This window comes from Legionella waltersii (assembly GCF_001468085.1).
GTDB lineage: Bacteria > Pseudomonadota > Gammaproteobacteria > Legionellales > Legionellaceae > Legionella > Legionella waltersii.
The window spans coordinates 1-57,671 of sequence record NZ_LNZB01000015.1 but is presented as its reverse complement, the minus strand read 5'-3'; the positions used below and the strand labels follow the sequence as shown (position 1 = coordinate 57,671).

The following is a 57,671-nucleotide window of genomic DNA, read 5'->3' as shown; positions in this document are numbered from 1 at the left end:
TCGACAAACATGGAAACTATTTGGAAAGAAATTGCACCGCTAATCCGAAAAAAGAAGCTCCATGCCATTATGCTTGAGTGTTCGTTTTTAAACTCACAGCCAGATAACAAATTATTTGGGCATTTAAAACCAACGTTATACATGTCTGAGTTGAGGCATCTGGCTTCGATTGTTGATCCTTTAGATATAAGAAACGCACTAAGAGGATTGCCAGTCGTTGTTACTCACGTCAAACCTAGGCCAGATGATTTTTCAAACGCTAAGGACGATACAGTCAGCCAGATTATAAACGAACTGTCCCAGGAAAATGATATTGGGGTAGAATTAGTTAAACCCGAGCAGGGTGTTTTGCTCACTTTATAAAAGCACAATTTCACGACAAAATAGGTTGGGCAGTTTGACTTGAGGAACCTACTCGCTATACTCATGATTTTAATCCAATAGAGTATAGCAAGTAGGTTACTTATTCTGCTATTTGTTCCAAATTGCGAACAATATTTTTAGCAATGGTGTTGATTGGCAAATCATTATCATCCTTTCCAAAGGGGCACTCCAATTCTTCGGATAATATTTCCAAACCTAATAAAATATAGACAATCATCACCATCATTGGAATGATCAAAAACCCAAAGGTATCTATCCAACCGAAGGGAAACATAATGGCATAAAAGAGCAGGGCTTGTTTGACAAAAAAGGCAAACGCTGGTGGAACTTCGGTATTGAGAATGCGCTCACAGCCACCTACCATATCCATCAAATTAGAGAGGTTTGTATCTAAAACAAGATACTGTTCTAATTGCAGTTTATTGGTCTGACGTAATTCATTTAGCAGTTGATACATTCGTTGGGTGACAAGAAGCACAGGATGTAGACCCTCCGACTCATGGATGCATAATGAAAGAAGCACTGTTTGAATTTCAGCTTTTTCCTTGCGTAAATGGGCTTTGATAATAATGGGTAAAGCCTTTAATAGCTCATAAAAATCAGGATGATTCTTCAAACCAACAAAAGCCTCAAATTTCAATCCTAAATTACGGCAATTATTGACAATTGATCCCCAAAGTATTCTTCCTTCCCACCAACGAGCGTAACTGGTATTGACTCGGAAGCTAATAATAATGGTTAAAATAAAGCTAAAAATGAGATGAAATTGGCCTAGATTATAACGGGTAGCGTTTTCAAAAAATTCAGCGATGATTGCAGCATAAATGATTAGGATAATCGAAATGGGCATTAGCTTACGAAATACTTTCTCTTTATAGAATAAAAAAAGATGCGGTATCCAGGTTAAAAGATTATGCGATCTTCGACTCATTGTTCATTCTCAATTCAACTTAATACACGGCAAGGTGTCTGATTTTAAACATTTGGGGAGCTGGTGGGACCTTGTATCGATTCATTAAGCTCTTTAGAATCCTTAATCAGTACTTGAAGCGATAGACTGCATAACTGCTTCGCAACTTTGGTATTGTTCAAGGCAAGTTCTCTTGTTTCGCAAGCCCTAATCGCTTTCTCTACCCCTTCTAATAACTCAACATTACAATCTTCTTCACCTAAAAGCAATTTAACCTCACGAACACTATCCACGACAAGCGTTGAAGGAGAGTCACTGATGTATTTCTGCAATACAGCTATAGCTATTTCAGTGGGCTTGAGATTCCCCTTAAATCGTTCTTCTTTTATGCTATCTAACCCCCCCAATTTTTTCATAATTTCAAGTACTTCATTAAAGCTAAGGCATTGCGGCGATTTAAGACTAGAACGCTCACGAGAATTTTTCACCGATTTCATAGTTGACCCCAAAATAACCAGTTAGATATCTTGTAACCCTGTGTGGATAAGTTTAGTATAGGTTTGTTTTGAGGCAATTGGACGTAAAATTGAAAACAAATCGTTTATAAAGAACTATACTTCAAGAATCTTAGCCCTTTTATGAGATAAATTGTTGATAAGGAGATGGTTATGAATTTATCCAAGTTGGTTAACCTCTATTCACCTATCTATGTATTCTCTTTTAGCGTACTTTTTACAGCGACCTGTTTTGCTAATCATGGCTTTGGTGGGGTAGGAGGTGTTGGGGGTGTCGGCGGTGTAGGAGGGATTGGCGGATTTCATAATGGAGTTAATGCCTATCATTACAACAATGATGTCAACGTTGGCAATTATCGTCCAGGTGCGGGTTGGGGGGCGCCAACAGTTATTATTAATACGGATGGTTATAACAGTTGCCAAACATGTGATTCTGATGGAAATTGCATTGAAAGCACGGACTGTAATTAATTGAAATAATCAATAATAGGGAGAAGGGGGAATGATCTAACAAGACATTGGAAAACAAAATCCAATATTCTTAATCTATTATTCATCCAGATGAAAAGTATTGATTGGCATTTTAGCAAGAGATTGTTCGTACTCTTTTTAAACTGGGCTATATTAATTTCTACCTCATCTGGAGTTAAATAACCGGTCGGCAGAAACTCAAGGCTTCTTTCATTAGATGCAGCGTGACATAATTTCGCAGTACCTAATCCAAGACTTTATGAAAAAATCTCAGCGCCGGAACCCCGGCGCCTAGTTACTGAATAGGTCACAAAATTTTGGTTATCCTTTATAAGTTAGACCAATAGCCAACGTATCAACAGAAGGCGTTGCAATAGCAACTAATGATGGTCGTGTTGGAGTATTTGGGGGAGCTGTAAGTGATGCATTAAATTGAAACACATGTGACCATCTACCAAATACACTGATATTGTCTGTAAAGTCATATTCACCGCGAATAGTGGATGACCAAGCATTGCTTTCAGGCAAGGAGATATCTTTAAATATGTTGTTAACAGGGGTTTGAGCATATCTAAGCATTCCTAAAAGAGTAGCTTTCTTAATCACTTTTCTTGCGCCAAATTCAGTAACCCATACGTTTCTATAATACAGAGGAACTGTAAGTTGAGTTACACCATTAAGCTGGGCGCTAACCGCGGTAGGCAAGTTGGCTACAATGGTCTTGAATTTAGACCACTGAACATAACTTAATTGACCAACCAGACCAAAATCTTTATTCAATGCTTGGAACACTCCCATGCGAACCATAGCAGGTCGTATTACTGATCCGGTACCTTCCCCTGTGCCGGTTACTCCTGATGTGCCAATGACAGTTACAGGTCCTTTCAAGTGCGCATTTTGGTCGGAAAAGTAACTCAATGATAAATAGCTTCCAAGCCAAGGCTTGGCTACGATGCCAGCGTGCCAGCCAAGTTGCCAACCATCGGCCTTAAGAGTAAAAGGGATAGAACGGGCCGCAGGTACAAGAGAATTCGGGAATCCAAAGTTAGTATTTAATTCTGCGCTGGTTTTGAGAATATCCAAACCAAAACCAAACGTGTATTTGTCATTAAACTGGTAGGCTAAATTAGGGGCTACGTCGTAACCGTTTAATTTTGAACGCCAGATTGAGTAGCGCAGTGGTGAGTTCACGTCATAGGTCAGATCATTAAGAAAGCTTTGACCAGCAACAACACCGATAAGGAGCTTGTCATTTAAACGATAGGTAATCTTTCCACTGGGTAAAGTATAAGTCTCCCTGATAGTGCCGCCAACTGTTTGGCTTAGTGGTGTGAAGGCACCAGCTGTTGCAACTCTAGGAAAGTTTTGAGTTCCCGAAAGTGGGATACGAACAATCGGATAGATTAGCCCTGCAGTAACATCGTATTTTTTTGTTTTAGCCATATCAGCTGGGTTAACCCACGAGAATTCGTTGTCAAAGCGACCACCTTCAGCCATCAAAGTGCTTGACGCCAAAAGGAAGGATAAACCTATAATTTTTTTTGTCATATCATCATTTCCCTATAAATTGAATTTATAACAGGACTTACTTAAAAATCCCAATCTTTTCGGTAAAAAATATTTTGAATTCAGTTGCTTACTTTATTTACCCCCCCCCTCAGTCAAAACATTTTTTAACGAAGAGATTGGGTTTTTACATAAGTCATTTTTATAACGAGTACCATTTCATGGCGACAAATGCAATACATTTCCATTTTTTTGCTCGATTATTTGCTGTTGGCTGGCAAACTATAGTAATTGATCTTTAGAGACATAAAGTGACTCGCCATAAATAAACAGAAAGTTTTGTTTTGCAATCTCCTTAATGAGGAAAATGGTTTTCTCCTTGTAGGAGTTCCCTTTACTAAATTTTGCTCCTAAATACAAACAACCTTTATTCACACCTGCACAGCGATTATTCAACAATAGAAATCGGTTTCATAATTGTATCTACGGCGACCATTGTGAATTTTCCTTTTGTACAAAGTTTACGTTCACCAGGTTGATAGGGTCATGTTTCAGTATTTAATACACTTTAACCCTAAACAGGGGTTTCTTAAAAATCCACCTTCAAACACGATCAATTTTGCAAATGCTTATCGATGTTTCATAACAAAGACTGTTATCATCAAGCGACTTTGCTAGATTGTATTCATTCTAGCATAACCTATTAATTGCAAGAAGCATGTGTAACCCAGTGTGGACGAAGTCGTATTCCAGGCTACGAGTTAAATTTAACTAAAATCCACTTATTGCAGGTAATCTATGGTAAAATTGCGCCAAAAATAGACATATTGAGTTGGGTGGGTCATACGAATGACAGTTATCCACCGATTATAAGGAAACAAAATGAGTTTTAAATCATTGGGCTTCATTGAGCCCATTCTTCGTGCTGTAGATGAGTTGGGATATCTAGAACCCTCTCCAATTCAGCTTCAAGCAATTCCTGCTATTCTTCGTGGCAGAGATGTATTGGCTTCTGCACAAACGGGTACTGGTAAAACAGCAAGTTTTGTATTACCGATTTTGCAAAGAATACACGATAAACCCCGAGCTAAAAGCAACCGAGCAAAAGTTCTAATCGTTACTCCAACTCGAGAGTTAGCAGCTCAAGTTCACCAAAGCATCAGAGAATATGGTAGTCACCTTTCTCTTCGCTCACTAGTGGTTTTTGGTGGAGTAAAAATTAATCCACAAATGATGAAGTTACGAGCAGGTGTTGAGATATTGGTTGCAACTCCAGGACGTTTGTTGGATTTACACCAACAAGGAGCCATTCAGTTAGATGAGATTGAGACTTTAGTCTTAGATGAAGCGGACCGGATGTTAGACATGGGTTTTATTCATGACATCAAGCGTATTATTAAACTATTGCCTAGGTCACGACAAAATTTATTGTTCTCAGCGACTTTTTCCGATGAGATTCGAACCTTAGTTAAAAGTATATTAAATCAACCGGTAGAAATTGATGTCGCACCGCGTAATACTACAGCTGTTGCAGTGAAGCAAACCGTTCATCCAGTTGATAAAAGCAGAAAGCCTGCTTTACTTAGCCACTTAATCCATAAAAATAAATGGGGACAAACACTTGTATTTTCTAGAACCAAACATGGTGCGAATAAACTAGTTAAACTGCTGGCAGATAATCATATTCATGCTGCAGCCATTCATGGGAACAAGTCGCAATCTCAGCGCACTAAAGTTCTATCTGAGTTTAAATCGGGTGAATTGCATATTTTAGTGGCTACTGATATTGCAGCCAGGGGTATTGATATTGATCAACTTCCTTGCGTGGTCAATTTTGATCTGCCACAGGTGGCTGAAGACTATGTGCATCGTATAGGACGAACAGGGAGGGCTGGTGCTTCTGGATTGGCGGTTTCATTAGTCAGCGCAGATGAAATAGGGCAATTAAATGCCATTGAGAGATTGATAAAACGTAAAATAGATCGTATTGAAATCGAAGATTTTGAGCCTAATCACAATTTGCCCACTGGCGTAGCTCCGACACCAGCTAGAAAACATGTTTCGAAAAACAGAAAAACAACGAGTGCAGTCGGTAAAAAAACGGAAGAAAAGCGATTTGGTAAGCGCGCTGTAAAAAAGTAAATGCATAACCATTATACAACAAGCCCGGATTCATCCAATCCGGACTCACTATGTCATCCAAGTCACGCATTCATCTGGTTATCTTTCACTGGCTTTTTATTTGGATAAAAGAAAGAATACTTGCTTATGGCATCATGTGTTAACCTCCATAGGGAGATATCATCCTGTCTAAATGAAATTTTTAAGGAGAGTACAATGCCAGCTTATACCATCAAACCTCTTGTAACTGCTACCGCAATTAATACGGGGGGAAGAAACGGTCACTCGGAAACCACCGATCATTCCGTTAGCGTTAATTTATCCGTCCCCAAAGACATGGGTGGTTCAGGATTACCCAATACCACAACACCCGAACATCTTTTTGCAGCGGGTTATGCAGCATGCTTTGGTGGAGCATTAGAGTTTGTGGCCAGTCAGCATAAGAAAAAAGTCACCGGTGCAATTGTGACATGCCATGTCTCTGTAGGTCCTCGTGAAGGGGGTGGATTTGGCATTGCAGTTAAGATGAACGTTAAAGTTCCGTCTCTTTCTACTGCTGAAGTAAAAGAGCTGGTACACGAAGCACACGAAAAAGTTTGCCCCTATAGCCATGCCACACGCGGTAATATCGATTTTGTGATGGAAGTTGAAGGAATGTAGATTGATGGTTGGGTCAGACGACCCAACCAATGATTTGTTTATGCACCCATGTAATCTTTTTTACCTATTTCAAGCCCCTGATTTCTTAAAATGTCATAAGCCGTGGTCACATGAAAGAAAAACTGTGGAAGACCATAATGCAGGAGATATTGTTGTCCTGAAAATACTCGTTCTTTTGGGGTTCCTGGTCGAGTGATGATCTCTTTTTCTTCGCTACCGTTGATTTCTTCCGGTTTAATGTTAGCGATAAAGCGCAAGGTCTTTTCAATTCGTTCTTTAAGTGCATCAAACGTTGTTTCATTGTCCTCATACGCTGGGACCTCTATCCCTGCTAGTCTCGCACAGACTCCTTTTGCGAAATCAGATGCAATTTGTACCTGACGGGTTAAGTTGAACATGTCTGGGTAAAGACTAGCTAGTAGAAGTGCATCAGGATTGGTCCGGTGATGCTTTGCTTTTTCCAAAATGGCATTTAATGCAGTGAGTAATTGAGTAAATACTGGCACAGAAGCACTGTACATCGATATAGATTGGTCCATGGTTTTCCTTGAGTAATCTTGGGAGCTGTTGAAACTATGTCCGGTGAGTTGCTCACAGGATCTAGAAATGACGAGTTATACCGAAAAGGGGTGTAGATATCAAGCCCGTATTACGCTTTGTTAATATGGGCTTCTAATCCTGGGGGCGTGATTTCTAGCATTTCACGGACATGCTCTATCATATAAGTGTGCATTGTTTGTTGATGACTCTGAGTATCAACTAGGAAACGACGTGGTGCAGAGTGGTTTGATGGGTTCGTGTTCATCGCATTATTTCTGTCCAATGTAAACTCATGAGATTCGGGTTTATCAGCCAACATTTGCTGTTCTTCTATTGAAAGGGATCCGCCATTTTGATGCGTGTATTTTATCTCTTCTAAGTGTTGAGCCATAAGAGAAGCTATGGATGAAAAACTATCATGAACAAGATCATCGTCATCCGGTTGTGCTGGATTTTGGTGATTTCTCGCTACAGAATAAATTTTGTAGGCAAAAGGAATTCTATCCCATGCGTTTGCGGCATCTAAATGCCATCCTAGAAGACAAATGGCAGGAGTAAGAAAAAGGTAAGCACATCCCACAGCAACATAGTTTAACCAAGTTAATGGGTTCCATGGGTTGCTCGTACTGTCCGGCATTATATAACCAATCATTAAACGGAGAAGCGATCGATAGGAACGTTCATTATATAATTTTACTCTAAGACCATTCTCGTGCATTTTTGCTGCGGTAATAGTAGCAACAGCTGCTCCCATACTCATCCCTTCAAAGGCGATATTCTCAGGTTTAACACCTGATTCAATTAAGCGTCGTGCTTGTGAAAGAGCATCATCAACCAGATTTTTATAAGTCCAGATCATGCCTTTACTGTAGTCAAGTCCACGATAATTAAAGCCAATCACAGTACAACCTATGTGTTTAGCCGAAGTGTATAAATCTTTGAGCCAATACATGTAGTTTTGGTTTCTAGCCATGCAGGAAATGACAAATTTTCGTTCGGACATAGGCTTCAATTCTTCGTCTGTGTTTGGAATTTCCACAGACTCAAGAACGGCATGATCAGCAGTTTCTAAGGTATAAAAATTCAATTGAACTTTACGAGGACGCTCAAAAAACGCTTTACCGTATTTTTGATGCATCTGCTCTTTGAAATAGTTCGCTAAGTGATCATCAAGTCTTTCAATTCCTTTAATATGGATGTCTTCAATTGAAAATTGTTTATTTCTGCATTTTTCCTGAGTGGATCTTCCCTCAAGAAGAAGCCCAATTTCATTGATTATGGAATCAATGTAACGTTGATTACTTGGTTTAGTATTGGATAGCTGTCTTTTCGCCGTATTTGAAAATCGAGGTAATTTATCGTAGTAACTCGTTGGTGCTTTAGACGATTTTCCAGGAAGAAGATTAACAATGACGGAGCCTTTTTCAGATCTATCATCTGAAAAAAAAATCACATGAACGGGTTTTTGAAGCCTGATTTCATCGGGCCCTAGTGCTACATTGATGATGGCACGTCTTGCAATAAAAGTTAGGGCCCAATTAAACAGTAAGAATGAGTAGTTAGTAAATTCAGACCATGACTTTCGCTTAGGTCCTTCAATTATGTAATAACCAGGTACAAAGGTTCGCATTTAGATCAAATCATGATTAATTAGATTGATCACTCTACTATATATTATCAATGCGAGCTAGGAGCACTCATTCGATTAATACAAGAATACCCCAGTCAATTAGTTTGGTTCGTTTGACCTAAACCCCATGTTTATTTCTCCTTCTATCGCATTTAATGTGTTTTTATTTGGCCTAAGTATATCATTTTGCGACAAAGGTGATAAAATGCGGCCACATTAATTTTATAAGAGGTGATTTATAGATGTATTCTCTGTTTGGTAGAACTGGTCATGGAAAAAAAGCGGATAAGAATTTTTTAGAAGATAATAGAGCACAACGATTATTGATAAGCATTCTGGATGGATCTTTTGAGAAGCAGGTACAAACCTGGAACACTTCAAATAAAACGGGTTTTGTGAACGCCGTGTATTTGGTTGGAGCATCCACGGTCAAGATGGTAGGGTTGTCCCATAAAAGAGAAACGGTGGATGCTGTAAGAGACGTATCAGAGACCAGCATAAATTTGCCAATTAATGTGATCGAGGTCCTTGGCGTTCACCAACGTTTAATTCCTGAACGATTTAGGCCAGTTTTTAATTACAACATGACTATTCTCACGGCGATTCTTAAAATCGAACAAGCTGGATTTGCCAACGTGCTTGGTGACAGCCAAGAGGCCAATGACGCTTATACTGCCAAACTCATTGAAATCATTCGTGTATTAATTCGTGAAAAGGGTATGATTCCAAGTGAGGAAGACATTGCAATTATGAGAGAGCTCGGGGGGGCATTCAGTGAATTTATACCACCTGCAATAGAGAACAACGTTCAACCAGAGCCTACACCAGAACCTGAAGCAGAACCTGTTGCTGATGTTCTAGAAAATGCAGTGGACGAGATTATAAGAATGGTACAAGGTCTAGAGATAGAACCTATACTAGAACCAGAGGCCCAGGAGCAAATTACACTACCCCGAGGTTATTTCCATTTATGGGATAAACTACAAAAGGCGTTGAGAGATCGAGACAACGCAACCCTTAGTGCAGGATTACAGAGTTTAACAGAACGCTTTACATTTAAAGTCTATGCGGGAGCCCTGATTTCTGTAGCAAATGATTTCGATGTGATGCAGTCACAAAGTATTAAGACGAAATTACTCGATTTAGCAGTCATTGTTCGAGAAAAACTTGAACAACAACATAATGCGGAAGATGCATTGAAACCACAAAATTTTAAAGGTTCACTATTTTCATAAGCCTAGTTTGCTACATGGGCCCATAAGGTTGAGTCAATGACTCAACCTTCGTTCACCGGCTTTATTTATTCCCTGTATTTCTTTGGGGCTTCATTCACCAAAAAATGAACGCCTTATAGCAAGTCTAGTTCTGAACATGTTACATTTTGTATTACAACGTCATGGTTCACTACTGTTTCGAACAAGGATTGTTTCTATGAAGAGCTTGGCTGGCAAAACTTGCACGTTATTTTATGTTCTATTTTCACTTCCTTTGATTGTTACTTCAAGCATTGCCAGTGCCGATCCATCAACACGTGTGGCTCGAATCAGTCTTATCTCTGGGGTGGTCAGTTATCTACCTGCTTCTGAAACGAAATGGATAAAAACAAATCTTAATCGTCCTTTGGTATTAGGGGATAGCCTGTGGTCTGATACAGACTCTAAAGTTGAGTTACAACTTGGACTAGCAACGACACGTTTAGGAAGCAGGACGAGCGTGCAAATTCTAAATTTAAACAATCAAATTGCACAGTTTAAGTTGAGTGATGGAACATTTGCTTTAAACGTCGTTCAATTAAAACCTAATCAAGTCTATGAAATTGATACGCCAAATTTGGCAGTGATTATCAAAAAAAACGGTTATTATCGAATCGATGTAAATAATGCCTCCACAACGGTCACCGTTCGCAAAGGGCAAACGGATGTGTATGGCGAAAAATCGGCTTATACAATCAATCAAGGCCAAACCTGCCAATTTAAAGGAACTAAGTTGCAAGGTTATCAATGTTCAGCAGTTGGCCCTATTGATGGTTTTGATCGTTGGTCTATGGACCGAGATCAGCCACAAAAAATAAACAAACCCAGATACGTAAATACGGCTGTTATTGGTTATGAAGATTTGGATACTCATGGAACTTGGCGGAAAGTAAAAAAATACGGTTACGTATGGTCTCCAAACAATGTTGGCAATAACTGGGCTCCTTATAGAACGGGACAATGGGTATGGGTACGTCATTGGGGTTGGACATGGGTCGATGAACAACCATGGGGCTTTGCACCCTTTCATTATGGGCGATGGATTTTTATTGAAAGAAGATGGGCTTGGATACCTGGCCCAATCGAAGCAGAACCGATGTATGCTCCGGCTCTTGTCGCTTTTGTTGGTGGCAGAAATTACCAGCTTTCTGTAGCGAATAGGCCAAGTATTGCCTGGTTTCCTCTAGGTCCAGGAGATATTTATATTCCCCCCTATCAAGTCAGTCGTAATTATTTTCAACAAATTAATGTCAACAACACAGTGATTAATAACACCTACGTAACAACTGTTTATAATAATCAAAACACGACACTCAATTACCAAAATGTTACTGTACAGCAAGGAATTACCGCCGTTCCATTAAACACATTTGTCCAGTCCCAACCAGTGAATAATGCACAGGTGCAAGTCTCTGACGAAATCATTGTTAAAGCACCTAAGACACCTACGGCAACCATTACACCAGATCAGTCCAGTTTTCTGGGAGGCCAGCAAGCTGCTGAGTCTAAACCTGCAGCAGAGATCATGACCAAACCAACTGTTGTTATCACTGAACCACCTACTCCACAAGTGCCATTTACCGAGGAACAAAAATTATTAGAAAAGAATCCAGGGAAACCACTCACCTCAGAAGAAGTCAAAGAAATACAAGTTACTAAACCGGAGGAGCAAGAACAATTAAAACTAGTTGATCCACAAACGATTCCCCAACCCGTTGAAATCAAGTCCAATGAACAGCCATCAACTGAGCAAAAGCCTGATGTTCAACAGCAAATTCATGAGCAAAAACCCTCTGAAGAGCAACCACAAAATCAAGAACAACAGCAGCCAGTCGAACAACCGCAGAATCAGGATCAACAGCAACAGCCTGTTGAACAGAAAGAACAACAACCTGTTGAGCAACAACCACAAATTCAAGAACAACAACCTGTTGAGCAACAACCACAAATTCAAGAGCAACAACCTGTTGAGCAACAACCTCAAATTCAAGAACAACAACCTGTTGAGCAACAACCACAAATTCAAGAACAACAACCTGTTGAGCAACAACCACAAACTCAAGAACAACAACCTGTTGAGCAACAACCACAAACTCAAGAACAACAACCTGTTGAGCAACCACCGCAAATTCAAGAACAACAACCTGTTGAGCAACCACCGCAAATTCAAGAACAACAACCTGTTGAGCAACAACCGCAAATTCAAGAACAACAACCTGTTGAGCAACCACCGCAAATTCAAGAACAACAACCTGTTGAGCAACCACCGCAAATTCAAGAACCACAACCTGTTGAGCAACAGCCGCAAATTCAAGAACAACAACCTGTTGAGCAACCACCACAAATTCAACAACAGCAACCCAATGACCAACAACAAAATCAACCACAATAAAATAAGGGGGTAGATGTCTTCCCTTTTTGCTTACCGTTTAAAGATACAAGCCAGTATTAGCAAAGAGTAATAAGGGCAGGACCTGACGGGACTTAGGCAACATCCATCACCTCATCTGCTTGAGTATCAGTGAGTGCTGTTTGAAGAGTGATCTCAGCAATACCTTATGTTTGGGCATAGTCCCTGACTCGATCCAAAAGGGCTTAGGCTATACCTGCCTTACGATATTCTAAACTCACGTACAGATCGTTGAATCGAATAGCTCACTTCACCGAGTAGTGTGATTTAAGTTTATTCACGAGCAAACTCATTTCTCCAAATTTCAGTGAGTCCCTCTTTATAAGTGGGATACTTCAAAGTTACCTTCAATTCTTTCTTGATTTTTAAATTAGAAACTCGACGATTATTGGCGTAAAACTCTTGCTCCATGGGCGATAAATTTGCTTCTGAGAAAGGGAGCAAAGTAGGTGGTTCTCGATTCAAGAGTTTGGCAGCATAGCTGTCAACCACATGAGCTGGCGCTGGTTCATCATCAGATACATTATAAATAGAAAGGGGGTTTGGTGATTGAATCGATGCGATAAGCGTTGAAACAATGTCTTCAACATGCACGCGACAAAATACCTGTTCTTGTTTGACTATGCTGTATGTTTTCCCATGTATCAACCGCGCAAGTGCGTTTCTCCCTGGCCCATAAATACCGGATAGCCTAAAAACATGGAGTGGCAAGTGATTATCCGTAGCGAAGGATATCCAAGCTTGCTCCGCTTTTAGACGGGCAACACCGGTCTTTGTATGAGGGATGCACTTACTCTCTTCATCCACCCACTTTCCCTGATAGTCTCCATAAACTCCTGTGGAAGAAAGATAACCAAGCCATTGAAGATGAGAGGATTGTTTTTTAATGATGTCGCTGTATTTATTGAGTACTAAATCATCAAGGGTGCTTGAGGGAGGAATACAAATTAAGAGATGAGTTGCGCGACTTAAGTAGTCTTCTAGGCTCGGACAGTCGAAATCAATCAATTGGATGCTTACATTATTCTTCTGCTGTTCATTGGTGGTGCGGGATGTTCCGATGATTCTAAAATCTTGTGAGAGTAGTTTATTGGTAAGAGCTTTGGCTGTATAACCAAAACCAAAGATGAAAAAACAAGGAATCATGTGATTGTCCTATTCTTTAGTTGATTGTAATACCCTAACGCTTTGGAGCGAGCTTCGCTATGATTGATGATGGGTTTAGGGTAATTGGTTTTGTTGTAAATCAAAGTTGCACCAGCTGATTCCCATGGGGCATGAATTGCATCATTATTTAAGGAAGTAAGCTCTGGAATCCAACGACGAATATAGGCTCCATTAGGATCAAATTTTTGGCTTTGGAGAACTGGGTTAAATATTCGGAAGTAGGGCGCTGCATCAGCACCAGAACCTGCGACCCATTGCCAACTGGCACTATTATTTGCTAAATCGGCATCAACCAAAGTATCTAAAAACCAATCAGCACCTAATCTCCAGTCAATAAATAAACCTTTAGTAAGAAATGAGGCTGCAATCATGCGTACCCGATTATGCATATACCCTGTTGCCCAGAGCTCGCGCATGCCTGCATCAATGATGGGATATCCGGTCATTCCTTGTTGCCATTGTTTTAATGATGACTCATCGTTATGCCAAGGAAATGCATCAAACTCACTTTTGAAGTTTTTGTACGGCAGGGATGGTACATGGTAGAGCAAGTAATAAGAAAACTCACGCCATCCGAGTTCTGATAAAAAATGCTCTGCTCCTGCTAAATCACAGTATGGATCGAGCTTAGCGAATTCAACGGCTCTCAAAATGGTCCATGGACTGATTTCACCAAAGTGTAAATGCGGTGAAAGGTGTGAAGTTGCTTGTTTTTCGGGAATATCACGATTAATTTTATAACCTTGGAGATGATGGGCGATAAATTTATCCAGCTTTTGTTGAGCACCGGCTTCACCTGGCGTCCAAAATTCAGAAAATCGAGACGCCCAATTGAGTCGAGGTAAAAGTTTCCATTCTTGAAGTTCATCACTACCTAAATCAACGGAAGCAGGATTAGAGGTTATCCATTTTTCAGGTTGAGAAATAAGGCCTTGTCGGCAGGATTTCCAATAAGGAGTAAAGACTTTAAAAAACTCACCGTTTTTATTGCTGATTGTCCAGGGTTCATTCAATAAGCTTCCATTAAAACTAAAGACATTAACGCTTCTTTCTTGAAGTGTTGTTTTGATTTTTTTATCCCGTTCGATACTCATGGGTTCATAACATCGATTCCAATAAACAGAATCTATCAATCCTGTGTTGACTAACTCTAAAATAATGTCGAGAGGGTGGCCTTTGCGCAGCAGGAGTGTTAATCCCAGTTGTTGTTTGAGCGAGTTATTTAAACTGAGAAGGCTATGATGGAGCCACCATGCTTGTGCTTCACCCAGAACACTGTGTTTTTCTTCTAAGATATAGATTGGTAGGATCGTTTCATGATTCATGCATGCTTCAAAAAGTGCAGGATTATCAGCTATTCGCAAATCCTGTCTAAACCAAACTAGAGCTGTACTCATCTTATCCTTATTCACTGATTTTCATACCATAGGTCGAGGACCTGGCCAGACATTTCATCTCTATTCCGCTGTAAAAGTGTGTATAACAACACGTAGCCCATATTAACGAAGTATACTGAAGGAATGTATCTTCGCTTGTTCGTTTTTAATGATGATTTTTTTGAGATCAAATATCAAGTATTGAAAAAGGATTAACCCAGTTTGTATTGCTTAGGTTTAACGTAATCCAACCACTAATAAGGCCCAACTGCCTAAAAGAGCATGAGAAACTGATACTCCAAGAAACGACCTTTGTCTATGATACAGCCATCCCCAATAAAGTCCTGCTATAAAAGTTAAGAAAGTAAATCTAACTCCAAAATGAGTATGCATGGTCGAAAAGAGTAGATTTGAGAGAATGATTGCGTTCCATTTTCGAAACGATTGTTTTCCAGGTAAAAAATTGAAAAAGGTTGATTGAAGAGCACATCGTGCAATTAATTCTTGAATCGGTGCAAAAAGACTGTATAAAAATAGGGTGGTTAAATAATATTCCCAATCCACTTGCTGATTAACATAGAAGAGTTTTGTTCCTGTAAATAGTTGGGTTTTCTCCAGAGGATTGAACTCTACGATAAATACCTTGATCAATAATACGATTAACATCGGTGGAATGGTAAGTGCCACTGCTTCCAGAGTATTTTTTGCCCAATTATTGAGGGTAATTCCAAACCGGGAATAGGGGAGACCTGTAAAATGCATTGCTATGAGTGTTGCAATCGCATAGATTGAGATTAAACAGACGGACAATGTCGTAGTGATTTTCTCTTTGTGGATTATCCAAACCAGGTAATGTAAAGACAACGTATAAAGGCATATAATCCAAAGCAAGGCTATAATAAACACACCTAATGCATTACGCCCTAAAGATTCCTTTAAAACAATCTGCATATTTTTAACGGTTATATCCGTAGTAAAACGGAGTCTCTCCGACAAGATGTGAGCAATATTTTTAATTAACAGCACGTTAAGTTTTGGTTTCGCACCTATGCTTTCCAACTTGTATTTGATGACAGTGAGATCGGTTTTAGCTCGAACATAAGCTGAGCGGTTAGCGTTTTCAATGAGGGCCATCTCCCCGACAATGGCGTCTTTTGATAAAGAAGCTAGAACATGGATGCTCTGCTCACCATACTCATCCACCGCTTTTTTATAGATTTCAGCAACGCCCTCGATAATAATAAAAAAGGAGTCAGCGGGATCACCTTCATTAAAAATAATAGTTCCTGCGGGATAAGTTTCTGATTGACCAATTTTTAAAAAATCGTCAAGGTCCGATTTTGAGAGATCAACTTTTATGGATTGATAGTTTCCAATGATTTCATCATCAGATTGATCAAAGCCATCACACATTTTTTTTAGAGTGTCATTATTATTCATGATAAGTCCATTCCTAATCCGGTCCCGAATTCATTTTCACACCAGTAAGCTCTCTGTATAAAAGTCGAAAATAAATAAAAAAATAGGTACTATGCTTAAATTAAGTTAGTCTATTTTGAAACACATGACTATGGGTGCCTCAAAGTTTTTTGAAATTAAAATTGTTGGCTCAAACAATAGTCCAGAACCATCCGATCCAAGACAAATTTTTATTAAACTGGCTGATGTGGATCCTGCTACATTGCCCTATCAGAGCGAACTTTCTGGCGAAACAAGTTTACCTTTCAAACAGTCAGGTAGCTAGTGTTTAAATCACGGTGTCCTCTCTTATAAATTGTTGTCATTGACCCAATGAGCAAGCAGGTTGAGTCGCGACCTAATAATAGAACACTATGAAAACAACCATTCATGGTTGGGTCATGTTCTAATGACGCTGCCTTAAGCGGTGTCATTAGGTTCCTCTATCCGGCCAGCATAGGTCCGCTTGCTGACGCGCGCGGCTCGGTTTCTTCTTTGCTATCTGAATCAAATCCTAGTCACGGCAGGGAGTGAGCCGAGACACGCGCGTCAGCAAGCGGGTACGGAACTATCCGCTTTCACGAATGACCCTGCTTAAGGCAGCGCCATTAGGTCATGTTCCGACCTACTTTTCTAATGCAAATCTTGAATTTATCCATTAAATCGATATTATTTCTTCCTTCATCAATAGGATAAGGGAATATTGTCTATGCGAAAGTCCATCCAATTTAAGTTAAAATTCTGCGTCATGCTTATTGCAATAGTGTTCACAAGCAATGTCTTTGCAGTCCAAACAGAAAAAAAGCAAATCATCTATGTTGATTTTGATGATCAAGCAGATGTAGCACATGCACAATTGCAATTATTGAAAAAGATGGACGTGCTTGGCATGAATGTAAAAGAACACTGGGCAGAAGTTTTTGTAACACCAGCAGAGCTTTTGCAATTGCAGAAACAGAATCTTCACATTCGAAAAGCAAATTATACTCTTCAAAAGCTGGCTGAATCGATACAGGGCTATATGACTCCTACTCAGGTACGTCAAGCATTGACGGACGTGAATGCTCGCTACCCAACCATTACGAAATTATTTGAAGCAGGAAAAACCCACCAAGACCGTCCGATCATGGCATTGGAAATTTCAGCGAACCCAGGAGACACGAATAAACCAGTCGCTCTTTTTAATGGCATGCATCATGCGCGAGAAGTGATGACGCCTGAAGTAATCATGCATATTGCCAAAGTGCTCACTGAACAATACGGTAATGATGCAGAGATAACGTACTGGTTGGATCATTTTAGGGTGGTGCTTGTTCCTCAGGTAAATCCTGATGGGAATGCGCTAGTCGCTGATGGTCATCTGATGTGGCGTAAAAACACCTATAAATTTGATGGAGATATCGTTGGAGTAGACCTCAATCGTAATTATCCCAGTTATTGGAATTATTGTGATGGTTCAAGTGGCGATCCATACAACGAAACCTACCGAGGACCAGCTGCTGGTAGCGAGCCAGAAACCCAAGCAATGATGCATTTGGTTGAAACATTAAAACCTGTGGTTGATATCAGTTATCACTCCTACAGCGAATTAATCCTTTATCCAAATGGCTGTCTAAGCGTCAATAATCCTGCCAAAGATCTGTTTCAATCTATTGGTGAAAGTATGAATGCCAAGATTCGTAATGATGCCAATCAAACACATGCCTACGAAGTAGGTCCTGTTGCTGAAGTCATTTATGAAGCGGATGGTTCTGATTTGGATTGGCAGTGGAGAGAACATGGTGTGTTTGCCTTTTGTATTGAGGTGAATGCTTTCAGTTTCCTTCCTGATTATAATGAATGGCGCGATGTAACGGTTGTCCGTCAGGAAGGTGGTTGGCGAGCGCTGCTTACCCGGCTATCACAAAGCGGTTTTCGTGCCCATGTTCAAACCTCTAATCCAAATGAAGTGCGTTATTCCCTGAAAAAAATTGAGGGTTTAAATAAGCTTGCATTTGATGGCGATGCTCCAAATCGTACCTTTGCCTTGCGTTCTAGCAGCGGACTTTTGTACCAATTAACCGAACCAGGTTCTTATGAAATTACTTTCTACTTAGGTAATCAACTGATCAAGACACTCGGTGTTGAAGTAGGCGATAAGATGGTTGATTTAGGTAATATTGAAATTTAATGGACGAATAGAAGGTTGAGTTAATAAGAGCGCGGTCGCAAAATGATCTTAATTATTGGGATAAATTGTGTTTATCCCAATCCTTGCATTGCTTGCTAATGTTTACCTCCAATAACAGTCGATTAAGAAATCGCACACCATGATGATTAAGGGTTGCAATAATCACAGTGGGTGGGATCTGCTTTTAACAAACCATCTCGTCGCATTTTATACTCTTGATGTTCACATGCTATACAACCCCATACTTCCTCCTCATAAAATGAGGTTGGAGAGCCACAAAGAGAACAAAGCAGTGCGCCTCGAGTCGCCTTGAATCCAAAGCCTGGGCGTTCACATCGAGCACAAAGGCTAGCAATACGTTGTGTTAACTTATCGGCCAACTCACCAATCACCTCCATTCGAGTCGGATTCATCATCGCTCGCATGTCTGTTGTTAAAAGTAATTCTTTTTCAGTTTTAAAACCAAGTTTGAGATTATCATTCAGGCATTCCACGTTGTTAATTCCCTTAGCTAAAACTCGTTGAGTCATTGCCTCTTGTAGAATAAGCGCATGAGATGGAAATCCGACTCGTTTAAGAAAAGCATCCAGCTCTGTATTCTTGTTAATTGTTATCGTCTCATAATTTGTTTTTTGACTGACTAGTTGCTCTGCAATGATCCAATCCCGAAAACCATCAACAAACACCATCAGCTCGTGGGCGCTTGGTACAAAAGGAAATGCGGGATGAGGCCCAAAACTTCCCTCAGAGGCAACAGCAAGAGAATAGTTAAAGCGTTTTGCTGCTGTTTGAGCTTTCAAAAGACAGGTTTCATAAGGGCTAAGAGTTCGCGCAATTTCTCCAGTAAAGGTACCAAACTGATCAGTATCAAAATCATGCACTTCCAGACTGCACGATAGCCTACTCATAAACGGAGGAGCAATCACTTGCTCCTTTTCGTGCTTGGACGCCAATAAGACAGTCTGATTTTTATAATACATGATTTTAGGTGTCCATAGTGTGAAAATAATCAAGCCTTGCCACCGAAACATCGGAAACAAACATGACCCCAGACTCGTTTTGAAACAGAGTTTTCATGCCTAAAGCTAAGGTTACGATCACATCCTCAGGTGCGACTGCGATAAATAAGACTAATGAGGATTTCTCATTAAACAGCATTTTTCCCTCATGAAAGCCATGATGACCTTTTCCAGAAACGTTTCTAATCAAGGTGTATCCTGTCACTGACGCCTCGTCCATCATCGATGAAATGAAGTGTTCATGCTCTCCTGCAACGATAATCTCAATTTTTTTCATTGGATGTAAATTAATACCAACGTCTTTTCTCTCTTGTACTTTAACAACATTCATTTTTGTCCCCTTACTCATAGGCTACTGAATTCCATATACCGAATTGATTTAAATGAAAAGGAATTTGATTGATGGGATCGATAACAACTAGGTGAACCCATTGATTAAAAAATAAGGTTTTTAAAATAGAGTGTTTTTCAATCACTTGAGAAACCATCTCTTTGGGGGCATAAACAACGGTCAATAATCGCTGTGGCTCATGATAAGCGTTCTCATCGGAACTCATGACCGATTGCTGGGGAAGTCCATGCATCAGATCGCTTCCATTACCCTGCATTACCCCAATAGTTCCAACCACATTGTGAGTGATTTTGCTTCCACTTCCAAAGGCAACGTTATCCAAGGTTGAAAACAAATATTGGGTATTTATCCATTCAGCAACTACCATAGGCGCGGTCAAAATCGTCTCGAGCAAAGCCCCGTCGTGATCTTGGTCGTAGCAATAGGAATGCAAGAAACAACGACCATCAAGAGAGATGTTTTTGGTTAGATGCCTAGGGCCAACAATAAAAGCAGCATTTCGTGCCAAGCCCCATTCAGGTCGTGTTTCAGACCAGTCTATGCTTCTTCTGGTAATGTCTTTATGAGGACTGCAACTTTCCAATTTGATTCCTCGTTCCTGATTCGTTATAAGCTTTGCTTGTTTCAAATCGCTTTGGAGTTGACTTAAAAGCTTTGGATAAATCGTTTTCTCTACATCCTGAGTATAAAGTTCAACGCAATCTGTGGTTGTATTATGCAGCGCTCCGTAAAATACCGTATCCAGGGGGATGTGTATGCCACATTCTTCTAATCCTTGTCGAACCTCACGTTTATTAAGAATGGAGGCCAATAAGCGAGCATTAATTCCTCCATGATTACCACCACAGGCACCGCAATCCAGAGCAGAAGCATAAGGATTATTTTCAGTAGTACTTCCATGCCCACAAAGAATAATGAGTTTCGCAAAACCTGAACTAAGCCCCATAAGACGCAATACCGTTTCAGCATATTTTATCTGCTCATGCAAAGACAAACCTTGCTCCGCATCAGTTTCACTTAATTCATAAGACACTTTGGTCGGTATGGACGGTTTCAACCAACCCTTGATGGCTGATATGGAACGGTTACTTAATTCCGGTGCTAAGGATTTTAAGGTCATATTCAGACCGCACCAAAGCCCTAAGGACTCAACTAAGGCAAAGGGTGTCGACACATTTTGTTTGAGGTGAGTATAAAGACTTTTACAGCCGTTAATGAAAGCCTTTCCTCGTTGATAACGTTCAAAATCGTCTTTATTAGCAGCAGCTGGCATTTCTTTAATGGCATATTTAGGTTTCAATAAGACTGGGCAACACTCTTTGTTTTTATTGGTATCAAACTCATCGATACGCACTGGAAGTCCAAAAAATCCAGCAAAACCAAAGGTTTCATAGGCTCCTAAAGACTCAATTGCGCGACGAAAAGGCTCGGAACGTACATCTATGCAAAAAACCAATTGCGCATTTCTTCGCGGGATAGGAGCCACCTCCTGCTTAGCCTCTGGTACAAGCTCACTCAATAGCTTGTTGCGATAGCGGTCTTCATTATTCTTTAATGTCGCCAGCACTTTTTTAACCAAAGAGCCATCGTCGACGCTTTTTTTTTCTGTGGCTGCATCAGGCCAGAGGACGCAGGTTAGCACCAAACGCACAGCCAGAAAATCGGTAAGGGTGACTGTCGGCTCTCCTGATTTCTTTGTGTTCTGCCAATCGGTCTTCCATTTCACAAATCCTGCCCATCCGGGTAAATAAGACAGTGTCTTTGCAAGAAACGCTTCTTCTTGTCCCTCTGGAACGTGAAGTCTTAGCAGACAAGTTTCAATTGCCTCTTCTGCTGATTCAGGTAATTGCTCCAGAAATGCTTTTGCTTCTTTGTTATTCTGGTGCACCTGCTTATCAAAACAAACTAACTTCAAGAACCCATAATAAAAACCCTTTTCACGATGGGGCATGTCAATAGTGCCTTGCCCAGCATCAAAAATGCCACCGCACCATTTAATCATTTGCAGATTGACTTCCTCGAGTTGGAGATTACGCTCGGCTCTATGACGCCTGAAGCCACCTCGAGCCAATGCTTCTTCAAAGGTTTGTCCCTCAAACCCTTGCAAGGGGTTACACGCAATAAACGTTTCGATTGGCCAAACAGGCGCTATGCATTTTGCGGCATTGTGAACTAAGGCCTGAATTTCAAGCCCTTTCTTTTTTCCGCCATGATAAGTCATGCCTTCATTTTTAGTTCCTGAATTTATCAAATCTTGTTTCGATAATACTTTTGCAGTAGTCATAAATACTCCTTAGGACTATTAATAGTTGTAATCATTTCGTAATGCAGTCACGGTTTTTCTTGATGGCTGACTTGAATTAAGCAAGCTCATATAAAGCCAGCAGCCCAACTTTGATTGACCGATTTTTTGATGCAACCCCAAATTAAAGAAAGCCCACAACGCGCCAAATAAAACCATGATGGCCCAATGAATGATCGATAGTTGACCTCCCTTCAGAATCGATATACTTGGAATTAACCACTGAATCAGCTGGATGCTCGCGCCATACATAAACCCTGAAAGTAGTGCAAGAACAAGCCCAGAGACGATACTTAAAATCGTTTGGTGTACACGAATCCAAGTGAGCATGAGTTGAGCCCCGGCAATTAAGGCAAAGAACAAGACAAAAGCGCTGGGGTCGTATAAAGAGATGGTCTTATGAGTCACGAACGCAAAGGAACTCAGCGCAACCACCCCACCTGAAAGAGAGCTAAGGAGCATGATAGGAGAGACCTTAGAAGAGTTAGTCTCTGATTTTTTTTGTTTCACTGCAGAGCCCGAACTTAAAAACAGATAAGCTTTAAATAATCCGTGCCAACAAAGATGAGCAATGGCTGCAGCAAATAAACCAACACCACACTGCATCATCATAAAACCCATTTGCGCCATGGTTGAGCAAGCCAACATTTTTTTAATATCATGTTGCATCAGCTTCCAAATAGTACCCACCAAGGCAGAGATGGAACCGATTATAAAAAGTACATTGAGCAATCCAGGATAAAGCATCATCAGTGGGGCAAATTTAACGAGTAATATCCCCCCTCCGTTAACAAGGCCTGCGTGCATTAGCGCAGAAACAGGGGTTGGCGAATTTAAAGAACTGATAAGCCACCGATGAAAAGGAAGTAGGCCAGATTGAGCGAGCGCTCCAACTAAGATAAGGCCCATTGAAAACGTTAGTGATGATAAGTTGTCAGGGCTAGAGAGTTGAGTCAAGCTTGAAATAGAGCTTGTTGAATAGGTCACACTTAAAATAATAAACGCGATTAATAAACACAGGCTACCAATTGACAGAGTATAAAAAGCCAAGAGCCCAGAATTTTTTGCAGCTGCCCATTCTTTTTTATGCACCATCAAAAGCACTAGCAATAGATTAGAAGCAGACCAGGCACTCCAGAATAAAAATAGATTATCCGCAAAAACCATAAGCGTGGCTGCTAAGGTTAGTGCCGATAAAAGAAGAAAAAAGCGCCTGTAAAGTCTGTCGCCATGCATATACCTTAATGAAAAGCGATGCACGATAAAACTTACCAATAAGACTAGACTACATAACAATAAGCTGAGAGTATTAAGGCTAATCAATAAGTAGACTGTAAGATTCTGCGATAAGGATAAATAGGAGAGCAAGCCTAGCCCAGTCAAAAACCCTACCCCAATACAATAACCTGCCAGGCGCGCAGCAAGGATTGGTCTAGAAATTAAAACGCAGTTAAAGACAAGCGCACCAATTGGACAGGCTAACATGAGACATAAAAGAATTAGAACTATTGTATTCACACCATTCCCCATTAGAAATTGTTTTGCTACAATGGTAATATATTAGATCTGCTGATATAAGTGAAATTAAAAATATTCATATTTGCTATTAGGAATTCTAATGTCACTGGATACAATCACGTTGCAATGCTTTTTAGCAGTTGCAGAAACGCTAAGCTTTACTAAAGCAGCCTCTCGTGTGGGCCGAACTCAATCTGCCATTAGTCAGCAAATTGCTAAACTTGAGAATTTATTTGAAAAACAATTAATTACTCGCGGACGAGAATTATCCTTAACCCCAGATGGGGAGATTTTTTTAAGCTATGCGAAGCGAATCTATGAATTGCACCGCGAATCGTTAGATCGATTTAAAACCCCAGAACTTCAGGGAGAACTTCGTTTTGGCCTGCCAGAGGACTTTGCCTCGATGATGCTCTCGGATATCTTGGTTGAATTTTCAAGGCTTCACCCCCGAGTCATGCTTAATGTGGAGTGTGATCTAACCCTCAATTTAATTGAGCGATTTCATAAGGACGAATTTGATTTAATTTTGATAAAAACCAATGAAAAACATCCAATCACCGAAGGCATCAATGTATGGAATGAGCCTGTGGAGTGGGTGGGCAAAAAAGAATTACTACCAGCCCTTAATCAAAATACAATCATTCCATTGATTCTCTCCCCCAACCCCTGCGTCTATCGCGGCAACGTCATTGAATCACTCGATCAACATCACCTAAAATGGCGCTTAGCATTTAGTAGTCCAAGTTATGCTGGTAAAATGGCAGCTGTTCGAGCAGGCCTTGGGATTACTGCAATACAACGCAGTATGATTCCAAACTATTTAGATAGGCTGAATGATTATTTCCTACCTCCTTTAAGGGACATCCACGTGTCCTTAATTAAAAAGGACGGTGCAAATAATGCAATTGACTCTCTCGAATTTTTTATCATGGATAAATTAAAACACTAAACAAAGGACATGAGTCTTATGATGAGACAAGAAATGAATTCAATTGTTGAGGTTCTGGATAAGGCCACCATCGCTTCAATCGTCATGATAAGCGTCATCGTGAGCCTACTTACCTTAAGTATTCCTATAGCTGCCCAAACCTTAGTGAATTTGATTGCCTTTGGTAAATTACTACAACCTGTGTTAACCCTAAGCATCATGGTGCTTGTATTAATGATTGCTCTAGGAGCTTTAAATGTTTGGCAAGCCATTATCATTGAAGTGATTCAACAAAAATTAATGGTGAGAATAAGTCTTAATTTAACCCGTCAATTTACTCATTTATCTCTAGATAACTTCTCCTCACATCATGGCCCAGAGCTCGTTAATCGTTTTTTCGAAGTGGTGACCATCAAAAAAGCGCTATCAAGTCTATTGCTCTATGGCGTAAACTTAAGTTTGCAGCTCCTTTTTGGTTTACTCTTGCTTCTTTTTTATCATCCTCTCTTTCTTGTATTTGATGGATTTATTGTATTAAGTCTACTTTTGATTGTTTTTCTGCCTTACCGTAAGGGCCTCGAAAGTGCTGAAAACGAATGCGCTGAAAAGCATCAAATAGGTGCTTGGCTAGAAGAGCTGCTGACCAGTCGTTTTTTATTTCGCTTTAATCGTTATCATCACTATGCGACTCAGCAAACGGACAAGCGTTTGGTTTCCTTTTTAAAAGCGCGCAACATGCATTTTAAACAACTTATTAAACATCAGATTGGTTTTTATCTCCTCTCAGCAATCGCCAGTAGCCTCTTACTCGGCTTAGGGGGTTATCTCGTGATTAACAACCAATTAAGTTTAGGTCAGCTCGTTGCGGCAGAGATTGTGCTTGGTGCATTAATCTATGCGTTTAAACGTTTTGTTGTTCTTTTGGAAAATTATTACGATTTAGTGGCTTCCGAGCATAAAATTGACGTGGTATTAAATCTCCCAACGGAACCGATTAATACTGAGCTAAGCGAACTGATTATTCCCATAAAAAGCATCACGCTAGTCACTGAAAATCAAGAAAAAGCATCGGGAAGTCCAGAAAATCCGCTCGTTATTTGCGTGAATGAAACCCAAAAACAAGAGTCATTGACCGATTTTATTTTGGGTTTTAAAAACAATACTGACCTCACAGTGTATATCAACGAGACCCTCTGTCATGATCAATACAGGCGCTGCCTTCGTGACCACACCCTGTTACTTAGAGATAAAGAATGGTTTGCCGGCAGCATTTATGACAATTTACGCCTCAATCAACCGTCTTTTTCAATACAACAATTAAAAGAGCTTTTAAAATCTTTAGGGCTGATGGATAAAATAATGAGCCAACCTAATGGCTTAAAAAGCATTATTTATGATTGGGAGCAGGTGTTTACTGAGCTTGAGCTGCTTCAACTCATGGTGGTTCGTGCGATACTTGCAAAACCCCAGCTCATTATTATCGATCGCGTCTTTGATCGATTGACTACAAAGGACATCGAATTGCTGCTCGGCCATTTAGCAACACTCAAAGAGACTCTTTTGATTGTAATTACTCAATATCCAAATTTCATTCCACTGTCTAACTGTTTGGTGCTCTCATGAAGCTACACGCCTATCAAATGATTGGCAAATTACCCAATCCGCGCAAAATTGCTAAGATTATTTTTTTAGTACTCTTGGTTTTAATTGTGTTTTTGTGTTTTACCCCTTGGCAACAATTTGCCTTGGGGAGTGGGAAAGTGATTGCGTTTTCACCCACTGAGCGATTGCATACCGTGAATTCACCCATTTATGGCAGAATTAAAAAGTGGTATGTTGATGAAGGGATGCGTGTCAAGGCAGGCGATCCTATCGTAGAGATTACCGACAATGACCCTGACTTACTCAAACGATTGGAGCTGGAAAAGAAAGCCATTATGCTTCGTATCGAAGCGGCACAACAATCACTAACCGCCGGAAAAGCCAATGTAGAACGACAAAAAAACTTATACGAACAAGGCATCAACTCAAAACGTCAATACGAATTGGCTCAAATTGAATACGCCAAATACCAAAATGAATTAGCACAAGCCAATATTGATAAGGTCAGCATTGATGTTCGCATCGCAAGACAGCAGACCCAGCTCATCAAAGCACATGTCCCAGGAATCATCTTTAAGCGCCTGGCCGGACAAGAAAGCGTGGTGGTTAAAGAGGGGGAGATTTTAGCGGAGATTATACCTGTAACCGAATCAAGAGCGGTAGCGCTTTGGATTGATGGCAATGACATTCCATTTGTTCATCTCAATCAAAAAGCGCGCCTTCAATTTGAAGGATGGCCCGCCATTCAATTTAGGGGTTGGCCGCAAATCGCCGTAGGGACCTTTGGTGGAAAAGTGGCTTTTATTGATCCCACCGATAACGGCATGGGGATGTTTCGTGCGGTGATTGTCCCTGATGAGCCCTGGCCTGAGCCTGCTTTTTTAAGACAGGGAGTGCGTGTACATGGTTGGGTACAATTAGGGGAAGTGCCCTTATGGTATGAATTATGGCGTCAGTTTAATGGCTTTCCGCCGGAAAGCTTAGCAGAAAAGGCGAGCTCATGAGGATGGAAAAGCTACATGGGTTAGTCATTCTACTTATCGGACTAAATGCCTTATTGGGGTATTCAAACTCCCATGCAACCCCAAAAACACAAAAATTAAGCTTGATGAAGGTACTGCAAAGCATCGACGCTCATTACCCTCAAGTGAAAATAGCACGCCTTGAAGTGATCAAAGCCAGTGGCGCTTTTGTCAATGCAAAAGGGCAGTTTGACCCATCATTAGAGGCCACTACTCGCTCACAACCCGCCGGTGGTTATATTAATAATTACGGCGATACGCAACTTACTATTCCAACGCTTTATAATGGCGTGAAGCTTTTTGCCGGCTATCGCAATGGCGAGGGTAACTGGCCCATTTACTATCAAAACTATTTAACAAACTCCGGTGGGGAATATCGAGCCGGATTATCCCTTCCCTTACTTCGCGATCGCTTAATTGATAAAGAGCGAACAGGATTATTGTCTTCTTCTCAATTAATGCTCATGAAGGAACAAGATGCTGAGGCAATCAAAATAAAAATTTACCAAGAAGCAATTAAAGCCTATTGGCAATGGGTAGAAGCAGGGCTGCAATTAAACACCTTTAAACAACTCCTGAGCCTGGCCGAAGAACGTCAAAACGCCATTGAAAAACAGGCGAATCTTGGCGATTTGCCAAAACTTGCGATCAGTGAAAATTTACAACAAATCATTCAACGACAACAATTACTCAATCAAGGTCGAATGATATTTGAGCAAGCCGGGGTTAATTTATCGCTTTATTTTCGCGACCCCAAGGGCAAGCCGCTGGTTCCAGTAGAACAATCCTTGCCTTCTCTAACCAGCGCCTCAAATAAGATTGCAGGAATCCAACTGTCAGTCAGAGAACACCCTGGGATTAAAAAGCTTAACCATTACGCCAATATGATGAAGCTCAAACGCAATCAGGCCCGTAATGAACTACTACCGCAGTTAGATGCAACCGCTTACACGTTTAAACAAAATGGAACAGGTGGCTACCCCTTATTAATTCCACAAGCAGCCATGGTCGGTGTTTCATTTAAATTTCCTTTGTTGCAAAGACAAGCTAAAGGTAATCTAATCCAGGCAGAAAGCGAGTTACGTCAAGTTCGTGTTGAGACGCGATTTTTGTACGAGCAACTTAACAATGAATTCACAAACATGCTGATTGGCATCAAGAGAAGTCGACAACAAGTAGGCTTGTTAAAAAAAGAATTACGTTTGGCCCAAAAGGTGCAGCAAGGCGAAACAAAAAAGTTTTATCAAGGCGACAGTACTTTATTTTTGGTTAATCAACGTGAGCAAATGACCACCCAAGTGCAACTTAACACCCTGCATGCTCAAGTCCAATTAGAGGAATTAAAGGCTAGAGCCCGCTATTTCGCGTCAACTCACGGACCAAGTGACTTTAAACAACGCAGTAAATAAGGATTACATGAGTAGGGTATTCGTTTGATTTAGACAGGATTTGTGATTAGGGGATAATCCTGCTGCCCTTTAGGCATTATTTTAGACCCACTGAAGACTGTGACAATATCCAATATTAAGAAGGATTAAACCCAATTTGGAGAACAGATTTTGCGCCTCAATAAGCCAATTAAATTGATATTCTGGATTGTTCTTTTTGAAAGTATAGGTTTTGTATTAGGTTTACTAACTCAGGCAAATATAAATCCCTGGTACGAAAGTCTTAATAAATCCTCCTTAACCCCTCCAGGGTTTGTTTTTTCGGTTGTTTGGACCTTATTATATGGGCTTCTTGCTGTAATTGCCTGGATTTTATCAAGCCTTAACAAATCGTCTTCTCACAAAATCATTGTGCTTTTTGCATTGCAAATGCTGATGAATTGGTCCTGGACGCCACTTTTTTTTGGGCTACACTGGTTTAGGTCAAGTGCTGTTTGGCTTGTTAGCTTAACCGGTCTGACTTTTTTCTTAATCATTGAGGCAAAAAAAACGAACACAACCATTGCTTGGTTATTAATTCCTTACCTACTTTGGCTTGTGTTTGCCTCCTATCTCAATCTGTATATAGCATTAATGAATTAAAGGAACTAGGTATGAATATTCTCATCGCAGGAGCCTCTGGATTTATTGGGACGGTGTTGGTCAATCACCTCTCACAAAGTCACAAGATTACAGTGCTAGGACGTCAATTAGAAAAACTAGAGTCAATTTTTTCTACAGACATTCGCTTATTAACTTGGGATAGCTTAAAACTTGACGATGTAAAGCAATACGAACTCATCATCAATTTATCGGGATCGAGTATTGGTGCTAAACGCTGGAGCCCAAAGGTAAAAAATGAGCTTATTGAATCACGTACTAGAACCAATCAGCAACTGATTCAATGGTGTATCAATCATGATGCCAAACCTCGATTTTTTTGTGCCAATGCGATAGGAATCTATGGTGCCCAGGAAATGAGTACTGGAATCTTTGATGAAAAGTCTCCTCTTCCTCAGTCATCTGATGATTTTTTACAGCACGTAGGACTTGTCTGGGAGCAATCTCTTAAAAATGCTATCGATGCAGGCATACCTGTAACCACATTAAGATTTGGTGTTGTTTTCAAGCAAGGTGAAGGCATGCTTAAACAATTGGAGCTGCCTTTTCGCTTGGGAATGGGGAGCATTTTGGGTGGTGGTAATCAGACACTATCATGGATTTATTACAAGGATTTAATCAATGCGATTGATTTTTTGATAGAACATCAGGAAGTCACTGGTCCAGTGAATATCACAAGTCCTTATCCAGTGACACAAAAAGAGTTTGCACAACAGTTTGCAAAGGCCTTAAAGCGACCACTGTTTCTTAAAACACCAGGATTGGTTATTAAGATTCTTTTTGGTGAAATGGGTGACTATTTGCTCCTTAAAGGCCAAAAAGTACTCCCTGGTCGCTTGAATGAACTCGGTTTTAAATTTACTTACCCTAAGATAGAATCTGTATTTGCAGAAGAGTTTAAAAAAACCAACTAAAACAAGGACAAAGCATGAATGGATTATCATTAAAACTGTTTTTAATCGCCTTCGTAGTATTTATTATTACAGACATGATTTGGTTGGGTTTTATTGCCAAGAATCTCTATTTTCAACACTACGGGCCATGGTTAAACCTTGTCGACGGACAATTAAAACCCCTTTGGTGGGCGACACTCCTGGTGTATCTGTTGTTTGCTTTAAGCGTAATCGTATTCGTTATTCCTTTAGCCCATCATTCTCTTTATTGGGCTGCTTTTTATGGAGCCGCTCTAGGGGGAGTCATTTATGGAGTCTATGATTTTACCTGCCTTGCTATTTTTAAGGATTTTCCCATAGGTATGGGGCTCTTGGATTGGTTTTGGGGAATCTTTTTATGCTCTTGGAGTTCCTTATTGACTGTTTATTTGGGTGGGTATTTAAAATAATGCAAGTGGCGTCAGTTCAATAAATGATTTCACCCTTGCCCAAGTTTTATCTAGGTGTCAGATTATCAAAAAAATATTCAGATGCCTATTTTCTTTGAGGAAATGAATGGAGAACTTTGGGGAGCCCCCTATGACACAGAAGGTGGGGATCCCTCAGGCTTTCAGCCCAGAATCCAGTAACGGCTGGTTATGATTTACCTGAAAAGAAGTTGTGAACCAGTTACCTCTTTTGTGTGTTGGAGGCTAGGAGAATTCACAGGAGCAAATAAAGTTTCAGTTTTTGGATTCACTGGTTCAGGTTCTGGTGCCCTTGTTAAACTTGCCTGAGGTTGTGCATGGAAGCCCAGATCATCAAACAGTTTTGAAAAGGCACTGACATCGTTCTCTTCTTTTATCTCTTTATCGCCTGATGCTGCAGAAACAATTTCCTCTTGTTTAAAACGGTATAAATTGGCTAAAACAATGGTAGATTCAAGCACCATCAAGGCAACGCCAAGGGCAGGATTAAGGGCAAAACCGAGGGCAACAAATATTCCTGCAGCTACTAATGTAATCACTGTATTATAGGTTAAGCTTATAAATAAATTCTGGAAAATATTGCTTTTGGTTTTTTTTGCGACATCAAATGCTGTTGCAATAGGAAATAACAAACCTTGTTGCACGACTATCCCTGCATGTTGCTCAGTAACCTCATCGCCAATACTTGATTTAACAGCAATCCCAATATCCGAATAGGCAATGGCGGTAACATCGTTGGCCGCGTCACCAACCATAGCCACTTTATACCCTTTGCGCCGTAACTCCTGGATGTAACTTGTTTTAGAAATTTCGCCGGATTGGGTTTCAGCACCTACTGCATTTGCAGCAATATTTTCTTTTGCAATACCTAATAAGGCAGCATATTTCTCAGCCGTTACATGATCTGCTCCCGTGCATAGATGTACTGTTTTACCAAGACGCTTTAATTGGTTCACTGTTGCAACAGCATCGTCACGCAAAGGATCCATTAAGGCAATTTGTCCAATGACAGCTGAGCCACGCACGATATATATGGAACCGTTATCAGGGTTATTATAGGGTTCATCGATGAAGTTGATGTTATTTGCTAAAAGCATATCTTTTGTGCCGATGATGAATGTTTCACCCTTAATAGCCCCTTTTATGCCTGAGTGATGACTTTTATCAACAGAAGTTAAATCGGAACGCTCACTGGCAGCTATGCCATGCTCATCGATATAGGTTTTAATTATTTTTGCTACTGGGTGTTCTGATTGGCTCTCTAATAGTGCAACCTGACTCAAAAACTGTTTATTTGCAATCTGAACTTTTTGAACTGAAATAGTTCCTTTAGTAAGGGTCCCGTTTAAATCAAAAACAACAGTATCGATATCTGCAGCGGCTTGTAATGCCTTTCCATTATTAAATTGAATTCCATGTTCAGCTGCCTTTTTCATACCGATCTTAACGGCCATGGGTGTTATCAAGCTCAAAGCACAGGGACAGGCACTAACAAGAACAGATATAACGCATTGAATGGCAAGTGCTGGACTAAAGACCGAAGCGATGACAATTCCTGATATCAGGGCTACAGCGAGTAAACCGGGAATAAAATACTTCAATACTCTATCGGCAAACTCTTCAATTGGCGCTTTTTCATCATGTGCTTTATTGATGTTTTTTGCTATTACGGAGAGGTAAGAGTGTTCATAAGTCTTTGTAACCCGCATTTCCAATGAGGGAAGATGATCCGCTAAACGCATCCCTGATTTTACGGCATCACCGGGTTTAAATACTTTAAGTTCAGGGGAACCATCGATTCGTGTAGTATACAGCTGGCCTTGTTGAGTTAACACTCCATCGACAGGAATAACATCTCCCGTTTTGATGATAATAATATCGTCAGGAATCAGTTTTTTGACAGAAACTTCTTTATTCGGATTCCCTTTTCTCATGGCTAGGGGAGGTACACAATCACGTACATCCAATTTTTTATTGATTTTACCAATTAAGGTATGCTCAATTCCTTCCCCTAAATGCCAAAAGCCTAACACCAGAGGCGCCGCTTCAAACATCATGGGCAAACCAGGAACAAACAAACTAAGAATAGAAACCCCAACAATGGTTAGCGTGCTTATCGCATACAATGTTGAGGTGTCCCAGGTTTTTTCTTTTAATGCCTCCCAGGCTGATTTATATACAGTACTTCCTAAATAGAATGTCATCAAAGCAGTAAGTCCTGTTATGACAATATAGGCGATAAGAGGGAGATTAAAACTCGCAATAGAAAGAACGATCAAAGCGACTCCCCATAGAACACCTAAGGCTGCTTTAATCCAATGATTTTCATCATGTTCGTGATCATGACTATGTCCATGATGAGGTTGATGATCATGATTGTGACTGTGCTCATGTTGATGAGGGTGCTTATGGGAATGGGATTTTTTTTTGCTTTTATTCTGCTTTTTTATAGTTGAATGGGGCTTGGCATCTTCTGATAATTGGGTTTGAGACTTAGTATAACTCATTGGATACCTCTATTTAATGATGATACAAATGCTGCAGAGAGGGCAAAGTATGTTTTGAAACTTCTGGTAAATAAAATAAAGTGTTATAATATAACGCATGATTATTGAAGGGCAAGACTATTTTCGTAATTTTTAGACAATAAATGATCTCCATGCGTTAATCCATACCAGTTATTGGATTATTTATTCTTGAAATAGTGGTTATGATAAAGTAGGCTGATCTTCCTATTTCACTTTAAAGAAGGCTAATGAAACATAATTTGTTGGATAGGGCGTATCAGCATTGCATCAGCCATGGTTATCGATTTACAGAGCCAAGAGAGCGCGTCCTCAAAATATTAATAGCTGAGAGAAAGCCTCTTGGGGCTTATGATATATTACACCGATTATCCTACGAAGTTGACAATCCTAAACCACCTACGGTCTATCGTGCTATTCAGTTTTGGCATCAAGAGGGATTCATTCATTGCATCGACAGTTTAAAATCGTATGTCGCCTGTTTGCATGGACATCATATGGGACAAGCCCAGTTTCTCATCTGCAACAACTGTGATTTTGTGAAAGAATTAGAGTGCATGGTTGATTTAACTTCGGTAACTGAGGCTGCAAATAACATTCAATTTTCAATTTTAAACTGCACTTTAGAAATTAAAGGGCTGTGCTCTGATTGCAATCATTAATCCAGCAGGACCCTGCTAATAGATAATACTTAATGCTTGGAAAAAGTCGTATGACATAGCGATTTTAGTTGTGATTGAACAAAAGCAATTGCTGTTGCACTTGCATGAAAATGAAACAGATATTTACCTTAAATACAGGTTCAGCAAGCCGAAAGCAGCATTTCCAAGGATTGGCGATATCCGAGGCCGGGGGGTATTCCTCGGAATTGAATTGGTTACGGATCATTGTTCTCGAAATCCTGCATCAGAACTTCAGTCATATTGTTGATAAGCCATATACATAGCTCCCTAAATTGATATAATGTGGACATTTTAAAGTCATTAATACAGCGAAGGGAAATGAAATTCTTTAAGGGACGATTGTAATAAAATTTTGTTAAGTGAGTCCCATGTATAACTATTTCCTGGCTGGCAAGCAATTTGTTGTTAATCTATTTAAGTATATCTACAATTGGTATTCCCAATCGAATCAGACTACTGCCGTTACAGAAGAAGATTGCTCCACAGAAGTAGCTGCTGAAAATTTGCACCAAAAAACGGACAATTTAGATGAATCAATAAGCGAGCCGTCTGAGAAACTTCCTGCATCAGGCAAAAAGCACCGAAAAAAACGCAGATCGAAAAACAAAAAATCGAAACAGATCAATAAAAGTCAATCTCAAAAAAAGGAAACGATGCAACAAGTAAGTCCGGATCAAGAAGAGCATACCTCTTTAGAAACTGCTTCTGGTACTTTGATTGCTATAGAAACGCCAGTCAATGCATCTCAAAAAATTGAATCAATAGCGCATATAACTCCTGAGCAATCAGAAGATAAGCCTACAGAAAGCAGTCACATTGAATTAAAAGTACAAGTAGAGAAGGCAGTGGGCCAAAGAACAAAACCCTCCGAAATAATAGCAAAGGAGAAGCTTACAGCGAGGGTAGACACAACAGATGATGCAACAGAGGTTCAAGTACCCCAGGATCTTTCTTCACAAGTGCTTCCCTCTCAAGGATTACAAGGTCTGTTTGCTCCACAATATAACTTACCAGTGAATAACGGTGATTGTTCAATAGAACGATTCAGGTTTCCTCCAAGTCTATTAGAGACAGTGGATAATATTCGAGAAGAATTTCCAGATGCAAGGCTATTTTTAACGGGTGCTGCACCAGCTAATCTGATTGATCATATTAAACCTAATGACTATGACATCCTGATTATTGGCGCAAATAGCAAGGATTTATTGCAATATTTAAGAAAGCAGCAATTCCAAGCTGAATTACGAGGTATAAAATACCCTGTTGTCTTTGCTAAAGTGGACGAGGAGGTAAGCATAGACTTCAGCGTGAATGAGAACTTGCAACGGGATCCCATAAATATTGTGCTCATGCGTGATTATATGCGTAGGGATTTGAATCTGAATGCTCTTTATCTGGAGTTCACTGAAGGAGGGCAATTCAGTGTGTTTAGTTTTATACGGTCATTAACATTAAAGCAACAAAAAATTATACAAACCATTGCTCATCCTTATTTTAGTTTTTCCATAGACCCGTCGCGATTGTTTCGTTTATTAAAATCAATGCTAGAAAATCCTCGATACAAGTTATCTGCCGAGATAGAAAATACGCTAATACATTTAGGAACACCTGCCTTAAATGGTTCATCATTGATGATGAATCTATTCACTCTTTATGTAGAGCAAGATCCAGGTAATCGTGGCCGTCTCAATCAGTGTATAAGAAAGGTATTCAATCGTTATTCCTATGAAGAGATTAATGAAGGTTTGGAGAAATTAGGATTATTAAAATTGCTGACCAACAACAGTTTGTCCGCTGCTCAACAGGCATGCAAAAAAATTCCGAAAGTGTCACTGGAACATAAATTTGTCTATTGGATATTAGCAAACTCACTGCAGCATGCTGAAAATACAAAAAGCCGACAACTAATCCCCATGAAACCATTGCTGGCCTTCAATCAATCAGAAAACGCTTTGTTTTCATTCACGAACGCGCATATTTTGCAAAAGCCCCCTAGATTGCATGTCTACACACCTAGCATACTGGAGCTAATAAGCTCGTTTCATCTAGACCCCGATAAAGAGGCTATTTGGAGACCTAAGTAGTTTGATTTGTTTTCACGCTCTGTAAACAAGGATTAGGTAAGCGATAGCGTGCTCACCTGAATTTTATCCATTTCAATTCGATACCTATTTATAAGCCGATACTCCAAACAAATACCGATTAAAACGCTTCCAAGAAAAAACGACCAAGCAACTATTTTAGATAATTGCAGAACATTCAAGCCATAAAAGATAATGAAGTACCAAGCTATCGTTACTCCAGATCCTATGACAATCGCTTGCCAACGAGCTGGATTGCTCAATGGGATTTTTAATGAAAATATCCCGCCAATAGCGGTGGCGAATGAGAAACCAACAATAACATCGATTAAATAATGCGCACCAATACCAAATATGGAAATCAGATTCCCTATAACAATAATTCCAATAAACAATTGCATTATTCGTCCACAATAAAACGAATTTCTTATGAAGCAAACGATCCAGGCGGTGTGTAAAGATGGCATTGAATTTCTTGGAATTAAGCGAGAGCAACTCACTAAATGCGGTCCATTTTCTGCTAAGCCAACAGGAAAAAAATTCGGCCAACTTGACTGGAAGGCATTCGTTGAGCCGCAGACAGGCAGGATTGAATAGAGGGCGTAACCTACTATGCCTATAACCAAGGCCTCAACCAATAATTCAATGGGGGGGCTCTTCTCCCTGAGTTCACGTTTTTTAAATAGGATAATAAGAAATAGTGGTAAGGCGTCATACATGCAGTTGAATAGATAAACCAGCTGCTCAGGAAGTTCCAAATTTATTTTTCCCAATATGAAGCTTGGATAAAATCCAAGAGTTCCATCGATTGCCAGCAAATACTCATCGTACACAAGCGGATAATCAAAGCCAGTAAAGATAAGAAAATAGGATGAGATACCACAATACAAAGGGATTAATAAGAAGAGAAATAGATGATAAGTGATCCGTGCTTTATTTTCTTCAGAATACAACATCAGATACATCAAATGAAGAAGTCCGAATGACCATAAAATAATAATTAATTTAGACGCCGCTAATGCGCTAATTATAAAAACAGCGGCTATAACTAGATTGTAATACGCAATCGCTTTGTATTTTTGCAAGATAAATTCAGCATATATCAAGAAGGAAGCGCCAATAGCTGAATTAAAAAATACACTTAAATAATTAACCCCCAGTCTTTCTACTCTTTGATTAAAGCCAAGCAGAAAATAAATAACAATAATGCAACCCGGAGCAATCAAAAGCATCAGGAAGGTATTTATTTTCCATAAAGCATTATCGCTTTTTTCAATGGAATTTAATCGGGTGTTGTTCATGTGATGTGGGCTACGTAATTTAGGTAAATGCTAGCATACACCAATCATATCAAATCAAGCAGCCCTGATGACATGCAATCCGGGATGTTCAAAACCCAATATCCCGGTGGAATATATCGATAAGCGCGTCGCAAGTCCCCTATTGCCTATTGCCTCAATGAAAGGTGTTGCCTAATAATCCCTTAATAATGCATTGGTATAATGACGAAAATTAAGTCGGTATATAGGAGTTTTGGTTAAGTGAAGGTGAGGGTCATTCTCTCAGGGGGTAAATTAATTAATCCAATAGTTATTATTTGCACAGAAGAAAATGTTAATCAAGTCAATAAATTGATTAACCTTTTCACATCTTCACCGAAATGCAATAAAGAACTATCTTTCTTATCAATTACACCAGGTATTAAGATTGACTTTACTAGAGATAAATGGAGATTTCAGGGTCGTTGGTCAGCACAAGAAAAGGAAATTCGAGTTAAAAGTAATTTAGTACTTGAAAAGATGTTGCAAACGTTTATTTTTGAGTTATGTAATGCGAATAATCCTGATTTAATAAAAAAGAAAACCAACTATTCAAACTTTAACACTCCCGATGAATATGCTTTGTATCTAGAAGCATCCGAACATAAATCATTTAAAAAAGCAATTTTTTTATATATGGATGTATTTCTCAAAAATCCCAAATCCTTGTTAATGCCAAGTGCTATTGAATTAGATCAATTAAGAATGTTAGCAGATGACGAATCTTATTTATCTTACGTCAAGAATAATGGCCATTATGATTATTATGTTGATGACTATAACCGAGCAACCAATAAAAAGCCTTCTTTTTTTACTAAACCAAAGGGAAAGAATTTAAATGAGGAGCATTACGATTATGATACACCTCAAACATCAATTCAAGGATGAGTTAATTTCCTAAATCAATGGGGTCAGGTTCTGAGGAATCGACACCTACTATAGTACCCCAACTAATCTCTTCTTTGGTGGTCAGTAAGCGTAGGTTCGGCGCTTCGCCAAATGGCGCTGCCTTGAGTAGGGTCATTCGTGAAAGCGGATAGTTCCGTATCCGCTTGCTGACGCGCGCGGCTCGGTTCACTCCCTGCTGTGACTAAGAGTTGATTCAGACAGCAAAGAAGAAACCGAGCCGCGCGCGTCAGCAAGCGGACCGATTCACTCCCTGCTGTGACTAGGATTAGATTCAGACAGCAAAGAAGAAACCGAGCCGCGCGCGTCAGCAAGCGGACCGATTCACTCCCTACTGTGACTAGGATTAGATTCAGACAGCAAAGAAGGAACCGAGCCGCGCGCGTCAGCAAGCGGTCCGATGAGGGCCAGATAGATGAACCTAATACCACCGCTTAAGGCAACGCCATTCGGCGAAGCACCTGACCTTTGGTATAAATGCCCCTGTTTTAAAAATGAGTCGATCCCTCAGGGTCAGGCTCCATTGATCCATAATATTGATCAAAAATGGCCCGCATTGTTCTGTAATATTACTTCGGAGATGATTTGATGAAAATGTCATGTACCCGCATTATTTTTTTCGTGAGCTTTCATCAAAAAGGTAATGATTTATTATTTTCACACCAACCGATTGATTTTAATAGGACTGCTAGCTAACCTTGCTGCCCTTAAGAGGAGCCAGGTTGTTACATGACACCAGCAAAAGAATTACCTATTGCTATTGAAAAATCCCAAGAAGAAGTGGAGCAGACCATTTCATTGGTGCGCTCATCAAGCCTACCTGAAGGAACAAAAACGTTCGTCATTTAAGTGCATTATCTCTTAACTGGGTTGTCAAAACTCATTAGACCACGTCAACCGCAAGTGGCTCGTTTGCTCGCAAACGGGTTTACAACTCTAATGAACAAAATCCTGTTTGCAAGCAAATAGGCTACGCTAGCTGAAGAAGAATTAAAATGCTACAACCAGACCATTTTGTACTTCATTAAGGTAAGCTTACACACAGGATTTATGAACGAAGAGTACTTGATTAGCAAGGTCCTTGTTCAGCTTCCGCTGAACAAGGACATATGCGTACATCAGAATCAATTCTTTAACTTAGCAACGGATTCATTCGATTCTTCTTCCACATCAGAGCAAACAATGCTAAATCCATTGGCCGCATGACCCAGAGCATCCAATCCATTGAGCACTCCCGGTACCCTAGTACATCCAGAAGTAACTCCTGCATAAATTGCTCCTCCCCTGTACATATTTGCCCAGGAAGAGAAGAACTGTAGAACGGCGTTGGAGTTTTCTTGTAAGCTTAAAAAGGACATCGCATGCACAGCAATATCTAAACCTACTTCACTGTATTGGGATTCCGGATTAAAGAAAAAATCATAAGTGGCCAATCCCAATGCTGCTAAATTGTATATCTGCAACGCTTTTTTATACGTGCTTTTCTGATTAAACCATCCAAACATCAATTAACTCCTTCCGTTTAAGACATAACAGCCTGATATAAGAAACTCTCTAGGCTCCATTAATCAACAATAGATTGCCTGACAAAATTCCATTGTTTTGGTTCTTTTATGCGATTGTAAAAGGTCTTCACTTTTAGCGCGGTACTAATATACCTAATTTATAGGGTAAGGGGGGGATTTTTTGATGATTTTTTAATTAGAAGCGCAATTTTTGAAAGGTTCGCCCCATAAATGCGTCTATTTAGACTACATGCTACTAAGTACTCCATGCAACTGTATTTGGGTATTTCTAATGATAGTGTCCTGACGATTTTCCTCGAAACAGATGGTAAGCATACAGTGTATACGTAAGGAGTATCGGAAGCATAATCACTACACCAACCAGAATAAACTTAAGCGTTGAATCAGGGGCTGCAGCTTCCCAAAGAGTGACTTGATGGGGAATTAAATAAGGATAAACACTAATCCCAATTCCTAGATAAGCACACAAAAATGCAACGATACTGTAAACGAATGGCTTGTATTCACTTGCCTTATTTAGATTTTGCCAAACTTGATAAATGGCAACTGCAGCAAGCAAGGGTAGAGGACTTAATAAAATCAAGTTAGCAAAACTATACCAACGATGAAAAATTTCATCACTATGTAAAGGGGTCCAAATGCTCACAAAAATCAAAAATAAACTCACTAATACTAATAATCCTCGTGCATGATGGATCATTTTACGCTGAAGCCTGCCTGTGCTTTTGATAATCATCCATGTAGCGCCTAAAAGAGCATATCCGCAGACCAAAGCAATCCCGGTACACAGACTAAAAGGGGTTAACCAGTCGGGATTATTAACAGTCATTGAAGATTCATTGATGGAGAAACCTTGGACAAAGGCACCAAGAATAACCCCTTGAAAGAACGTAGCAGCAACTGAGCTGATTGAAAAAGTCCAATTCCAGATGGCTTTTGATTTTTTTGCCTTGAAGCGAAACTCAAAACTCACGCCTCGAAATATTAACGCAATCAACATAAGCATAATGGGCATGTAAAGAATCGGTAATAGCAAACCATATACTTTCGGAAATGCACCATAAAGCATCGCTCCGCCAAAAACGAGCCACGTTTCATTACCATCCCAGACAGGGGCTATGGAATTCATCATGGTATCTCGCTATTTTTCATTGGCGGTAAAAGGAAACAGAATACCAATGCCCAAATCAAATCCATCTAAAATCACATACACGATGATAATAAACCCTAGAAGTACGGCAAAAATAAGTGGCAACATTATTTTTTCTCCTTAGGAATGTCTGTCATATACTGGAAGGCATGATGCTCAACTTCATCTTCTGTCAATGTCTGTGGTCCATGAGCGATTAGCTTGAATAAATAATAGAGATAAAACCCAAAAACAATGCCATAGGCAAGAATAAGCAAAATGAAGGAAATCAGAACCTCTTCGTAGCCTATTGAGGATACTGCGTCCTTTGTCTTTTTTTATCGACTGCAGGCTGATTGGCTAGTCGTTGTTCTTCTTTTTTAGCTTACCTCAGGGGCCGACTGTTTATTATAATTGCTCAGCGTCTAACGCACTCAGCACTTGAGCTGCTTTAACAAGTATGGTCTTTTTCTTTTCCGGATCCATTTTATCCCAACTCAGGTAAGTATAATGAAGACGAGGGTTGTTGATAAGCTTGTCTTGATGTTGATCTATAAAGTTCCAATAGAGGGAATTAAACGGACAGGCTTTTTCACCGATGACCTCTTTCGGGTTATACATGCATGATTTACAAAAGTTGCTCATTTTTTGAATGTATTTCCCACTTGCAGCATAGGGCTTACTTGCCATCATCCCTCCATCAGCATAAAGTGCCATCCCCAATGTATTTGGTAATTCCACCCATTCGTAGGCATCAGCATACACCGCCAAATACCACTCGCACACTTCTTTGGGATTTAGACCTGCCAAGAGCGCAAAATTACCAGTAATCATTAAACGCTGAATATGATGTGAGTAAGCATTAACTTCTGTTTGTCGCACCACTTCGTTCATACAAAACATCTGAGTCTGTTTCCCCCAAAATAGTGAGGGCAAAGGTTTAGATGCATTAAAGTAATTTCTACTTGCGTACTCAGGCATCAAAAACCAATAGATGCCGCGAACGTATTCACGCCATCCTAAAATTTGACGAATAAAACCCTCGGCAGCATTCAAAGGGGCTAATTTCTGTCTAAAAGCGTCTTCTGCCATAAGGCATAACTCTAGGGGTAGCAGAAGTCCTGCATTCAAATAAAAGGATAGTTTTGAGTGATATAAGTTGACTTCATTGGAACGCATCGCGTCTTGGTAATCGCCGAAATACACTAAACAATGCTCTATAAAGTAGTTGGCTTCGCAAAGTGCCTGCTCGCGAGTCACCGCAAAATTAAATGGTCTCAATTGACCAAAATGATTAGAAAACTCCTTTTCCACTAAGCTTAAAACTTCAGAGGTCAATTGATCGATAGGTTGTACCAAACGACTAGGAAATGTTTTAATGTGATTCGCATTTTTTCGATTCTGCTCATCATAGTTCCATGCACCACCTACCGGCTTTCCTCGACCATCCATGAGAAGGTGATGCTTTTGACGCATCATTCGGTAAAAATACTCCATACGCATCTGCTTTTTATCTTTTGCCCAATAGTTAAACTCCTCTATCGAGCATAAAAATCGAGTGTCTTCATGAATGATAAGGGCTATCCGCAATTGTTTTTCTAAAGTTTTCATTTTTTGTAGAACTCGCCACTCGCCAGGGTGAGTGATGTGTACCTCTGAAATGTTATCTTCCTGTATTGCTCGTTTTAACTCTTTTTCAAAAGAACCTGCATTGGCGGCATCCTCATATTGAGTGTAACGCACTCGATAGCCAAGCGCTTTTAATCGTCGTGCAAAATGACGCATCGCTGAAAATAAAAAAGCGATTTTTTTAGGATGATGTGCAACGTATGTGGCCTCTTCAGTCACTTCGCAAAGAAACACCATGTCATCGTGCTTGTTGATTGCAGCGAGTGAAGACAGTGACTCACTCAATTGGTCGCCCAAAATAAAACACAATTTAGTCATAGCACGTCCCAATCATGGATTTACATTTTAAGCTTAGGACGAACGGAGCTTAGACCACCATCGACCGCAAGCACTTGTGCAGTTATCCAGCTGTTGTTAGGATTAAGAAAAAAGAGGATAGCCTGTGCCACATCCGCTGGCTCGCCAATTCGTCCCAAGGCATGCATGGCAGTTGATGCTTTAGCAATCAGTTGATTCTTAAGTAATGCATCTGTCAAAAGCGACTTTACCATCCCAGGCGCAACTACATTGACACGCAAGTTAGAGGATGCGTAAGTTGCCGCTGCTGATTGGGCTAAGCCTATAACACCTGCTTTGGCTGCAGCAATCGCCTCATGATTAGCGAGGCCGGTTAATGCTGCTGCGGACGCAATAAGCACCACAGAGCCTCCCTGAGTCATTCTCTTACCAGCTGCACGAACAACTGCAAAGGATGTGGTTAAAGATGCATTGATTGTCTTTTGAAATTCATCAAAATTTGTCGCATGAGCACTCTTAAGTAATAAAGAACCCGCGCAATTCACCACTCCATCTATAGAACCTGCTTGCTCAAACACTTTATCAACGGCATCGAAGTCAGATGCATCAAGAATAAAGTCCGGTGTAATTTTAGCTTTGTTTTGCGCCGTAGTCAGTACTTCATCCCCTTGTTTCTTTAAAAGGTCAACTACTGACTGACCAATCGCGCTACTTGCTGCAATAATTAAATATCGGGCCATAAATTCATGTATCTCAATAGTATAAAAATCCACTATGAATCAGAGTCTTATTGACTTCAAGTATTAATAAGAAATAAGTGGTCTAAAAATAATTTCGGGATTGTTAATTTGGCTCTGCCAAGTTCTGGTTTAAGGAGTAATGTTTGGAGCAGTCACTTATGAAACCTACGATTTCACCAATTATTGAACTCTTTTGTATGGCCTTGCGCAGCTCTATTTGTTTATTTTTATCCCTCACTGAGAACCTGTTTTTTTCTTAAACCAAGGAAAAAACATAGAGGTTTGATTTTGATAGTCAATGTATTTTTGCCCCTTTGATTGTATTGAGCCTCTTTCTGTCAACGGACCTGTCATACGAGTAAAAATAACATAAAGCATCAAAGGGGAAGCAAAACACAGATATCCTATGTTCGACTGTATAGCACATAAAGCGAATCCCACCCAGCTTAACCAATCGAAAAAATAATTGGGATGACGTGAGTAATTCCATAAGCCAGTGTTACACACTTCCCCTTTGTGTCGTATTTTAAAACGCTGTAATTGCAAATCCGCTAGGGTCTCTCCTAGAATTCCTATTGCAATAATGGCAATAGCAAGGATATCCAGCATAGTAATATCCGTTGGCCCTGATTGGCTAATCAGAAAAAATACACTTGATATAATTAAAATAAGCAAACCCTGGAGTTGAAAGTTAATAAAAAAACCTAGAGAGGGGCTTATTTTCCAATTGGTACTGAGTTCGATATATCTCTTGTCAACATGTCCTTTCCTTATTCTTGTGTACCATAGATACAATGCAAGTCGTAAAGCCCATACAGCGAGAAGAGAGCCAATAATGAGAGTGCGAACATTTAAAGGCGTTAAGAGTAAATAGATTAAGCCTGATACCATTAATCCTAATGACCAAGAAACATCAACAACTGAAGGATTTTTTAGAATACGATATAATCCCCACATAAAACTCATTTGTAAAAAAAGATAAATCACTACCATGCCAATAGAATACATTCTTTATCATCCTTTGATCTTTTGATAGCAGTACACGCAAAATGGTAATAAAACAGACCAAATAACGCCAATGAAAATGCAGGTCACATTGTTACCATAAGGAAAAAAAGCAGCGTCTAAGCTTGCGCCAATCCGAAAAGCCAAGGCAAAACCTACACCTGACAAAAGCGCGAGTAAAAACAGGTGAGAAAATAAGCTGCTTAATGTGGCATATAAAGTTACCGTAAAACTTATCCATATCGTTATCATCCAAAGAGACGTAAAATAGGGGGAAAAGGGGTTTGCTGCATAAATTATAATTCCTTTGTAAACCAGGGTACTATCGATTAGAGTACTGATAAAGATGACAATCGCTAATAAAAGCCATAGCCCGTGTAGAGTTTTTCCCCTTTTATGTTCCCAGTATACTTGCAACACAACACAAGCAACTATGATTAGAGGGCTTATCCAAGCATATCCATGAGCAGCAAGAGTAATGCCCGTAAACCAAGTAACGTAATAAATAGTTGTGTGAATGAGGTAATGTAATGTGTTCATCAGTTTCTTCGTCACAAAGCTTGAATATCTCTTATAGTATTAGCATGGAAATCTGTAGCACAACAACAATCGAATTCCCACATTCGAATAAAATGAATTGGTGGGCCACTAGGGTTTGACTATGGGACCAACGGATTATGAGACTCCAGATTTATAATTAAGTCGCTGATTTTAAAGTAATAGTATGTCCAGAGATACCACTGCAAACTCTGACAGGGCGAGCAAGAGATCGTAAAATAGCAATAGAGTTATTGCGGTATTGAGCTGCTCAATACCGCTACTAGGTTGAATAAGTTTACGGAGAAGGTTTGGGGAGGGGAGTGATTTTTCTATCAAAATTCAGTGGTTCGCTATTCGCGAATCACGAATTATTGATCATGTAAGTTTCTAAATACTTGGTTCAACGCCAAATTCTGCAATCTTTAAGTAATCATATAGTCAACACATTAATATGCAAAACGGTTTAAATCATTTACACCAAAATTGCGTTTCCTTATGGTATAAAGAGGTTATCAAAAGTTTACCATAAGCATAGAGGTTATCTTTTCATGGATTTATGCATGCCAAAGCAGGAGGGATAATATGGAAAGACCCAAAATAGGGCTAGTACTTGGAAGCGGGTCAGCTCGCGGCTGGGCACACATAGGCGTGATCCGTGAATTGGCAAACATGGGCATAAAACCAGATCTTGTTACAGGTTCATCCATAGGTGCTGTGGTTGGTGGCGCTTATGCATCAGGTCATCTCGACGAATTTGAAGAATGGATTTGCACGTTTAGGCGTGTGGACATTCTAAAATTATTAGATGTTCGCATGGCTGGTGGTGGTTTTATTCAAGGTAAACCTCTTATGGTTGCCATCGAAAAATGCATTGGTAATCCTACTATCGAGGAGCTGAAAGTCCCCTTTGCGTGTGTTGCAACATCTCTCTTGAATGGTAAAGAGCACTGGTTGCGCGATGGTTCCTTACTCGATGCTGTGCGATCCTCCATCGCCTTACCTGGAATTTTTGCACCTATTGCTTTAAAACACGATATTATGCTGGATGGCGGCCTTGTTAATCCTGTACCTATTTCGCTAGCACGCGCTATGGGAGCTGATTATGTCATCGCTGTTAACCTAAATAGTGATCTCGTCGGAAGACATTTCTGCCTGCAACACAGTGATGCAGCAGCTGATAATGAATATAACAAAAAGAAATTGGAATATGCTGAAAAGCTTGATCCAAAAATCCCTATTTGGGCCTCCAAACTGAAAGCGGATTTCGGCATTAGGCTTGATTCATTTATCTCCTCTCTGCGTAAGAAAAAAATCACTAAACCCGGTCTCTTCGACGTGATGGCTGGCTCCATTAACATTATGCAGGATCGTATCACTAACTCGCGAATGGCAGAGGATCCCCCTGACGTTCTCATCACACCGAAGCTTGGCTATATCGGCCTTATGGAGTTCGATCGTGCCCAAGAAATGATACGAGAAGGTCATGAAGCAACTCGACGTGTGAAAGACGATCTAGAAAAGCTTAAGCATAAATCATAATTTCTACTGCATGATGAGATTATTCATTTGTTAACATAAGGCGTGGTGCTAGCTCCTCATGGCTCATACGATATACCGTTCTATCTTGTCCAAGAATACTGGCATCATTAGGATCAAGAAAGAAGACAAATGGTTGTTTTTGGCCGTATTTGGCAATTTCCTGGCTACCTATCACAATAACGGCATGACCGGAGTTTTGCGTTTTGTCTAAGGGATTTAAGCTTCCATATTTTCCGGGCAAAAATCAATCGTATAATTCACTGCGCTTTGTCCATTATTTCCGGGACAACCATAGGTTGACGTTTTATCGTCATAAGGATAAGTATAACAACCTGGACAGGCTTCTTTTAACCACTGGATAAAGGGCAAAGCACCCGGAGCATTGAGTCGTGTTGAACCAACCCAATACGAATTGGGATAACTGCATTGTTGAACAATTTCAGGACTAGTTGGCACAATTATCCCTAGCGTGTTCCAATTCACACAGCCACAACAGGTGTTATCTTTTTTATTGACATTAAAACAACTAACGGCAGCAGGACCAGCACATAATTGAAGGTCTTTGTAGGTATTGGTGTTATATGATGAATTACAAGAGGCAATGGTATCACCATTTGCATTTTTAAATGTAAACGCATTATTGTCAGTACAAATTTGATTGAAGGTCCAATATCCAAGTGGATTTCCGCAAGTTGTCTGACCGGCGGCTCCTTCATTAGCCCTTGTCATGCCACAATACAAACCATTTGCACAGGGCTGAACAGCTGAACAAACAGTCGCGGTACTATCATCTACCCAGCGTAATTGATAAACAGGATAGTTTAAATAAGTCGGCAAAGTAAAATCCCAATTGCTTGCGCCTATATTTTGCTGTCCACCATTGGTTTTGACTTCAGTAATAGAACCAGAATTACCACATACATATGGATTGTTATAAGCGTTTGGCGATGCTGCGCTACCGGAGGTAGGATGAAAATCCATCGGTATTGAAACACCTCCAATGATGGACAAATCGTAAGTGTCTGGGGTCTTGGCAATAAATGTCGCTTCAGCCAATGTTGCAGGAGAAGTAATTGCATTTGTTTGGAAGTTACAAGCGCCCGGATCAGCTGTTGATGAGGTTCCACAATCTCCAACATTGCAATTTGAGTACTGGCCGCCTGCAAGGTCGCAGCCCACACGTCCGGTAATCCGTCCGTTGAATACCTGCGTAAAGCCGTTGGCAGCAGAATGATCTTGCAAAGTAATCGTCGTTGAATCTGGATTGCCACCTAGTGTAAAGGGATTCAATTGATACTTTCCTGGCTCTGGAATTTTGAAGTAGCATATATTACTTGCTGTGTTGCAACTCGCACCTTGAATGCAATCCGAATCACCATTGCAATAGGTACAAGCGCCTTTAACACAAGTTCCTGCCTGCGAATTGGAACAATCAGAATCTGAAACACAGGCACCACCACCACAATAACACCCCGCGCCACCGTTACAAGGACCTGTGGCAGATGCGTTAATGCACGTTGAATAAGTGAATACAGAGCAGTCTGAATCATCAGTACATGCAGTTTGTGCGCTATATTGATTCTTAGCAGGGACAGAGGAAGTGATAACTCCAATGACCAAATTATTCAAGGTATCTTTCCCAGCCCCAGGTGGTGTTGTGCAATAATTGTTGATGGTGATGGTACGCTGTGAAGTGCTTGCAACATTGACCGTAATAGGGATATTAATCGTATATCCTCTGCCATTTGTTTGTTGAAATGTCAAAGTACCCTTTTGAGGCGTTGTAACACCACTTGCTGCTGTGAGGGTTAGTAAGACATCAACCTGAAGTCCACTAAATAAACCAACACCGGTGACACATCCAGCTTGATTAAACGAATAACTAAACTGAGAAGGATTTTCAGGAGTAAAAGTACATTTTACCACCGCTGGTGAATCTATTGGAGCCGGGCTGGTTAACACATAATGAATCCCTTGGGAACTTCCTGCAACCATATTTTGCACCGGCGATCCGGGAGTTACTGAAAAAGGATTAACCGCAGCATAGGCGAACTGGAGCCACAGCAAACTAGCAATATAGAGTGCTAATGACGATGGATTCTTCATGAATTTAATTCCTTGAATAATTATTTAAATCAAATAAGTCAGTCCGGCAACCCAAGTTTGAGTTGAAAGATCTACAGAAATAGGTGTGGTTAAAAAAGCACTCGATCTATTAGAAGTAGTCGCTGAACCAAGATTCGCGTATAGATATCGCAATGAGAGCTGGAGTTGGTTCGTCTTCAGTTTAGCCCAATCAGAGATATCTATTTTCAAACCACCTCCCAAGGTGTAGGCAAACTGATATTGTGTATGTTGTGTTAGTGTCAAACCAGGCGCGTTATAAGTAGGTCTGGGATACTCTTGATAGGACGATTGATTTGCAGCAACTCCTAGCCCCCACTCGAAAAATGGAAAAACCATTTGTGATATTGGTTTAAAGGTAATTTCATCGGTTACTAGAAGTCGATAGCTTTTTATGGGGAGACGATAGGTTAAGTTATTCATTTCAGGCAATCGATATTGCCATACATCTCCAACTCCAGCCGAAGAAAAATAGAAAAACTCTGGCCCGAAGGAAAATTCTTCGACTAATTGCTGTAAGGATCCAGAAGCTTTAAGTCGGACTGCTGCTGCAAGTCCCCAAGTAACATCAGCAAAATTATTATTGCGTTGTTCTAGTAGATCGGTTTCATCCACAAAATACAGCGGGCCAACGTGAGATAATTTTGTAGTCGTACCGCCTAAATAAACACTGGCATGGTATTGTGCTGCTGTGGAGCAGTTAAACGCAAGAAGATTAACCCCAAGTATCGAAATACAGAGCTTTAACTTAGAGCAAAATACCTGTGGTCTTGGTGTTATCATTGAATGGGTCATTACATTTTTCAGTTGATAGAAGTAGTTATTTGATTGGGAAAAACATCGTATCAGAATACATTTTTTATGTAAATTCAGCATGAGCGTTATAGAGTTAAGAGAGGTTATTGTAATTAGACATTATAGACTCGGAGTGGTTCCTCACTTGACTATATTGTTATGAATAAGGCCTCGAAATAATTTTAAATCAAAAACTAGGGTGTGTTGAATTTATCTAGAAGTACTGAAGAAATTACCTTGCAGAGGGATATTCACTGAGTATAAAAATTGACAAGAAAGGTTGTTTTTCAATCAGCCAAGAGTTAATAGGGAATTTAAGCTTAAATTAATATTAGCTTGCTAATATATCTATATAAAGAAGAATAAATAAAAAGATAAGGCAGGCCTGCTCTTGGACTTCCAAGCAGCAAAGATTAATTTCAATCTTAATACTATTGAATTTTTGATATGACAAAAAACAAGCAAGTAAACACGGCACAATATACAGTAATTAGTAGTTTAAATAATTATTTAAACTATCATCATTTACCGATTAAGGTTAATGAAGAAGGAATTTGTCATGCATTATCTACTTTGTATATTCAATACGTATTGGAAGGAAAAGAACAAGAGTTTGAGAATCTTTTATCTTATGTAGCACAAAAAATTAATCCATCGCCCGAGCTGGATATAGAATTATTCAACTTGGTAGAAAAAATAATTGCTTTGCAAGTAGGTGATGCACACAGCACTCGCAATAAATACAGTCAAACAAATTCTCATGAGCAGTTGCATGTGAAAGGTAAATGCTTGCGCTCGATTTATCAAATAGGATTTAAGACAAGTCGAGAGAACTGGGCTGACATAATAAAGCAAATCAACTTAAAGCCAAATGAAGCAATGCGTGTTTCTTCTTTAAAGCATACTATTGCCATTTCGCGTGATAAAGATGGTACCTATAAAGTATATGATCCCAATAATTCGGCTGTGATTAAGACATTTACTGATGTCAATAAAATGACCAGGTGGTTATCAAATGACGCATATAATTTTTCTATATTTCCTTTTGGAAGTAAGACCCTTGATCTACATATAGACGTTATCAGTACCGAACGCCAAAGTGATAGAGTATTTCCGAATAAGAAGGCGCTTCTTGATAAGTACTTAACCCCAGCACAAAAAATACTAAAGCCTAATACTGGTGGTGGATTAAACTTCGCAATGAAATACGATGATGCTGAAACATCAGCATACATTTTGAATAATAGTTCGTATCAGTTCACAGAGGATGAGTTGACCAAGATTGCTTTGTGTGCCCTTATGCGGGACTCATCGAATTCTCTTGAGCAACTGATACTTAAGCTTAAAAAAGACAACAAAATAGATATACTGAAACCCATTTTTTTGTTTTCCTTTTCTGTAGGGAGCTATCGATGCTTGCAAAAGCTATTGGAAATACCTGAACTACAAAATCTCTACAAAGAACTGGTATCTAATCACCAGGAAATGTTATTAAAAAGAGCTTTTGAGGGAATGAATGAAGATTTAATTGCTAAGGTGTTGAACGATGTGTTGGAAGTGAATGAAGGAGATATTTTTAATCCTGAATTTCTCTCAGAATTGATCTTTATTTCGGTTAAGGAGAGAAATTATCAAGGCGTTAAACTTCTTGCAGAAACATTAAATGATTTAGACAAAAGGATTGTTGATCCGAAACAACGTTTAGAATTTATAATGAAAGCCATAAAGGAAAATGATCCACTAATGGTAAGAGTATTAATTGAAAAGCTTAAAATGACTCCAAATGAGTTAAATTGTTTAACTATAAGTCTGACCATGATACATAGACAAAACGTTGAGATATTTAGTACTTTACAGAAAAATGGATATCAATTTTCTCCTCAAGCCATTGATTTAATTGAAAGCAAACAAAAACATAGCGTTGGTTTTTTAAAGAGTTTGGGTATTGCCTTGATTAGTTTTTCAGAGTTTCTTAGGCTGCAAAAGAAAATTACGGTAGACCCTGATAAAATTAAGAAATTTGTTGATTTGCGGAGGATAAACAAGGAGCAAATATTGGATGGAACATACAAAGACGAAAGCCTGGAGAATAATCAAATCACTCCTTAAGCCGAATTAGGATATAAAATGCTGCGAACTACGAAGGTTGAACTCAATTGAACTCGATTTGACTTAATCTGACAGATCACATTGAGTTTTGATTTCTAGTACGGGTACTGCATCCAATGCTTATCAGTATTTTATCATCGCAGATCCCTTTAATGAAAATAAATCAAATTTTGACATCTCATTTTATTATTTTGATAAAAAAGATTAATCAATCTATTTGTTAAGTGCAGAAATATAAAATATATCTGGGACAAAGGGGACAAAAGTACTTTTTACACTTCAATTAGTATGATTTAAATCCACTTCTTCTTAAAATACCGCGAGTGTTCATAATCCATTGGTTCGTTAGTTTCCAAGTTGATTATTTCAAGAAAAATAATCTCAGGATAGGGATGTTCATGCCATTCAATGTTTTTATGATTGAGTTGGAACGTTATTTTCAACGACAACGCAGATTTGATATTTTTTTGAGTTTTAACGCAAATGATTGGGTTTAGTACTGGAGTATTTCTAGGTAAAAGAGCTTTGAAAAAGGGCATGGTGATAACAGACTTAATTTTCAGAAAGATGCTAAGCCTACTTTATGTGCTCTATATTCAATCACAGAAGGAGATCCTACAAAATGGTTAAATTTTGTGAGGATCTTTCAGGCCCCAACCGCCCCTCTCTTATCGATAAGACTTGTATAGTTAAAGAGCCCAACTGAATCAAATTGTACCCCACTGGTGTTGATTTATTACAAAAAAAGTGCATATAATAAACATTTTTAAAGGGCGGGTCTTAATGTTTGAGATATACCAGGATAATGAATTTGTTTTGTACTATACCAATGAAAATAATAGTACTGGCTTTACGCATTTGCTACGAGTAAAAAATTTTTCGACAGGAAAAACCACGGGTATATGGGTGGATCCGAGTCATACAAGCACAGATTCAAAACTTCTTGATAAAATATTACGCCTAAAAGATATAAAAAATAATTCTGATGAAGATACCTACAGGCATGAAGTAGCTTGTTTTATAGAAACCCTCATAAAAAACACTGGCTACACTTGTCTTGAAATTTCTAGTTTAGCGAAAAGCGTGTTAAAGCATCATAAAAATCCGCAACAGTTATTAGAAACGATTAATAATATTGATTTATCATACCTACGTGCTAAAGATAAAGAACACTTTCAAAGTGTTCAAGAAATGAAAATTGCAGTAGCTGGCTTTGTTAAAGTTCTTGCCGAATTCATATGCAATCTCTTGGGCATTGCTTCCAAAGCCACCGTTTCAGCAGCATTTTTGAAATTAAATTTCTTCCAGAATTCTCAAGATGACATCAACGAAACAATATTACCCAATAGCACTCAGGAATATAATCATCAAGAGACCCCCTATTAAATAATGCAAGTTATCTTAATGGGATAGTCTATCAAATCACCACCCTATTTAGCGTCAAGGGGCACAATATCCTTCGGTTAACAAGGTGTTAACCGAGCCATGTAAGCAAGAAGACTGAAGAAAACCTACAGTAGATACGCTACTTTTTTCGGCTCTTTTTCACAGGCAAGGGCAACTCCTCTTTCGTTAGTCTGATTAAAGTAGACAACCACTCGTTGTCTTCGCACTTATCGCGGCTCATCAGGAAATAGTTCTTTGCACCAGGGTAAGGCGGTTGTTCCTCGATTTTTGGGGGGGGGGGCGTAAGTCCTGAGAGGGTGAGTTTGGTCGTAAATTTAATTAACAACATGAGGTCAAATTAAGCTTATAGCTTATTGTGCTTGCCATATTGTTTATATAGTGTATAGTTTGTGTGCCTACCTAAACACGTATCAACATAACAGGAGAGAGACTTTATGCCAACGCTTATACTACCAGGACGCTTCCAAGCCCCTCCTTTTAATGGCGATTACTATAAGATATTGGGACTTAATACTCATTCGCCCACAATAGAACAAATAACTACTGCCTATCACACAACGGCCATCATGTATCATCCAGATAAAATTTCAACTTCTACTGTAAAACCACCACTAAGCCTAGAAGAAGCGACTGAATGCTTTAAAGCGATTGGTGCAATTAAATCCATTCTATTATCTCAATGTGCAGAAGTAATCTATTCATCAGTACCCACTTTTGGTAAGAATTCAAGTGTGCAAGAAGAAATACGCTCCGCTGACGACTTATCTCCTGGCGAACAATTAAAAGCAGTTATGCTTGCCTATGTACGTTCAGCGAGGTTTTGCGAATACGCACCCGGCACAGGGCCTGGAGTACGTGGATATTGGGACTACATAGTGGGGGGAAAGAACGGTATTGAGCAAGGCACATCTAATTTTAGCGGTAAATATGCTATAGCTAGTCCAAATTATCAAGTCGAATTGGACGCAGCCTGGGATCAACCTCTAATTGTTTTGAATAAAGGCACGAAACCATTTACAAAAATGATGGATCCTCATGGGATAAGCGAAGTATTAGGGATGTTGGCTGATTCGATTCCTAGAGAACTTCGAGATCATTGTGCAAAAATTTATGGCAGCCATGTGCGTGAAATACCTGTATTAGCAGAAAAAGAAATTCCTGTGGCGATCACCTATAAACCTTATGTTATTTTAGATCCAAAAGGTAATAATTATGCAGATGGAATTCGTCAAAATAAGGACAACTCATATACAATTTTTGGTAGAAACTCCACTGGCCAATCAAGAGAAATCACTCTCTTTCAAGATGGCCAAGTTTTAGGGACTAATCGAAATTCAAATCTCGGAATCGTAGGAAATCAATTTTTTGAAAACAGAGAGGAACTATTTAGGCATTTTGGTCTAGATATATCTCAAGCAATACCTAGCCTAAGCGTCACCAAGGCTCTTAGTTATTAGGGTGTGTTGACAACTCATCTCCATCGCTTAAGTAACGCATTGCGTAGAGTTCAAAACGCCGGAGATGATTTATTAACCCAATAATCTAGGGGGGCGTGCGTAGGCGAGCAAGAATTTATTGGCCGGTATGGACGCCTCCTAGACACTAAAAATCACTTGGTTAAAAACCAAGCTTCTCAAACCCAAGGGAAAAAATAAACAACAAATCATCCCAACAGACCAAAGATAGGCCAATGGTCGAGGTCGACCAGGCGCATCTCATTTATCAAGAATTTTTAACCATGTCGGGTTATAAAGACTTTGAGGCATACAATGAAGCCGTCAGCAAACAATTCTCCATATTTCCTGACCAAGCAATTCGCAAGACCCTGTAGGACGTGTTCCAGGAATACCAAATCACCTTAAGGTTGGCGGGCAAAATCTATTTTAGTAAAGGGCGAGGGACTTAGCATTTGCTTATTTATCTTAAAAGAAAATGCAAGGCCCTCGAGGTTTTATGGTTTCAGCTGTCAACCCAATAGCATATTTATGCTAATATAAGCAGCTCCCATAAGTCCTGCAACTATGTAATCTTTATTTTCTCTCATTACTTGAAAGAATGAAGTGCTAAAAACCCGAGGTTTGGGGAGCTGGCACTGCATGATTTGCAGCAGGCTTTGAATGCCGAGCTAAGTAAGGACATCGATTATAAACTTGAGTCGAAATGCGATCGCGAACTTTCTCCTTATCAATTGCAGGAATATCCGCGGTAACAATCGATTGGGTTTTTATCATTAACTTAGAGGCTAAGTGGGGATTGATGTGAGCAATTAAAGGAGCTAAACCGGCATTAATTCCACTGAAGACTCGGGTGCTGCAGCTGGCGTAGCCTGTTTGCTTGCAAACAGGATTTTGTTCATTATAGTCGTAAACCCGTTTGCGAGCAAACGGGCTACTTGCTTTGTTTCTTGAGGAAAGAAGGCCCCGGCCCTTTTTAATATTTCTTTCTCCATCTAGAGGCGTTTGTTTTCTTCTTTCAATCGACTGATCTTTGCTTGCTCAGAAGTTACTTTCGACTCTTGATGAGTCCGATAGAATTATAAAAACAACATGTCACAGGCAAGAATAAAAAGAATGAGTGCCCCCAACATATTGAAAATAGCAGACAAGTGCTTAGGTATTTTTCGAGCGATAGCCATGCCAACGATGGTTGACATGAATGCAAAGCCACCAATTGAAATCAGGTAGGGTAACAAGGGTTTATCAGATACGCCTAAACTAACACCCACAGCCAATGCATCTATACTTGTTGCAAAAGAGACGATTAAGATTTTGGCAAATCCGTGGAATTTTGCTTCTGCAATATGAGTGCCTTTATTTTTAAATTCTAAAAGACCTTCATAAAACATGTGTGCTGATACTGAAAACAGTAATAAAAATGCAATCCAGTGATCAATAAAACCAAACTGAGATATTACTTTTTCACCAGCAAAAGCTCCAGCAAATGTTACTATCGTTTCTGCGCCTCCCGAGGAAAACGCAAACTTCAAGGAGTCTTTGAACTTATGCGCTCGAAATCCCATGGCAACAGCTGCAGAAAAGGAGTCAGCACACAAAACAAGCCCTAAAATAATAGGTTCTAATAAACTCATATGGTCTTTTTATTTTAAATGGCACTTTAATTTAATCCGATAAAGTAAAGTAAATGTATCATCAGGTAAAGCGAGTTCATAAAATGTTTCTTATTAAGAGAAGTAAACAGGATTAAATTTCCTGATTTTCTTGACGATTAAATTTCTCCAATGAGGTTATTAAGGAATGCGGCTATTCCTCAAGGTCGCGTAGGAAAACCAGAAGATGTGGCTCGATTATACCTTTTTTTAATTAATGAATTCTTGAGCAACCGCTAGGATATTTTTTTATTGGGGCGATGGGGAACAATCGTATATCCAGAATAGGTATACCTGTGTAAGGTGATTGTTCCCTGAATTTTCTACTTCATAGCCGATACATTTTCCATTTTTTGTTTTATCTCATCATTTATTTCAGAAATGTTTATTATGGGACTTTCGCTTAGTCCTAATTTTGATTGAACGAACTTAATTCTCCGACTTAAACTGCCATCGGGATTGATTGGTTTGCCCGAGGCGATAAGTTTCTCTTTTAAGCGAATCAAAAAGCCTCTTGTCGTATACCGCTTTTCTTTATCAAGCTCTTTCTGACCATGGCCAGTTAGTAATTCGAGATCCTTAGGGAAGTTTGTTTTGAACTCAGAACTGTATCGTTTTTCAGGTAATAATTTAAAAAAGTTGAGACATAATTCCTTAAAGCGATAAAAAATACTCTGATTTTTTTCTGAAGAAACAATCTCTTGAACAGTCTGTTTCCAGGTGTCTGCATAAAAAAGTCTTTCATTATATACTAGAACACCGCCGTGAGCGCCCTTAAATAATAAAGGCTTTATTAACTGAAACGACAGTGTAGTTGGGTCCGTCTCCATCGCAATTAAGCCACAATTATATTTTGAATTAATAGCCCCTGTTTTAGACCAGTCATACTCATCTAGCACTGATTGAACGGTATTCAAATGATGTCTATTCCAATGCCCCTTAAAAAACAAAGTGAGCTTATCAACCCCAAAACCCTGTAACCAATAGATTTGGTGTCCTGTATAATCACCAAATATTTCTAACAAATCGTATTCAAAAGTTTCTTCAATATTAGGATGATCATTTTTCAATTTAAATAATTTGTCATAACTCATAATTTGGATTTCCTATTTATTACCCTTTTAAAAACGTTGCGCTCGTTAACAATTTTTTAATGATTTTATATGGATAATAAAGAAGGAATGATTTTATGACTCGGATATCTTGGTTCTTTTTGAATAAAACCTATAGGCTGAGAATGAGCAAAACCCAAATGCTGTTTAATCTTAACTTTTGTGTGGTTGGTCATTCTAACTTGTTACCCAATGATTAACTATTTTTCAACAATTACAATTTAAGCGTTTGTATATTAACACAGTTGGATTAAGCAATCCTTAACTAAACTCGTAGGCGTAATACAACGAATTGCCTCAAATTATCTGTTGCCGAAGAAGTATCAAAATAAGTATGTAAATTGCATCGTTGCCTCAATATCACTGTTGCCGAA

Annotated in this window: 47 protein-coding genes and 2 pseudogenes (1 of these 49 running past the window's edge); 22 read left to right on the top strand and 27 right to left on the bottom strand. The window is 39.5% G+C overall.

Going from position 1 to position 57,671, the window contains the following annotated elements; all coding sequences use genetic code 11:
- Positions 1–363 carry the end of an MBL fold metallo-hydrolase gene (locus tag Lwal_RS03445; protein WP_058479525.1) on the top strand. 621 nt of this gene lie to the left of the window's left edge, so only the last 363 of its 984 coding nucleotides appear in the window; its start codon lies beyond the left edge, outside the window; the stop codon is at positions 361–363.
- A gap of 100 nt (positions 364–463) precedes the next feature.
- Here the strand turns inward: Lwal_RS03445 and Lwal_RS03440 are convergent, their stop codons facing one another.
- Together Lwal_RS03440 and Lwal_RS03435 are read right to left on the bottom strand one after the other, a co-directional pair.
- The gene (locus tag Lwal_RS03440) at positions 464–1,315 is read right to left on the bottom strand and encodes a bestrophin family protein (protein WP_058479524.1); all 852 of its coding nucleotides are present in this window, start codon (positions 1,313–1,315) and stop codon (positions 464–466) included.
- A 44-nt stretch (positions 1,316–1,359) separates the two neighbouring features.
- Positions 1,360–1,791 carry a hypothetical protein gene (locus Lwal_RS03435; RefSeq protein WP_058479523.1) on the bottom strand — a complete coding sequence of 144 codons (432 nt, stop codon included), beginning with the start codon at positions 1,789–1,791 and terminating at the stop codon, positions 1,360–1,362.
- Between the two features lie 171 nt (positions 1,792–1,962).
- Here Lwal_RS03435 and Lwal_RS03430 point away from each other — a divergent pair, with 171 nt between their 5' ends.
- Positions 1,963–2,280, top strand: a complete 318-nt coding sequence (locus Lwal_RS03430) for a hypothetical protein (RefSeq protein WP_058479522.1) — start codon at positions 1,963–1,965, stop codon at positions 2,278–2,280.
- A gap of 321 nt (positions 2,281–2,601) precedes the next feature.
- On the opposite strand, the gene Lwal_RS03425 is transcribed toward Lwal_RS03430, so the two are convergent.
- The gene (locus tag Lwal_RS03425; RefSeq protein ID WP_058479521.1) at positions 2,602–3,828 is read right to left on the bottom strand and encodes an OmpP1/FadL family transporter; all 1,227 of its coding nucleotides are present in this window, start codon (positions 3,826–3,828) and stop codon (positions 2,602–2,604) included.
- Positions 3,829–4,668: 840 nt separating this feature from the next.
- Here Lwal_RS03425 and Lwal_RS03420 point away from each other — a divergent pair.
- Both Lwal_RS03420 and Lwal_RS03415 read left to right on the top strand, forming a co-directional pair.
- The gene (locus tag Lwal_RS03420) at positions 4,669–5,928 is read left to right on the top strand and encodes a DEAD/DEAH box helicase (RefSeq protein WP_058479520.1); all 1,260 of its coding nucleotides are present in this window, start codon (positions 4,669–4,671) and stop codon (positions 5,926–5,928) included.
- Between the two features lie 195 nt (positions 5,929–6,123).
- A complete protein-coding gene (locus Lwal_RS03415; RefSeq protein ID WP_083500030.1) occupies positions 6,124–6,567 on the top strand; it encodes an organic hydroperoxide resistance protein in 444 nt (147 codons plus the stop codon).
- Positions 6,568–6,605: 38 nt separating this feature from the next.
- Here the strand turns inward: Lwal_RS03415 and Lwal_RS03410 are convergent, their stop codons facing one another.
- On the bottom strand, positions 6,606–7,106 hold the full coding sequence (locus tag Lwal_RS03410; RefSeq protein WP_058479519.1) for a DUF1993 domain-containing protein: 501 nt from the start codon (positions 7,104–7,106) through the stop codon (positions 6,606–6,608).
- A 110-nt stretch (positions 7,107–7,216) separates the two neighbouring features.
- The gene (locus Lwal_RS03405) at positions 7,217–8,737 is read right to left on the bottom strand and encodes an alpha/beta hydrolase family protein (protein ID WP_058479518.1); all 1,521 of its coding nucleotides are present in this window, start codon (positions 8,735–8,737) and stop codon (positions 7,217–7,219) included.
- Positions 8,738–8,979: 242 nt separating this feature from the next.
- Here Lwal_RS03405 and Lwal_RS03400 point away from each other — a divergent pair, with 242 nt between their 5' ends.
- Complete coding sequence (locus Lwal_RS03400) at positions 8,980–9,972, top strand: hypothetical protein (protein ID WP_058479517.1); 993 nt, start codon at positions 8,980–8,982, stop codon at positions 9,970–9,972.
- Between the two features lie 196 nt (positions 9,973–10,168).
- Positions 10,169–12,382 carry a DUF6600 domain-containing protein gene (locus Lwal_RS17240; protein ID WP_058479516.1) on the top strand — a complete coding sequence of 738 codons (2,214 nt, stop codon included), beginning with the start codon at positions 10,169–10,171 and terminating at the stop codon, positions 12,380–12,382.
- Positions 12,383–12,673: 291 nt separating this feature from the next.
- Here the strand turns inward: Lwal_RS17240 and Lwal_RS03390 are convergent, their stop codons facing one another.
- From Lwal_RS03390 to Lwal_RS03380, 3 genes are all read right to left on the bottom strand, one after another.
- Complete coding sequence (locus tag Lwal_RS03390; RefSeq protein WP_058479515.1) at positions 12,674–13,546, bottom strand: SDR family oxidoreductase; 873 nt, start codon at positions 13,544–13,546, stop codon at positions 12,674–12,676.
- Complete coding sequence (locus tag Lwal_RS03385; protein ID WP_058479514.1) at positions 13,543–14,964, bottom strand: cryptochrome/photolyase family protein; 1,422 nt, start codon at positions 14,962–14,964, stop codon at positions 13,543–13,545. Before Lwal_RS03385 ends, Lwal_RS03390 begins: the two co-directional genes overlap by 4 nt.
- 216 nt (positions 14,965–15,180) lie before the next feature.
- Complete coding sequence (locus tag Lwal_RS03380) at positions 15,181–16,383, bottom strand: cyclic nucleotide-binding domain-containing protein (protein WP_058479513.1); 1,203 nt, start codon at positions 16,381–16,383, stop codon at positions 15,181–15,183.
- Positions 16,384–16,507: 124 nt separating this feature from the next.
- Here Lwal_RS03380 and Lwal_RS17235 point away from each other — a divergent pair, with 124 nt between their 5' ends.
- On the top strand, positions 16,508–16,687 hold the full coding sequence (locus Lwal_RS17235) for a hypothetical protein (protein WP_095197586.1): 180 nt from the start codon (positions 16,508–16,510) through the stop codon (positions 16,685–16,687).
- 423 nt (positions 16,688–17,110) lie between these two features.
- The gene (locus tag Lwal_RS03375; protein ID WP_058479512.1) at positions 17,111–18,571 is read left to right on the top strand and encodes a M14 family metallopeptidase; all 1,461 of its coding nucleotides are present in this window, start codon (positions 17,111–17,113) and stop codon (positions 18,569–18,571) included.
- A 146-nt stretch (positions 18,572–18,717) separates the two neighbouring features.
- On the opposite strand, the gene Lwal_RS03370 is transcribed toward Lwal_RS03375, so the two are convergent.
- The 4 genes from Lwal_RS03370 to Lwal_RS03355 are packed head-to-tail and all read right to left on the bottom strand — an operon-like array spanning position 18,718 to position 23,762.
- Positions 18,718–19,551: a DUF6671 family protein gene (locus tag Lwal_RS03370; protein ID WP_058479511.1), complete on the bottom strand. Its 834-nt coding sequence runs from the start codon at positions 19,549–19,551 to the stop codon at positions 18,718–18,720.
- Between the two features lie 4 nt (positions 19,552–19,555).
- A complete protein-coding gene (locus tag Lwal_RS03365) occupies positions 19,556–19,921 on the bottom strand; it encodes a P-II family nitrogen regulator (RefSeq protein ID WP_058479510.1) in 366 nt (121 codons plus the stop codon).
- Positions 19,922–19,931: 10 nt separating this feature from the next.
- A complete protein-coding gene (locus Lwal_RS03360) occupies positions 19,932–22,226 on the bottom strand; it encodes a DUF2309 domain-containing protein (RefSeq protein WP_058479509.1) in 2,295 nt (764 codons plus the stop codon).
- Between the two features lie 18 nt (positions 22,227–22,244).
- Positions 22,245–23,762 carry a proton-conducting transporter transmembrane domain-containing protein gene (locus Lwal_RS03355; protein WP_095197585.1) on the bottom strand — a complete coding sequence of 506 codons (1,518 nt, stop codon included), beginning with the start codon at positions 23,760–23,762 and terminating at the stop codon, positions 22,245–22,247.
- 100 nt (positions 23,763–23,862) lie between these two features.
- Between Lwal_RS03355 and Lwal_RS03350 the strand changes: the two genes are divergently transcribed.
- From Lwal_RS03350 to Lwal_RS03320, 7 genes are all read left to right on the top strand, one after another.
- On the top strand, positions 23,863–24,714 hold the full coding sequence (locus Lwal_RS03350; protein ID WP_058479507.1) for a LysR substrate-binding domain-containing protein: 852 nt from the start codon (positions 23,863–23,865) through the stop codon (positions 24,712–24,714).
- A gap of 18 nt (positions 24,715–24,732) precedes the next feature.
- Positions 24,733–26,316: an ABC transporter transmembrane domain-containing protein gene (locus Lwal_RS03345; RefSeq protein WP_193787209.1), complete on the top strand. Its 1,584-nt coding sequence runs from the start codon at positions 24,733–24,735 to the stop codon at positions 26,314–26,316.
- On the top strand, positions 26,313–27,299 hold the full coding sequence (locus tag Lwal_RS03340; protein WP_058479506.1) for an HlyD family secretion protein: 987 nt from the start codon (positions 26,313–26,315) through the stop codon (positions 27,297–27,299). The genes Lwal_RS03345 and Lwal_RS03340 overlap by 4 nt, the downstream gene beginning before the upstream one ends.
- A 2-nt stretch (positions 27,300–27,301) precedes the next feature.
- Complete coding sequence (locus Lwal_RS03335) at positions 27,302–28,726, top strand: TolC family protein (RefSeq protein ID WP_058479760.1); 1,425 nt, start codon at positions 27,302–27,304, stop codon at positions 28,724–28,726.
- A 150-nt stretch (positions 28,727–28,876) separates the two neighbouring features.
- The gene (locus Lwal_RS03330; protein WP_058479505.1) at positions 28,877–29,347 is read left to right on the top strand and encodes a TspO/MBR family protein; all 471 of its coding nucleotides are present in this window, start codon (positions 28,877–28,879) and stop codon (positions 29,345–29,347) included.
- Positions 29,348–29,358: 11 nt separating this feature from the next.
- Positions 29,359–30,279: a TIGR01777 family oxidoreductase gene (locus tag Lwal_RS03325; RefSeq protein WP_058479504.1), complete on the top strand. Its 921-nt coding sequence runs from the start codon at positions 29,359–29,361 to the stop codon at positions 30,277–30,279.
- A 14-nt stretch (positions 30,280–30,293) separates the two neighbouring features.
- Entirely contained in the window at positions 30,294–30,707 is a 414-nt protein-coding gene (locus Lwal_RS03320) for a DUF2177 family protein (protein ID WP_058479503.1), read from the top strand.
- A 194-nt stretch (positions 30,708–30,901) separates the two neighbouring features.
- Here Lwal_RS03320 and Lwal_RS03315 read toward each other — a convergent pair whose 3' ends face one another.
- A complete protein-coding gene (locus Lwal_RS03315) occupies positions 30,902–33,232 on the bottom strand; it encodes a heavy metal translocating P-type ATPase (protein WP_083500028.1) in 2,331 nt (776 codons plus the stop codon).
- 248 nt (positions 33,233–33,480) lie between these two features.
- Here Lwal_RS03315 and Lwal_RS03310 point away from each other — a divergent pair, with 248 nt between their 5' ends.
- The gene (locus Lwal_RS03310) at positions 33,481–33,912 is read left to right on the top strand and encodes a Fur family transcriptional regulator (protein WP_058479502.1); all 432 of its coding nucleotides are present in this window, start codon (positions 33,481–33,483) and stop codon (positions 33,910–33,912) included.
- A 389-nt stretch (positions 33,913–34,301) separates the two neighbouring features.
- Positions 34,302–36,017 (top strand): nucleotidyltransferase family protein, encoded by a 1,716-nt coding sequence (locus tag Lwal_RS03305; protein ID WP_058479501.1) that lies wholly within the window; start codon positions 34,302–34,304, stop codon positions 36,015–36,017.
- 32 nt (positions 36,018–36,049) lie between these two features.
- On the opposite strand, the gene Lwal_RS03300 is transcribed toward Lwal_RS03305, so the two are convergent.
- Complete coding sequence (locus Lwal_RS03300; RefSeq protein WP_058479500.1) at positions 36,050–37,315, bottom strand: phosphatase PAP2 family protein; 1,266 nt, start codon at positions 37,313–37,315, stop codon at positions 36,050–36,052.
- Between the two features lie 240 nt (positions 37,316–37,555).
- Between Lwal_RS03300 and Lwal_RS03295 the strand changes: the two genes are divergently transcribed.
- Complete coding sequence (locus Lwal_RS03295; protein WP_058479499.1) at positions 37,556–38,221, top strand: hypothetical protein; 666 nt, start codon at positions 37,556–37,558, stop codon at positions 38,219–38,221.
- A gap of 1,142 nt (positions 38,222–39,363) precedes the next feature.
- Here Lwal_RS03295 and Lwal_RS03290 read toward each other — a convergent pair.
- From Lwal_RS03290 to Lwal_RS03265, 7 genes and pseudogenes are all read right to left on the bottom strand, one after another.
- A complete protein-coding gene (locus Lwal_RS03290; RefSeq protein ID WP_058479498.1) occupies positions 39,364–39,744 on the bottom strand; it encodes a hypothetical protein in 381 nt (126 codons plus the stop codon).
- A gap of 289 nt (positions 39,745–40,033) precedes the next feature.
- Positions 40,034–41,023, bottom strand: a pseudogene (cydB, locus tag Lwal_RS03285) (cytochrome d ubiquinol oxidase subunit II).
- Positions 41,023–41,229, bottom strand: a pseudogene (locus Lwal_RS18105) (cytochrome ubiquinol oxidase subunit I); the annotation flags it as partial. The pseudogenes cydB and Lwal_RS18105, both read right to left, overlap by 1 nt.
- 73 nt (positions 41,230–41,302) lie before the next feature.
- Positions 41,303–42,841: a cryptochrome/photolyase family protein gene (locus Lwal_RS03280; RefSeq protein WP_058479497.1), complete on the bottom strand. Its 1,539-nt coding sequence runs from the start codon at positions 42,839–42,841 to the stop codon at positions 41,303–41,305.
- Between the two features lie 20 nt (positions 42,842–42,861).
- Positions 42,862–43,560, bottom strand: a complete 699-nt coding sequence (locus tag Lwal_RS03275; RefSeq protein ID WP_058479496.1) for an SDR family oxidoreductase — start codon at positions 43,558–43,560, stop codon at positions 42,862–42,864.
- Between the two features lie 234 nt (positions 43,561–43,794).
- Positions 43,795–44,568: a DUF1295 domain-containing protein gene (locus Lwal_RS03270; RefSeq protein ID WP_058479495.1), complete on the bottom strand. Its 774-nt coding sequence runs from the start codon at positions 44,566–44,568 to the stop codon at positions 43,795–43,797.
- 6 nt (positions 44,569–44,574) lie between these two features.
- A complete protein-coding gene (locus Lwal_RS03265) occupies positions 44,575–45,105 on the bottom strand; it encodes a DUF2878 domain-containing protein (RefSeq protein WP_058479494.1) in 531 nt (176 codons plus the stop codon).
- 582 nt (positions 45,106–45,687) lie between these two features.
- Between Lwal_RS03265 and Lwal_RS03260 the strand changes: the two genes are divergently transcribed.
- On the top strand, positions 45,688–46,644 hold the full coding sequence (locus Lwal_RS03260; RefSeq protein ID WP_058479493.1) for a patatin-like phospholipase family protein: 957 nt from the start codon (positions 45,688–45,690) through the stop codon (positions 46,642–46,644).
- A 19-nt stretch (positions 46,645–46,663) separates the two neighbouring features.
- On the opposite strand, the gene Lwal_RS03255 is transcribed toward Lwal_RS03260, so the two are convergent.
- Genes Lwal_RS03255 through Lwal_RS03245 form a run of 3 tightly spaced genes read right to left on the bottom strand, consistent with a single transcriptional unit; the run spans position 46,664 to position 49,551 of the window.
- Positions 46,664–46,885, bottom strand: coding sequence for a hypothetical protein (locus Lwal_RS03255; protein ID WP_058479492.1), 222 nt, complete (start codon positions 46,883–46,885; stop codon positions 46,664–46,666).
- The gene (locus tag Lwal_RS03250) at positions 46,861–48,750 is read right to left on the bottom strand and encodes a thaumatin family protein (RefSeq protein ID WP_058479491.1); all 1,890 of its coding nucleotides are present in this window, start codon (positions 48,748–48,750) and stop codon (positions 46,861–46,863) included. Before Lwal_RS03250 ends, Lwal_RS03255 begins: the two co-directional genes overlap by 25 nt.
- Positions 48,751–48,774: 24 nt before the next feature.
- On the bottom strand, positions 48,775–49,551 hold the full coding sequence (locus Lwal_RS03245) for an outer membrane protein (protein ID WP_058479490.1): 777 nt from the start codon (positions 49,549–49,551) through the stop codon (positions 48,775–48,777).
- A gap of 459 nt (positions 49,552–50,010) precedes the next feature.
- Between Lwal_RS03245 and Lwal_RS17690 the strand changes: the two genes are divergently transcribed.
- The gene (locus Lwal_RS17690) at positions 50,011–51,672 is read left to right on the top strand and encodes a hypothetical protein (protein WP_065235640.1); all 1,662 of its coding nucleotides are present in this window, start codon (positions 50,011–50,013) and stop codon (positions 51,670–51,672) included.
- A 293-nt stretch (positions 51,673–51,965) separates the two neighbouring features.
- On the opposite strand, the gene Lwal_RS17230 is transcribed toward Lwal_RS17690, so the two are convergent.
- Entirely contained in the window at positions 51,966–52,211 is a 246-nt protein-coding gene (locus tag Lwal_RS17230) for a hypothetical protein (RefSeq protein ID WP_157066260.1), read from the bottom strand.
- 244 nt (positions 52,212–52,455) lie between these two features.
- Here Lwal_RS17230 and Lwal_RS03230 point away from each other — a divergent pair, with 244 nt between their 5' ends.
- Both Lwal_RS03230 and Lwal_RS03225 read left to right on the top strand, forming a co-directional pair.
- Positions 52,456–53,058 (top strand): HD domain-containing protein, encoded by a 603-nt coding sequence (locus Lwal_RS03230; protein ID WP_058479489.1) that lies wholly within the window; start codon positions 52,456–52,458, stop codon positions 53,056–53,058.
- A 455-nt stretch (positions 53,059–53,513) separates the two neighbouring features.
- The gene (locus tag Lwal_RS03225; RefSeq protein ID WP_058479488.1) at positions 53,514–54,536 is read left to right on the top strand and encodes a DnaJ domain-containing protein; all 1,023 of its coding nucleotides are present in this window, start codon (positions 53,514–53,516) and stop codon (positions 54,534–54,536) included.
- Positions 54,537–55,612: 1,076 nt separating this feature from the next.
- Here the strand turns inward: Lwal_RS03225 and Lwal_RS03220 are convergent.
- Positions 55,613–56,167: a manganese efflux pump MntP gene (locus Lwal_RS03220; RefSeq protein ID WP_058479487.1), complete on the bottom strand. Its 555-nt coding sequence runs from the start codon at positions 56,165–56,167 to the stop codon at positions 55,613–55,615.
- Between the two features lie 341 nt (positions 56,168–56,508).
- A complete protein-coding gene (locus tag Lwal_RS03215) occupies positions 56,509–57,279 on the bottom strand; it encodes a DUF5617 domain-containing protein (protein ID WP_058479486.1) in 771 nt (256 codons plus the stop codon).
- Positions 57,280–57,671 lie beyond the last annotated feature (392 nt).

Excerpts from the sequence above, each read along its gene's own strand:
- Lwal_RS03440 (WP_058479524.1), bottom strand. The coding sequence starts at position 1,315 with ATGAGTCGAAGATCGCATAATCTTTTAACCTGGATACCGCATCTTTTT.
- Lwal_RS03435 (WP_058479523.1), bottom strand. The coding sequence starts at position 1,791 with ATGAAATCGGTGAAAAATTCTCGTGAGCGTTCTAGTCTTAAATCGCCG.
- Lwal_RS03430 (WP_058479522.1), top strand. The coding sequence starts at position 1,963 with ATGAATTTATCCAAGTTGGTTAACCTCTATTCACCTATCTATGTATTC.
- Lwal_RS03425 (WP_058479521.1), bottom strand. The coding sequence starts at position 3,828 with ATGACAAAAAAAATTATAGGTTTATCCTTCCTTTTGGCGTCAAGCACT.
- Lwal_RS03420 (WP_058479520.1), top strand. The coding sequence starts at position 4,669 with ATGAGTTTTAAATCATTGGGCTTCATTGAGCCCATTCTTCGTGCTGTA.
- Lwal_RS03415 (WP_083500030.1), top strand. The coding sequence starts at position 6,124 with ATGCCAGCTTATACCATCAAACCTCTTGTAACTGCTACCGCAATTAAT.
- Lwal_RS03410 (WP_058479519.1), bottom strand. The coding sequence starts at position 7,106 with ATGGACCAATCTATATCGATGTACAGTGCTTCTGTGCCAGTATTTACT.
- Lwal_RS03405 (WP_058479518.1), bottom strand. The coding sequence starts at position 8,737 with ATGCGAACCTTTGTACCTGGTTATTACATAATTGAAGGACCTAAGCGA.
- Lwal_RS03400 (WP_058479517.1), top strand. The coding sequence starts at position 8,980 with ATGTATTCTCTGTTTGGTAGAACTGGTCATGGAAAAAAAGCGGATAAG.
- Lwal_RS17240 (WP_058479516.1), top strand. The coding sequence starts at position 10,169 with ATGAAGAGCTTGGCTGGCAAAACTTGCACGTTATTTTATGTTCTATTT.
- Lwal_RS03390 (WP_058479515.1), bottom strand. The coding sequence starts at position 13,546 with ATGATTCCTTGTTTTTTCATCTTTGGTTTTGGTTATACAGCCAAAGCT.
- Lwal_RS03385 (WP_058479514.1), bottom strand. The coding sequence starts at position 14,964 with ATGAGTACAGCTCTAGTTTGGTTTAGACAGGATTTGCGAATAGCTGAT.
- Lwal_RS03380 (WP_058479513.1), bottom strand. The coding sequence starts at position 16,383 with ATGAATAATAATGACACTCTAAAAAAAATGTGTGATGGCTTTGATCAA.
- Lwal_RS17235 (WP_095197586.1), top strand. The coding sequence starts at position 16,508 with ATGACTATGGGTGCCTCAAAGTTTTTTGAAATTAAAATTGTTGGCTCA.
- Lwal_RS03375 (WP_058479512.1), top strand. The coding sequence starts at position 17,111 with ATGCGAAAGTCCATCCAATTTAAGTTAAAATTCTGCGTCATGCTTATT.
- Lwal_RS03370 (WP_058479511.1), bottom strand. The coding sequence starts at position 19,551 with ATGTATTATAAAAATCAGACTGTCTTATTGGCGTCCAAGCACGAAAAG.
- Lwal_RS03365 (WP_058479510.1), bottom strand. The coding sequence starts at position 19,921 with ATGAATGTTGTTAAAGTACAAGAGAGAAAAGACGTTGGTATTAATTTA.
- Lwal_RS03360 (WP_058479509.1), bottom strand. The coding sequence starts at position 22,226 with ATGACTACTGCAAAAGTATTATCGAAACAAGATTTGATAAATTCAGGA.
- Lwal_RS03350 (WP_058479507.1), top strand. The coding sequence starts at position 23,863 with ATGTCACTGGATACAATCACGTTGCAATGCTTTTTAGCAGTTGCAGAA.
- Lwal_RS03345 (WP_193787209.1), top strand. The coding sequence starts at position 24,733 with ATGATGAGACAAGAAATGAATTCAATTGTTGAGGTTCTGGATAAGGCC.
- Lwal_RS03340 (WP_058479506.1), top strand. The coding sequence starts at position 26,313 with ATGAAGCTACACGCCTATCAAATGATTGGCAAATTACCCAATCCGCGC.
- Lwal_RS03335 (WP_058479760.1), top strand. The coding sequence starts at position 27,302 with ATGGAAAAGCTACATGGGTTAGTCATTCTACTTATCGGACTAAATGCC.
- Lwal_RS03325 (WP_058479504.1), top strand. The coding sequence starts at position 29,359 with ATGAATATTCTCATCGCAGGAGCCTCTGGATTTATTGGGACGGTGTTG.
- Lwal_RS03320 (WP_058479503.1), top strand. The coding sequence starts at position 30,294 with ATGAATGGATTATCATTAAAACTGTTTTTAATCGCCTTCGTAGTATTT.
- Lwal_RS03315 (WP_083500028.1), bottom strand. The coding sequence starts at position 33,232 with ATGAGTTATACTAAGTCTCAAACCCAATTATCAGAAGATGCCAAGCCC.
- Lwal_RS03310 (WP_058479502.1), top strand. The coding sequence starts at position 33,481 with ATGAAACATAATTTGTTGGATAGGGCGTATCAGCATTGCATCAGCCAT.
- Lwal_RS03305 (WP_058479501.1), top strand. The coding sequence starts at position 34,302 with ATGTATAACTATTTCCTGGCTGGCAAGCAATTTGTTGTTAATCTATTT.
- Lwal_RS03300 (WP_058479500.1), bottom strand. The coding sequence starts at position 37,315 with ATGAACAACACCCGATTAAATTCCATTGAAAAAAGCGATAATGCTTTA.
- Lwal_RS03290 (WP_058479498.1), bottom strand. The coding sequence starts at position 39,744 with ATGTTTGGATGGTTTAATCAGAAAAGCACGTATAAAAAAGCGTTGCAG.
- Lwal_RS03280 (WP_058479497.1), bottom strand. The coding sequence starts at position 42,841 with ATGACTAAATTGTGTTTTATTTTGGGCGACCAATTGAGTGAGTCACTG.
- Lwal_RS03275 (WP_058479496.1), bottom strand. The coding sequence starts at position 43,560 with ATGGCCCGATATTTAATTATTGCAGCAAGTAGCGCGATTGGTCAGTCA.
- Lwal_RS03270 (WP_058479495.1), bottom strand. The coding sequence starts at position 44,568 with ATGTATTCTATTGGCATGGTAGTGATTTATCTTTTTTTACAAATGAGT.
- Lwal_RS03265 (WP_058479494.1), bottom strand. The coding sequence starts at position 45,105 with ATGAACACATTACATTACCTCATTCACACAACTATTTATTACGTTACT.
- Lwal_RS03260 (WP_058479493.1), top strand. The coding sequence starts at position 45,688 with ATGGAAAGACCCAAAATAGGGCTAGTACTTGGAAGCGGGTCAGCTCGC.
- Lwal_RS03250 (WP_058479491.1), bottom strand. The coding sequence starts at position 48,750 with ATGAAGAATCCATCGTCATTAGCACTCTATATTGCTAGTTTGCTGTGG.
- Lwal_RS03245 (WP_058479490.1), bottom strand. The coding sequence starts at position 49,551 with ATGATAACACCAAGACCACAGGTATTTTGCTCTAAGTTAAAGCTCTGT.
- Lwal_RS17690 (WP_065235640.1), top strand. The coding sequence starts at position 50,011 with ATGACAAAAAACAAGCAAGTAAACACGGCACAATATACAGTAATTAGT.
- Lwal_RS17230 (WP_157066260.1), bottom strand. The coding sequence starts at position 52,211 with ATGCCCTTTTTCAAAGCTCTTTTACCTAGAAATACTCCAGTACTAAAC.
- Lwal_RS03230 (WP_058479489.1), top strand. The coding sequence starts at position 52,456 with ATGTTTGAGATATACCAGGATAATGAATTTGTTTTGTACTATACCAAT.
- Lwal_RS03225 (WP_058479488.1), top strand. The coding sequence starts at position 53,514 with ATGCCAACGCTTATACTACCAGGACGCTTCCAAGCCCCTCCTTTTAAT.
- Lwal_RS03220 (WP_058479487.1), bottom strand. The coding sequence starts at position 56,167 with ATGAGTTTATTAGAACCTATTATTTTAGGGCTTGTTTTGTGTGCTGAC.
- Lwal_RS03215 (WP_058479486.1), bottom strand. The coding sequence starts at position 57,279 with ATGAGTTATGACAAATTATTTAAATTGAAAAATGATCATCCTAATATT.